Below are 57671 nucleotides of genomic sequence, written 5' to 3'. Positions count from 1 at the left end.
TGCAAATTGGGCGATTCCCCGTTCATAACGGTTGAGGAGCAGTCCACGGCGTGTCTCATCGCGCCATCCGATCAGGAAATATTCATAGAAGGCCGGCATTAATCCGCCTTTGGGTGATTGCTGAAGGTCTTGCAGCTGCTGCGAATACAGCGTAGTAATTACATCCCAAATGGACGGCGAAGATTCCAGAATCATCTCTAGGTACCGATCATGCTCCATGTCCTGATGGTCCAACAGAGCTTCGAAGATCTCATCCTTGGTCTGATAGTACAAGTAAATCCAGCCCCGACTCATACCGATTTCATCGATAATATCCTTTAGTGTGACTGCCCCGTAGCCCTTCTCGGCAAAAACCCGCTTAGCCGCATCGAGGATTTGCAGGCTTCTCCATTCTTTTCGGCTGCTCGATAATTTAGGCGACATTCCGTTGCTTCCTTTCCGTTTTCGCAAAATGAACCGCGTGTCATTTATTATATTAATGACATGTTGTTCATTTTGCAACGAAAAATAACGTAATAATCTATAAATAATAATGATTGATATGTTTTTGATTATCTTGTTATAATGTATTAAAATTCCATTTGATTCGCCAGTATATTCCCCTTGCTGCTAGTTTCCAGCTTTTCCGATTTCCCCGTCTTACCTCACATCTATGATTACATCCATGATTACATCTATGATTACATCCGCTATTAATAGTTTATCTGAAGGGAATGTGATTATGAAAACGGCACTGCTGTTTCCAGGACAAGGTTCGCAGTATGTAGGGATGGGGAAATTTTTGTTTGTCCGGTTTGAAACGGCCCGAAGGACATTTGAAGAAGCCTCTGATGCGCTGGGCTACAATGTATCCCGTCTTTGCTTTGACGGAAGCCTCGAAGAATTGACGCGGACCGAGAATGCACAGCCCTGCATTCTTACTGTGAGCATCGCGGCTTATCGGGTTCTCTTGGAGAATCTGGACATTGAGCCGTATTATTGCGCCGGCCACAGTCTTGGCGAAATATCCGCGCTGACTGCATCCGGGGCTCTTGCTTTTACTGATGCGGTGCGCCTGGTTCGCCTTAGGGGACGGTTGATGCAGGAGTCGCAACAAGAGGGAGAAGGCGGAATGCTGGCGGTTCACAGACTGGACAGTTCCGTCATTGAAGCGGAATGCGGTCGGCCAGACGTTCGTGGAACCGTTGCGGTATCCAACCTGAATGGTGGCGGACAGACCGTTATCTCGGGACTTCAATGCTCCCTGAACCGCATAAGTGAAAAACTTGCATTGCTCGGAGGAAGAGTTGTCCCACTGAACGTGAGCGCCGCTTTTCACAGCCCCCTAATGAAAGAGGGCGCTGCAAAGTTTGCGGCTGAATTGTCCCGTATTCACTTTCAGCCTTTGCGCCATTGGGTATTGTCGAATGTGACGGCTCATCCTTATCCGGATGAGAATTTCATTCCGGCATTATTAGCCGAACAGATGGTCTCTGTTGTGAATTGGTATTCTTGTATGCGCTTTCTTCTCAAGCGGGAAACGGAGCGCATGATCGAAGTTGGGCCCGGAAATGTGCTGGGCAATATGCTGAGAAGAGAGAAGCCGATTTCTTGCATCATTCAGTCGACCGATCAGGAAGATGACTGGAGGAATCTTCTCAGCGCCGGAAGCCGCGTGGCCACGGGAACGGATTACGATGCTTATCTTAAAGCCGCATTGTGTGCAAAAAATTATAACGTTATAGATACCGCCTCTGACTATATGAACAAGATTGCAGAACCGTTTCGGGAACTGGAAAGCATGGCCTCTGGAGCACGAAAGGGAGAAGCCGAATCGGAGAGATGGAAGAGCCTGGCCGTTGGTGCCCTGGATAAGATTCTGGATGTCAAGATGACTCCTGCCATCCGACGAGTGGACATCTTAAACCGTTTGGCTGAAGAAGGGGGAAACGTGCAGAATGTACAATACGCTTAACGAAGCGCTAAGAAGCGAAGCCGCCAGAGGGGAACGGGGAATTACCTTCATCTCAGGTGAATTCGAGAGTGTATTTTGCAGTTATCCCGAGCTCTACGAGTCCGCCATGGGTACTCTGCATCACCTAAGAATGAAGGGGATAGGGGCCGGAGATGAAGTTATCCTGCAGCTGGACAACAACCGGGAATTTCTTATTGTCTTCTGGGCTTGCCTTCTCGGCGGTATCATTCCTGTTCCGTTATCGGTAGGTAATAATGAAGAACACCTTGCCAAGGTCGTCCGGATCGCAGCTGTGCTGAACAATCCTTTTATTGTCTCGGACCCACAGCATTTTGAGAAACTCGGAGATTGGGCGTCCCGGTTCGAGAATGCAGTCGATCGTCAACTGTCCATCGGAGACCTAATGAAGCAGCCAGAGGAAAAAATATCCGGTGAGAACGGAGCGGTGTTGCCCGGAGATATCGCTTTTATCCAGTTTTCTTCCGGTACCACAGGCGACCCCAAGGGAGTGGTGCTGACCCACAGCAATCTCCTGGCAAATATCCGGGCCCTGAAAGAACGTATTGGAGCCGGCGATGAGGATGCCTTTCTCAGCTGGATGCCGCTGACTCACGATCTGGGGATGATCATGTTCCATCTCCTTCCATTATTCTGCGGGACAAGCCAATACCTCATGCCAACCTGGCTGTTCATCAGGCGTCCGATTCTCTGGATGCAGAAAGCCGACCAGGTTGGAGCGACGATTTTGGCTTCCCCAAATTTCGGGCTCAAATATTTCCTAACCGCTTACCACAAAGCTGCATCGAAACGAGATTTTGCTTGGGATCTGACACGCATCCATGCCATAGTCAACGGCGCCGAACCGATCGATGTCGGGGTATGCGAACAGTTTCTCGAAGAACTGAGCCCGTATGGCCTTGAAAGAAAGGCAATTAAAATGGGCTACGGAATGGCCGAAGCCTGTGTCGGCGTATGCATTCAGGAACAGGACGAGTCTTTTAGAACCTATTATGTGCGAAGGGATTTTTTGCGGGTTGGAGATTCAGCGGTTTTTCTACCCGGTGATGGTCAGGGTGACACCTTGGCGCTGGCCGGAACGGGAACACCCATACAGGATTGCCGTGTAAGGATATGCGATGATCTGGACCACCCGCTGCCGGAAGGCACTGTAGGCCATATCCAGATCGCCGGAGACAATGTGACATCGGGATACTATAACAACGCGGAGGCCACAGAGAAGCTGTTCACATCCGACGGCTGGGCCCGAACAGGAGACTTGGGATTTCTGGTAGAGGGCCGACTGACCGTAACCGGAAGAACTAAAGATATCATTTTTATCAACGGGTCCAATTATTTCCCCCATGATATTGAGCGAATCGCGGAAGAGTGTGCGGATTTAAAAGTCAAAAGAATGGTCGCATGTGGAATCTACAATGAAAGGACAGGTACCGAGGAAGCAGCATTATTCGTACAGTTTAGGGACAAGCCCGAAGAATTTCTGACGGTTTCCGAACAGATACGCAGACATCTGAACCGCGTGTTGGGTCTACAGATCTCTGTTATCCTTCCGGTTCACAAGTTATACCAGACAACCAGCGGCAAGCTGCAAAGATACAAATATGCTGCGAAATACAAGGAAGGCACCTATCGTGAGATTGAATCTGAACTGGCCCGTCTGCAGCGGGATCAGGAGGTCGCAGCCGCTTTAACGAGAAGGAAACCGGATGGCGAAATTGAGCAAGCGTTGTTCCGGGTATGGAGCGACCTTCTGGGAAGAGAGCGCTTTGATCTCGAGGACAGCTTCTTTGAACTCGGAGGCACGTCTATGCTGGTTGTGCAATTGTTCGAGCGGATCGAGGAGCTTTATCCAGGCGTCATTACGCTGACCGATATTTTTGGTTCTCCCTCGGTAACCTTGCTGTCCCGGCTGATATCGGGCTCACACGAGCCTAAGCAGACCCGGTTTCATATGGAGACAGTGCACCTTTCTCCTCAATATTTCCAAGCGGCGGAGAACGGGGCGGAGAACCAGTACCGAATGAACTTATCAGGAACGGATCGAAATCGGTTGCGGTCATTATGTCTGAATCGTCGGGTCGCAGAAGAGGCGGTATATCTGGCTTTGCTGGCTAACACTCTGTATGAAATCTGCACAGAATCGAAAGTGGTTGTTCATACCATGATGGACGGACCCGGATGGGTCATTCCCTTTTGCGTCGATTTTGCCGCCATTGATACCATCGAGGAACTACTCGATTTAGCCAACGTGAAGAAAAATCCGGGGGAGGCCCTCCTGTACCATATCGGTGATATTGGCAAAGAGGTCGCCCGTCCGAAGGAAGGTCAGGCACTATGCTACCTGGGCAGAAAGGAATGGAGGCCACAGCAAGGCGGTCTGCCGGACCATTTCGATATGATGCTCGAGTGGGAAGAAGCTCCCGGTACAGCTGTGTTTACCTTTGGATACAACGCCGCAAGAATGAATGGACCCCGGATGCGCGAGCTGTTTCTGTCTTTTGCTGACGCATTGGAATCCCTGCTGAGCCTGGATATTATGGCCGCCGAAACGGCACCGCAATAATACGGAAGGGAGAGGACTAGCGATGAAGAAGAATTTGCTGTCTCGGATGGGGAAAGAAAGAAGCGCGCCGCCTGCAATTGAGGAACTGTCGGGACGGGATATAGCGATTATCGGAATGGCGGTGAAGGTGCCTGGAGCCGATACGCTGGATCAGTTTTGGAGCAATCTTTGCCGGGGCGAGGAATGGATCGGAGAAGCGCCGCCATCTAGGCTGGAGGCCGGAGGTCTCCGCCTGTCCCTAGATCCTCCACCGCGGGGAGGGTATTTGGCGGAAGTGGATACCTTTGACTCGCTGTTCTTCCGTGTTCCTCCTAAAGAAGCCGATTTAATGGACCCGTATCAAAGGCTGTTTCTCGAAACAGCATGGAGCGCAATTGAAGATGCGGGATACGGAGGAGACAGGCTGAAGGGCAGCCGAACCGGAGTTTATGTCGGCTCCGGGCATGAACACGAGTATAAACAAATGATTGCCACCACGAACCCTAATCTTCTCTCGGCGGCTGCGGCCGGCAACCTGCCGCCTATCATTGCCAGCCGAATATCTTACCTGCTGGATTTGACAGGCCCTAGTCTGGTCGTTGACACGGCTTGTTCCTCATCCCTTCTGGCCGTTCATCTCGCTTGCCAGTCTTTGGCACTGCGGGAGTGCGACATGGCCATTGCCGGAGGCATTCAATTAATGGTCAATCTGTCCGGTCACCAGCCCAAGATCGGAATCGAATCGTCTTCATCGACTGTGAAGGCATTTGATGAAGATGCGGACGGCACGGTCAGGGGAGAGGGAATGGGAGCGGTGTTACTTAAGCCTTTGTCCAGAGCCATCGCCGACAATGATCTTGTCTATGCAGTGATCAAGAGCAGCGTCTCCAATCAGGATGGGAAGTCCATAGGCATTACAGCACCGAATATGGCGGCTCAGGAGCGACTGCTGATCAGCGCATGGGAAAGGGCCGGCATCGATCCGGTATCAATATCTTATATTGAAACCCATGGTACGGGGACCCCTATTGGTGATCCCATCGAGGTCCATGCCATTCAGAACGCTTTTCAAACGTACACGGACAGGAGACAATTCTGCGCCATCGGTTCGCTGAAGCCCAACATCGGGCATTTGTATCATGCGGCGGGGATCGTTAGTCTGATCAAGTCGGCGCTGGCTCTGCACCGGGAGCAGATCCCGCCGTCCATCCATTTTGAAAGACCCAACTCCCGAATCAACTTTCAGCAATCACCTGTATATGTCAATGCTGACCTGGCCGAATGGAAGAGGAGTGAAGAAGTCCGAAGATGCGGCGTCAGTTCGTTCGGAATGAGCGGAACAAACTGTCACGTCATTCTGGAGGAAGCCCGGGAGAATACGCGGCACCGTCTGTTGCCGATTGATGAAGACCAGCCGGCGATCTTGACCCTGTCAGCCAAATCAGTGACATCACTGCGTTCATTGATTGAGAAATACCGTCTCTTCTTGATCACGGCTGATCCGGACTCTTTCAGGGACATCTGCTACACCACGAATATTGGGAGAGGGCATTATGAATACAGGCTGGCCGTTGTGGCGCGGGACCCGCAAGAGCTGAGAGAGAAACTGGCTGGACTAAGGTATGAGTCTTTCTCCTGTACGTGCGGCGAACTGGAGGTAGGCATCTGGTTCGGCGGGCCGGAAACGGAGAATAAACCGGATCCGGGTGAAAAGAAGGAATGTGACCTCGAACAACTCAAGGACGACTTCTGGCGGCAAGCAGCATACCGCTATGCCAGCGGCGGCATGGTCGATTGGAATAATCTGCATGCTGGAAGGAGCAGAAGAGTCGTGTCGGCGCCGACCTATGCATTTGACAAACTCAGGCACTGGACAGCCTTTTCCGAAGCGAACACTTCAGGTAACGCTGTCGAAGGCAAGACGGAGAACAAGGAGGTTGTTCAGGGAATGACGGTCATCAGTCAAACGGATCACAACCATTCTGTTACAGAGGCGGTACGCGGAATTATCGCCGACATTTCCGGATACGGACATGAAAACATTAGAAGCGATATAAGCTTTATGGAAATGGGTCTGGATTCCATCATGCTGGTAAATGCAAGGCATGCCATAAAGGAGCGGTTCGGTATCGATATTCCGTTACGGCTTTTCTTCGAGGAACTATCTACGGTATCGGATGTGGGACGATATATAGCCGGACTGTCCCCGGAACTTCCGATGCCGGTAACCGAGCTGCGGGATGAAAAGGCGGTGCAGGAGACGGCTAGTGCGCTTGCGGTGGATGAGAATGAGAGCAGGGAATATCCAGTCGAACAGGATGCCGGGATGCTGGCGGGAATGGAGGGAATCATCCATAAGCAGCTGGACCTTATGGCCCGGCAGCTCCTCATGATGGAGAACCGTTCATCCACTAAGCCGAGTCCTATTCCGGCCCCGGTGCTTCATATCGCCGCGAAGAAGGCTGAAAGCGAAGCAGTCATCATCAATCACCAGACGGAAAGACAACAGGAGCCGGCTATGCCGTTGTCTGCCCGTTCCCAGGACCGCTCCTATGTGCCATACCAGAAGATTGAGACGTCGGTAAAGTCGGGTTTTACTTTGCCCCAGCAGCGGTTTATCGATGAATTTATCGTTAGATATACGGAGAAGACGAAGAAGTCACAGCTCCATACGCAGGCATATCGCGAGGTTGTCGCCAACAACCGGAACGTAGCCGGGTTTAGACCTTACTGGAAGGATATCGTATACCAGATTGTAGTGGATCGTGCCGAAGGCTCGTCCATCCGGGATATCGACGGTAACGAGTATATTGACCTGACGATGGGCTTTGGCGTGAATTTATTTGGGCATAATTCCTCCTTTATCAATGAAGCAGTGGACAGAGCCCTGGAGAAGGGAATGTGCATCGGACCGATTAATGACACAGCGGGTCAAGTGGCATCCGCTTTGCGCGATTTAACCGGTATGGACCGGGCCGCCTTCTTCAATTCAGGAACAGAAGCGGTTATGGTCGCCCTACGTCTGGCTCGTGCCGGAACGGGAAGGTCCAAAATCGCCATTTTCTCGGGCTCCTATCACGGCACCTTTGACGGTGTGCTGACGATGAGCTCCGGTACGGACGGTGCTGGAACACCGATTGCTCCGGGCATACCGGCCGGCATGATCGATGACGTTATCGTGCTGAACTATGACCATCCCGAATCGCTGCGCATCATCGAGAAGCGGGCGGGAGAACTGGCCGCGGTTCTGGTCGAACCGGTGCAGAGCCGAAAACCGGACGTGCAGCCTGCCGAGTTCCTGAAGCAACTCCGCGCCCTGACTGCCCGGCACGGAATCGCCCTTATCTTCGATGAAGTCATTACCGGCTTTCGAATCCATCCGGGAGGGGCACAGGCTTGGTTCGGCGTAGAAGCCGATATGGCGGTGTACGGCAAAATTATTGGCGGAGGGCTGCCGATCGGCATTGTCGCGGGCAAACCTCAATATTTGGACTGCATTGACGGCGGCATGTGGGCCTTCGGCAACGGTACATTTCCCCCGCATGAAGAGCGGAGGACCTTCGTGGCGGGAACCTTTTGCCAGCATCCTCTAACCATGAATGCTGCATTAGCAGTATTGCGGCGGCTGCAGGAGGATGGTCCCGCCCTGCAGGAGGAAGTGAACCGGAAGACGGCTGTACTGGTCGATACCCTTAACGTTTATTTTAAAGAAGAACAGCTGCCGCTTCACATTGCCCGTTTCGGCTCTTTATTCCGGTTTGTCCAAAAGACCGATTTGGAGCTGCTTTATTATTTGTTGATTGAAAAGGGCGTTTATATCTGGGAAGGCCGGAACTGCTTTCTGTCAACCGCACATACGATGGGGGACGTTGAGAGGATTATAGGTGCTGTCAAAGCCAGCATAGAAGAGCTGCGGAATGCAGGTTTTCTTCCGCCGTCACCCTCACCTGGAAGCGGACAGGAACATCCGGAGCAGTCCAAAGACTCCATGGAGACCCAGATCTTGCCGCTTACGGAAGAACAACGGCAGCTTTGGTTCGTCTCGCGGATGAAGCCGGAGATATCGGCGGCCTACACGGAAACGGCCATTCTGAGACTGCGGGGAAACGTGAATGCGGGCCGGCTGCAGACTGCTATACATCAAGTGATTCGAAGACACGGCATGCTGAGAACGCGGTTCGCCGAAGACGGAAGCGTTCAATATACGGAACCTTTTGGAGACGTTCTTTCGCGCTACGCGCTCTATGAAGCCGATGTGGATGATAGGTCCGGTGAGCTTCCGACCCCCTTGCTGCCAGAGACGGCGGAAGCTTTCGATTTGTCAACGGACCCATTAATCCGGTTCGGACTGCTTCATGTCGGCAAGCAAGATCACATGTTTGTTGTTCAGGCCCATCATATCGTGGCAGACGGATGGTCATTTATCCGGATTTTGGAGGAAATTTCCGGATACTACACGGAGCAGGACCGCTATCGGGTAGCGGAAGCTGTGCCGTTCTCTGCTTTCGCGGATTGGCAGCGCCGGATTTCTTCAGAGGAATCACTCCGTGCCCGGGAGTACTGGTCCGCCAAGCTGTCAGCTCCCGTTACGGATTTGATCTTTCCCGCATCGAACGGTCTGGGCAATACATCCGCGCGACTGGGAAGAAGAATCCGTAAGGTTATCGATTCGCGGTTGACCGCAGATCTGAAAGCATACTGCAGACAAAACGGAACTTCGTTGTACATGCTCATGCTCGCAACCTATAATGTCTTGTTATCCAGAATTTCGGGTCTTCAGGATATCACGATCGGCATTCCGACATCCGGCCAGCTCCAGATGGGCGCCGCGCATTTGGTCGGCCAGTGTGTTAATCTGCTTCCTTTTTCAAGCAAGCTTCCGAAATCAGCAAGCTTTGCCTCATACCTGTCCCTGATGAAGAAAGAGCTGCTTGAAATGTTGGATCATCAGCAGTGCTCATATGCAGATATCGTCAAAGAACTAGGCATAAAGGGGGCGGCGGTGTTTCTTCCGTCCATCCGCACGATTTTCAACTTTGACAAGCCTTCGGTATTTCAGTTCGGAGATCTGGAAGCGACGCTGGAGTCGGCTCCGGCGGATGCAGTCAAATACCCTGTAAGCCTGAATGTTCTGGATCTGGAGCGGGAACTAGTTCTCGAATTGGACTATGAGAACGGTGTATGCGCCGATGAAGACGCAGATGCCTGGCTGATTACCTACTGCCGTCTGCTTGAAGACATTTTTGCCGATGACGGGAAAGAGCTCCGGCTGTATGGATTGCCTGATTCTACGGAAACAGAATGCGGAATACTGGAGCTTCCGCTGCCAGGGTTGCTCGACGAAACGTTCGACTTGGACGGAACCGGCTTCGTAGCGGACGGAACCGGCGTTCCCTGTCTGCCGGGGGTTCCGGGCCGACTATACTTGAGGGCAGACGGAGAAACCAGTGAAGGACATGCCACAGAAATAGCGGCGGTGCGCGGGGCAGAAGGACACATTCGCCTGCTTGGCCGTATGGAGCGGCTTGTCTGTGTAAGCGGATTCCGCGTACATCTCGATCAGTTGGAGGCTCAACTGGAGCGGCTTCCGTGGTTTTCTGCCGTTGCGGTTGCGCTTGAGTCTGACGTCCATGGCGCTGTTCGGCTGGTTGCTTACTATGAAGCAGTCAGCGGGAATGAACCGGATGATCGCGAAAGACGAGAATACGCGGCTTCGGTGTTGCCGGATTCACTAATTCCGGCCAGCTGGGTAAAAGTCTCAGGACCTTTGCCCAAGAAATCCGGAGGTGTGGATTATGAATCGTTGTCCACTGTAAACGCCGAGCCGGTCAAATCTCCCGCCGTTCCCGTTACAGACATGGAGAAGCTGCTGCACCGATTGTGGCAGGATGTTTTAAAGCGCAGGTATATCGGTATAACCGATCATTTTTTTGAACTGGGTGGCAATTCGCTTGCCGCCACCATTATTGCCGCCAAGCTGCAGGCTGAGCTCGGCAATGTGATTCCATTAAGCCTGCTGTTCCAACATACGACGATCGCGGAATTGGCCGAAGTATTGGACAACAAACCGAAAACCGGAGCCGCGCAGATTCCAAAGGCGGAAATGGCAACATACTATCCGCAGTCCGCGGCACAGCGTTCCATATTCGCAGTTGAGCAGCTTGGCGGCGCCGGAACGGCGTACAATGTCACCGGCCTGATTACAGTCGAAGGGGAGCTGGACCTCAATCGCTTGAAGCAGGCCGCCAATGAATTGATCCAAAGGCACGAAAGCCTGCGGACTTCCTTTCACCTAGAGGACAATGAACCTGTACAACAGATTCATGCAAAACTATCCATCGACATTGTCGTCCATACGCTGGTTCGTTCAGGGGACGTGGCGTCGATTTTGGACACTGTCAAGCCATTTGATCTGGAGTCTGCGCCTTTATTGCGGATAGAAGCGTGGCGAGGGGAGACAGGCGGCAGGCAATATCTGCTTCTGGACATGCATCATATGATTGCGGACGGGATATCGGCCAATATGATCTTTGATGAACTGATCCGGGTGTATTCCGGGGAAAGCCTGCCGGATATGAAGATTCATTTCAAGGATTACACCCAGTGGCAGCTTGGTAGAATCGGAGCCGGTTACATGCGGGAAGGGGAAAAATACTGGAGCCGTCAGCTTCAAGGCGACATCCCCCGGCTTGATTGGACGACGGATTACCCTCGGCCCGCTGTCCGCAGTTTTGAAGGAGAACGCTATTCCTTCAGTCTTGCCCATGAATCACTGAAGAGCATCAGGGAATTCGCCTCGACTAACGGGATTACCATGTACAACTATTTGCTGGCCGCTTATTGTGTGCTGCTATCCAAATACGCCAATCAGGAGGACATCATGGTCGGAACGTCGGTATCCGGGCGGGTCCATCCCGATATTGAGCGCGTTCCCGGCATGTTCGTCCATACGATTCCTCTCCGGAATCGCGTATCCCCGGACAATGTATTCGCCGAGCTGGTTCAAGCGGTGCAGGCCGGCTCGATTCAAGCGTTCGAGCATCAGGAGTTCCCGCTGGAGCGGCTGCTTCCCCGACTGAACGATGACCGGGATATGAGCCGGAATCCGCTGTTTGATGTGATGTATGTATTTCAGCATGAAGCGCTTGAACCGCTGACCATGGCGGGCGGCAGCGCCGTCTTTACAGCGGCGGAATGCAAAAGCCGCACCGCCAAGTTCGATCTGACTCTGGAAGCGGTGGAGACGCCAGACGGAATGAGCCTACATTTGGAGTACTGCACGGCATTGTTCCATCCCGCCTCGATTGAAGCTATGGGCGGTCATTTGCTCACGATACTTGGTACGGTTGCCGCGAATCCATATATTCCGTTGTCCGAGATCGGACTGTTGTCTCCGGTGGAGAGGGAGCATCTCCAGCACGGATTCAATGACACAGCAGCCCAATATCCAGAGAACAAGCCGGTGTTCAGGCTGTTCGAGGAGCAGGCGCTGCGAACGCCGCTGGCCATCGCGATCTCGTGTGAAGGAGAGCATCTCACCTACGCCCGGCTGAACGCTGACGCGAACCGTCTGGCGTCCCTTTTGAAGAATAAGGAAGTCGGACCGGATGCCGCGGTTGGACTTGTGATGCGCCGATCCCCGGAGTTGATCGCGGCGATACTCGGAATTTGGAAAGCCGGCGGTTGCTACGTACCGATCGATCCTTCCTACCCGAAAGAGCGGATCGCCTATATTCTGTCCGACAGCGGGGCGCAATGGGTGATCACGGATGGAGAATACGAAGAATTGACCGGATACAAAGGGGATATTATCAGGGCAACGGATGGCATTTCCGAAAGCAGTGGGCCGGTCGACAATCCGGAGCCCGCAGCCAGTGCGGACAATCTAGCCTATATCATTTACACTTCCGGTTCAACAGGCAAGCCCAAAGGGGTGATGGTCGAGCACAGGGGTCTGACCCATTATATCTGGTGGGCCGATCAGATGTATGTGCGAGGCGAGGAACTCACTTTTTCTCTGTATTCCTCCATATCATTTGATCTGACAGTCACCTCGATGTTTACACCGCTGCTGTCCGGCAACCGGATAGTGATCTACCCGGAAAATGTGGAGACGGCGCTTGGGCGGATCATTGAGGACGGCGAGGCGGGGATCATCAAATTGACGCCTTCCCATTTGAAGCTGCTCCACTTATACAAGACGGAACGTTCTGGCCTGAGACGTTTTATTGTCGGCGGAGAAGCATTGGAGACGACCGCTGCCGCGGAAATTGTGGGTCTCTTCGGCCCCGACACCGAAGTGTACAACGAATACGGACCTACGGAAACGGTAGTAGGCTGCATGATCAAACGGTATGAGCCAAGGGATGTGCGAAATCAAGTGCCGATCGGCTTGCCGATCGACAATATAAGGCTCTATATAGCCGACTCTTCGGGCAGACTTCAGGCCAAGCATCTTCCGGGTGAGCTATGCATCGCCGGAGCCGGTGTAGCCCGCGGGTATTTGAATAGTCCTGAGTTGACGAAGGAGAAATTTGTCGCCGGAATGTTTGGAGAGCCGCAGAGAGTGTACAGAACCGGCGATCTGGTCCGCTGGCTGCCCGAGGGCGGCATGGCGTATATGGGCAGATTGGATGAGCAGGTCAAGATCAGGGGCTATCGCATCGAAACCGGTGAAATCCAGAACCTTCTGCTGGGTCATCCTCACATCCGTGAGGCAGCGGTAGCTGCCAAAACGAGAGCAAGCGGTGAGAAACGCCTTTGCGCCTACTATACAGCGGAAGATGAGTTGGAGGCTGAAGGGCTGGATGCTTACCTTTCCGCGAAGATTCCTTCGTACATGCTTCCTGCAGAATACATCCGGATGGACCGGCTTCCACTGTCTGCAAATGGCAAGGTGGACTATAGGAAGCTGCCAGAATCAGCGCGCAAGCCAGGTGGTGGAAACGAACCCGCCTTCCAAGAGCATTCCCTCGAAGCGGAGCTGATGGAAGTCTGGCGTGACATTCTCAGAGTCCCGGATGCCCATATCGACGAGGAGTTTATCAGGCTGGGCGGAGATTCGATCAAAGCCATACAGATTTCAGCACAATTGAAAAAAAGGGGCATTCGGCTGGAGGTCGGCGATATTCTGCGCGGACAGACCGTCCGGAGAATATCACGGCTTGCTGTCCGTCTGAGCGAAAGGACAGCGGCGCCAGCACAGCTTTCGCTGGAGGGGGAGGTTCCCCTGGCCCCGATTCAACAGTGGTTTTTCGACCAGCATTTCGCGGAGATGAATCACTGGAACCAGAGCTTGACACTGGCTGGAACCGTACGGTTTGACGGGCACAAGGTCAAGGAAACGCTAGCCCGGCTGGTGCGTTACCATGACGCGCTGAGAATGTCATACGTCCGAGCTTCCGGCGGCGGGATCAAGCAGCACTGCAATGGAGCGGAGCAGCAGGCCTTCGCCTACCGGTTCGTCGATGGAACCGATATGGGTGTGGAGGCAGCAGGCACGGCACGCGACCGGATGATTCTGGATATGCACCGGTCCATTAATCTGGAGAACGGGCCGCTAGTTCAGGCCGGGCTGTTCAGAAGTAAAGACGCAGATGAAGTGACCCTTGTGATCCATCACCTCGTGATCGACGCGGTTTCGTGGAGAATTCTGTTGGATGACTTTCACGACATCTACTCGGCGCTCCGGCAGGGAATCGAGCCGAAGCTGCCGGTGAAAACGGACTCTTACAAATTGTATACCAAAGCGCTGATTGATTATGCTTCAAGCGGGTTGCAGACCCGTGAATTGCAGTACTGGGAGAAGCAATCCCTTCTGCCCGCTTCGCTCATTCCCAAGGACACGGATGTCGGTAATGGTACGGTGCGGGATGCGGTTGCCCGCAGCCTGAATTTCACGGGAACGGCCACATCCGCACTGCTTGAAGTGGCAAAGGGACACTACCGTTCTGACACGGCCGTCCTGCTTCTAGCAGCACTGGGCCACACCTTGGGCAACCTGGGCATTATGGACGGAGCCTGGATTAATATGGAAGGTCACGGAAGAGAGCCGTTCGGCGGTCATCCCGATTATTCACGGACTGTGGGCTGGTTCACCTCTCATTATCCCGTGTATCTTGACACCGCCGCCGCAGGAGCTCCTGATCAGTATGCCGTGCTCCTGAACCATGCGCTGCGCGGGATTCCTCACAGGGGTGCGGGCTATAATGTGCTCAAATATTTACTGCAGGAGGAGCCCGGCGCAGGCAGGGAGGCACTGCGCATTCGTCCCGCCATCAGCTTTAATTATCTCGGGGAGATGAATGACGAAGCCTACCGCGATCTGTTCAGATTGGCCGAGCTTCCCTTGAATGGAACGGAAAGTCCGGATTCGGAACGGCCATTCTCCATCGCAGTCAACGCGCTTCTCACCGATAATCGGTTGACCGTTGAGGTGGAGTATAACAGATTCGAGTATGGTGAGGGGACGATACAGCGTTTCCTGCAAGGTTTTCTTTCCGGGATTGATAGGGTTATCTCATACAGTGGGCAGACCGGACTTATGGGGCCTGCGCCGGAGTACTGCGACCTCGTGCCTCCCGGGGAGCTTACTGCCTTAATGGCAGATTCCAGGGCCGATATTCAGAAGGTGTATCCGCTGTCCCCGATGCAGGAGAGCATGCTGTTTCATCACCTGCGCTACCCGGATTCGGAAGCTTACTTTGAGCAGTGCGTCATCCGCTTCAGGGGACCGATGAACCCAGAATTGCTCAAGCGCTGCTTCCAGACTGTGTCGGACCGGCATGACATCCTTCGCACGAGCTTTGCTGTTTGGCGTCTGGATCGTCCATTGCAGACGGTGGCGGAATCCTGGGATGTTCCTTTCCGTTACGAGGATTGGACGATAGCCGGAGAGAGGGGCGGAACGCGAGAACTGAACCTTTACTTAACGCAGGACAGGGACAAACGCTTTGATCTGCTGGGCGATATACCGCTGCGGGTCTCGCTGATCCGGACCGATGAGGAAGAATACTGCATAGTTTGGAGCTTCCATCATATTCTCCTCGACGGCTGGAGCGTCGGCATGATTATGCGGGAGCTGCTTAGTCTGTACTCTGCTCTGGACTCGGGAGATCAGCCACGAATGATTCATGCACCCGCTTACGGCGAGTATATAAGATGGGTCGAGAGCAGAGACCGGACAGCCGCTGAGGGATACTGGAGGTCATATTTGTCAGGCTATAGGGGAGCCCCTCTGCTGCCGAGGGATATTGATGAAGGTGAAAGCTCCTATGATCATGGCGAGCTGACCCGTACTCTGGCCGATGATCTTCGGGATAGGCTGATTAAGCTGTCCGCGGAACGGAGTGTTACGCTGAATATTCTGATTCAGGCCGCCTGGGGAACGGTGCTGCACAAGCTGAACGATACCGATGACGTGGTGTTCGGCGCGGTTGTATCCGGGAGAAGTCCAGAAGTGAAGGATATCGACGAAATGATGGGGCTATTCATCAACACGGTCCCCGTACGGGTAAAGGCCGGTGCTCAGACCTTTCTCGAACTGGCGCTGGGCCTTCAAAGAGATATGCTGGACAGGGAGCCCAATTCGTATCTTCCTCTGTCGGCTATCCAGAATGCGGGAGGGGGCGTCGGTCTCGATCATGTGCTTGTCTTTGAGAATTACCCGCTGCAGCTCGATCTTCCCCGGGGGCTGGAAATGGCGGGATACGAATGGTTTGAACATACCAACTATGATTTTAACGTCATTGTAGAGCCGCAGGAGGACATTCTGATTCGTTTTGTCTACAACCGGACGGTTTTTGATGCACTGGAACTGGAGGATGTGCTTGCCTGCTTCATCGCCGTTCTTTGCCGGATCGCCGATAATCCCGAAATTCCGCTGAGTGAGATTGCGCTTGAAGAAGCTACCGATGGGATGGAAAAAACCGGAACCGCCATTGAATTTCATTTTTGAGCCATGTGCCAAGGGGGAGAAGAACGAATGAAGACGGACGACGTTATTCCGGAGGGCGGTCCCTCCGTTCAGGAGATGAGAAGACAAAAGAAGCATTGGGTCAAAAAAATGCTGGAGCTGAAAGAAGAAGAGACGCTGCTTACGCTCTCTTCCTCACATTCAGCTGAAGGCCATGTTGTCTATCAGGCTGCTTTCGAAGTACCTGAGGATCTGGATGAGCGTCTGCAGAAGATGAGCAGAGCGTCGGCAGAAGCGCTGTACCTGATAATGCTGTCCGCATTTAAATGCATGGTGTACAAGCATACGGGCAGCGAATCGATTACGGTAGCCTGTCCACAGCGCAAGCTTCCAGCTCAACAGGCTGTGGCTTCAAGCGGTTCTTCCTGGATCCCTCTTATTGATCAGCCGCCAGGGGATCGGTCTTTCCGGGAATGGCTCTACGAGGTCAAAGCCACCTATGAAGCGGCATACAGCAATGGGAATTATCCCATTGAGAAGGTTGTACAGGATATGAAGGTGATTCATGACCGGGATTATTCCTTTTTGAAACACCTCCGTTTTGCGATGAAGGAGCTTCACGGTGAGTCGAACCCGGAGGAACACACCAGCGGTCTGTTCGTTAAATTCAGCCGTGAAAAGGGTGTTATTCAAGGCATCATTGCCGGATCAAGCCGATTCTTCTCCGGACAGGCGGTGGAAAGCTTCGCCAGACAGTACATCCACATGCTCGGCGAGCTGACCGCTCTTCCCAACTGTCCAGTGAAGGAGAGCGGTTGGCTGTCTGGCGATGAACGCCACAGGCTGCTGACCGAGTATGCCTCCGGCGCAAGTCTTCCTGGTGTATCAAATATTATGGAGCTGTTCGAGGAACAGGTCCTTCGCACACCGGAAGCAATCGCAGTTATTACCCCTGAGCAGACCATGAGCTACCTTGAACTGAATGAAGTGGTCAATCGGTGGGCCAAGGCTCTGGTCAAGAGCGGAACAAAGCCCGGACAGGTCATCGCGCTGTATCTGGAGCGTAGCGTGGAGGCGGCGGTTGCGGTGCTGGCCGTATTGAATGCGGGCGGATGTGTTCTGCCGATTGATATCCAGACCCCGGACGACCGCATCCGTTTCATGCTGGAGGACGCCTCTGTAAGCCAACTGATTACGCATTCGCGATATATAGAGAAGCCCGTCTTCGCCGGCGTGGAAAGGGTGCTCGAATGCGAATCCCTGAATGCCGAAAAGGAAAGCGGGGCAAACCTTGGCAGGGCAATCAGTGGAACGGCGGCATATATCATCTATACTTCCGGTACGACCGGAAAACCCAAAGGCGTGGTTGTCCGGCATGTGGGATTGGCGAACTCCATCTCCTGGAGAAGGAACGAATACCGCCTGAATTCTCAGGACCGGACGATCCAACTCTTCTCCTATTCATTTGACGGCTTCATGACCGGTTTCTTCACTCCGCTTGTCTCGGGAGCCAGCCTGTTCCTGCCGACCGAAAGTCAGGTGAAAGATCCGCTTCGCCTGAAGCAGCTGATCCATGTCCATCGGATCACGCATTTTATATGCGTTCCCGCCCTGTACCAGCTGCTGCTGGAGCAGATGAACACGGAAGACGGAGCCTCCCTTCGGATTATTACATTGGCTGGAGAGCGGTTGGCACCATCCTTGATCGGGGAAAGCCGGAGAAGGCTTCCCGGGGTCGAAATCGTGAACGAATACGGTCCTACCGAAGCCAGTATAGTCGCCGCTTTCAAAAGAAATGTAGGAGAATATGCGGAAATTGCAATCGGCCGTCCGATTGCCAATATGAACGCCTATATTCTCGATGAGCGGCTTGAGCCGGTGCCGACCGGCATCACCGGTGAGCTCTGTTTGTCTGGTCACGGTCTGGCAGTTGGCTACCTTAACCGTCCGGAATTAACCGCGGAGGCGTTTATTCCCCATCCGTTCATCCCTGGAGAACGAATGTATAGAACGGGAGACTTGGCAAAATGGACGGAGGACGGTGAAATCTGCTGTCTGGGCCGGAAGGATACCCAGGTCAAGCTGAGAGGGTACCGGATCGAGCTTTCAGAGATCGAGCAGCGCCTTATGGCTTATCCGGGGATTCAGGCGGCAGCCGTTCTGTGCATAGAAGAAGATGGCATTCCGTCCCGGCTTGCCGCCTATCTTCAATGTGAAGTGGTGCAGGCAAAGGAAATAAGGGCTTACATGGCCGCTGAGCTGCCGCACTACATGCAGCTTGCCCGTTACTACCGGGTCGACCGGATGCCTCTATCCGAGAACGGGAAGACGGACAAGAAAGCGCTCCTTTCGCTTGAGGAACCTGTCGATCTCGATGTGGAATTCAGTGAACCGGCAAATGAAATTGAGCAGCAATTGTGCGAAATCTTCTCGGACGTCCTGCAGATCAAACGGGTGTCTGCCGAAGAAAGTTTCTTTGACGTCGGGGGGCACTCGCTGAAAGCGACGATGCTGATGTCCAGAATCCAAAAAGTGTTTGGTGTGAATATCGGTATCGATGACATCTTCGAGAAACAGACCGTCAGGGCGTTGGCGGCAGCGATCGTTGAGAAAGGGTCGAAGTCTTATCACGCAGTGACTCCGGCGGAACCGGCAGCCTGGTATCCGTTGTCTTCCGCGCAAAAACGAATGTATGCCTTGTTTTGCCATGATCCGCATTCGACCGCATACAATATGCCGGAGGCGCTGATAATCGACGGGGACCTGGATAGAGAAAGACTTGAACTTGCGATTCATATGCTGACGGCCCGGCATGAGATTCTTCGAACGTCTTTTGAGATGGTGAACGGCGAGCCGGTTCAGGTGGTGCATACCGACAGTTCCTTTACCCTGGACTATACCGAAGAACCTCCCACAAATACGGAGGAGACAATCCGAAATTTCGTGCGCCCCTTCGACCTTGGAGCACGTCCACTGTTTCGCATCGGCGCTGCGCGGATGGAGGAGCGGAAACACCTCCTCTTGATCGATATTCATCATATCGTTGCCGATGGGGCCTCCGTGGGAATCTTCATCAACGAGCTTGCGGCACTATACAACGGTGACAAGCTTCCTGAAATATCGTTACATTATAAGGATTTCTCGGTATCGCAGCAGGGAAGAAGGGATCATAACGAATTTCAGGCGCAGGAGCAATACTGGCTGAAGCAGTTTGAGAATGGGGTTCCTGTATTGGATTTGCCGTATGATCTTCCTAGGCCGAGGTTTAAGAATTTTGAAGGGGCACGGATTCCCTTTACTATCGATGCTGCCACTACGGCTTCTTTGAAGAAGCTGACCGCCGTACATGGCGTTACTTTGTTTATGCTGTTGTTGTCGGCTTACAGTCTCATGCTATCCAAAATATCGGGTCAGGAGGAACTGGTTGTCGGCTCGCCGGTTTCGGGCCGCATGCAGGCGGAGCTGGAAGAGACGATGGGTATGTTCGTTAATGTCGTACCGCTTAAAAACACAGTGTCACCGCTGCTCGATTTCACCCAGCTTCTGGCACAGGTCAAGAAGAGTGCGCTTGGAGCCTTCGAGAACCAGGCCTTTCAATACGAAGAGCTTGCGAGCAAGCTGGATTACAGCCGGGATACCGGCCGAAATCCTCTGTTTGACGTCATGTTCGTGCTGCAGAACATGCCGGAGAACCGCTTTGACTTCCGGGGACTTCATTTCACACACTGCGGGTTTGAGCAGACCATTTCGAAATTTGATCTTACCCTCGCCGGCTTCGAAGGAGGCGACGGGGTGCTGTATTTCGACTTGGAGTATAGCACCAGTCTGTTCCGGAAAGAGACGGCAGAGCGATTCGTTGCTTATTTCATGCATATAATACAATCCGTCATTGAAGAACCCGGGAAGCGGCTGGATTCCATTACCCTGCTGCCTGCGGAAGAGCTGCATCGGCAAATCGCCGGCTTCCACGCTTCCACAAGAATGGATGTGCCGAAGCTTACCCTGCCCGAGCAGTTTGCGGAACAGGTGAAACTGCATTCAAACCGGGAAGCCCTGCGGTTCGGGGAAGCACACCTGACCTATGGGGAGCTAGATGCCTTATCCGGTCGCTGGGCAGCGTGGCTGGAACATAACGGCATCGGCTTTGATGATGTCGTGGCCATCAAGCTGGAACGGTCTTTCGACATGATCATCTGTTTCCTCGCCGTATTGAAGGCGGGAGCGGTTTATCTTCCAGTAGATCCATCCTTTCCGGTGGAACGAATTCAGTACATGCTTCAGGACAGCGGAGCGGCCTTGCTGATCACGGACGATTCCGAGGAGCGGAACATCGGTTTCATGGGAAGAACCGTCTTAACAGGTGCGGTGGAACTTCCAGAGGAAGGCGGAAATGTTCCAGCGCGCAAGCCGCAACTAGAAGATCGGGCTTATATCATATATACCTCCGGTACGACCGGAAGACCTAAAGGTGTAGCATTGGAACACGCGGGAGTGGCCAATCTGCCGGAAGTATTCCGCACTAAGCTTGGGATTGGACCGAAAGACCGGATTCTGCAGTTTGCTCCCTGCTCTTTCGACGCCTCCGTATGGGAATTCGCGATGGCGCTTACGTCAGGCGGCGCACTGTGCCTGGCAACGAAGGATACCATAGGAGATCCGGAATGGTTCGAGCGCTACGCGAACCAGATGGAGATCACGATCGCGACGTTCCCGCCTTCTTACATGGAACGGTTGCAGCCCGATAAACTTCAGAGTCTGCGGCTTGTCATTACGGCGGGGTCCGAGCCTTCGGCCACCATGCTCGGGGAGTGGGGACGGCATATGCAGTGCATCAATGCATACGGCCCAACGGAAGCGTCCGTATGCGCTGCGATGTGGGAATATGATGAATTGATCCTCCCGCATAAATTACCGATCGGGTTCCCTATTTCAAACAGCAGGATCTGCATAGTGGATGCCGGGTTAAATCCGCTTCCGGTCGGTGTAACCGGCGAGCTTTGCATTGCAGGGGTTGGTCTGGCTAGAGAATATCTTAATCAGCCGGAGATGACCGCCCGGCAGTTCGTCTCCTCCAATATACCGGGATTCGAGAGAATGTACCGGACCGGGGATCTGGCGAAGCGACTTCCCGACGGCAGTCTGGTCTATCAAGGCAGAATGGACAGCCAGCTGAAAATCAGAGGCTACCGGGTGGAACCGGGCGAGGTCGAAGCTCGTCTGCATCAGCTGAATGGTGTAAAAAGCGCATCAGTTCTGTTAAAGCGGCAACCGGAAGGTCACGGAACTCTGATTGCCTATTACAGCGGGGAGACGGCGCCGCAGCCGAGGGAGATGAAACGCATGCTGTCGGAAATGCTTCCCGACTTCATGATCCCTTCTGTGTTCATGAAGCTGGAAGCTCTGCCTTTGACAACGCATGGCAAAGTGGATGCAGCGGCGCTGAACAAACTGCCGCAATCCGTGGAGACCGGCAGCGGCTTCCGCCACCCGGTGAGCGAGCTGGAAGCGCTTGTGATCGAGGTGTTCGAGGAAGTGCTTGAGAATAAGGGCATCGGGGTGGAGAATTCTTTCAATGAACTTGGGGGAGATTCCATCTCGGCCATGAAGGCCGTGTTTCTTCTTAAGAGGAAAGGATTCTCCGTGGATGTCAGGGATCTACTCGTCCGGCAATCGGCTGCTGCCCTAGGCGAATTGCTGCTACAACGCTCCAGTCAGGGAAAGGCAATCACTGAACCACAACCGGAGCCAAGAGACTTGCAAGAGAAAATGCAGGCGGAATCCGGAGAGACAAAGGAGTTGTCCGACTTGCTTCACCATCTTGCTGTGCAGCAGCAAGCCTACGCACGTGATTTGGGCGAAAACCCGTTAATCGGGAAAATTCCAGTTACCGCCATTCAGTCCATGCATCTGGGGCGTTCCGAGAATGTCGGAGCCGTAATTCCTGTTTCTACGGAAAGAAGCAGGGAAGACATCGCGACTGCGGTGTTGAACCTTGTCCGTGAGCAGGAAATGCTTAGATGCTTTCTTTCAGGGGAGGGGGACGGAACCTGGAGCCTCCATGAACGGCCAAACCTTCTTTCGCTGCCTTATCTCCGACTGGACGGTCCTGCAGCAGAAGAGAAGATGAAGCAGATGATCCGGGAAGTGTATAACGGACGCTTTGATTATGACATTCCAGGCAGCTTATTATATCGGATGGTACTGATCGAGAATGGAGTTTCTGGAGAGAGGGTCCTGGTGTATGCGTCCCATCATTCGCTGTCGGACGGACTGAGCTGCAGCCTGATCGCGGAAACCCTGAGTCTTTCGGACGCTTCTTCTCCGTTCAGCGAGGGCGGAAATCCGGGCATGGGATACCGCGATTATGTCCGTCTCCTGGACGAGGGACCACAAGGAATCAGTCTAGAAGAGCTGGAGAACCGGTTCGAGCTGCCGGCATTCCGTCATTACCTCTTCGAGCTGGAGAGCAAGGTGAATACTTTCCCAAGAAGCCATCCGACCGTCATCGAGCTGGAAATCCCTCTGGCGGGCGACCTTCCCGAAGAAGGATGGCATACGGTGCTTGAAGTGCTGGCTACGTTTGGACGGGACTTCCTTCAGATGGAGCAGTTGTCCGTTCAATTGGTCAGCGGCGGCAGAAGGTACGGTGGCCATACCTTTTATCATCTTGCCGGAAACTTTATCGATTATGTCCCCGTGGTCCTGAACGCCGGCGAACCGGCCGAAATCATCCTGAGTCGGATCAGGGATCTGACGCAAGCCGCTGCGGCGCACCATATCAACTTCGCAGCTCTGGATATGGACTCGACCGGCAAGGCGGTCCTGCTGAATTATTTTGGCGCCATGCAGGAAGAAGCAACTACCAGTTGGAGTCCAGATGATGTTTCGTCCTACGAGGAGACTGCAGCACATTATGGCATTTGTTTTTATGTCAGACATATGGGACCTTCTCTCAGGGTAGATATCGCACTTCCGTTTGAGGCGGACGCGGAGAAGCTGAAGAAGAAGCTCTCCGGCGATTCCGTACGCGGAATCCTGTAGTAGACGGAGCAGCGATTGATCAAGGCCCTCGGGCGCTGGCACAAATCTGCGTCCGAGGGCCTTGAAGTATTTTTTAATGAAAGGTCGTGGCCTCATGGGAAAAGTCGCAGTGTTCAGTTATCCGTATTTCGGGCATGTCAATCCGACGGTGACCCTGGTGAAAGAGCTCGTGGACAGAGGGGAGCAGGTCTATTACTATACGGCCGATCCCTATATGAAATTCATCCGTATGGAAGGCGTCGTCTGCCGCAGCTACGGTGATGTAATCGGATTGCTTGATGAGGAGATTCCGATCCGTTCCACGGACCCCATAGAAATCCTGAAGCTACTGGTTCCGCACAAGCTGGACAAATACCAACGGATGACGAACCTACTGATTGAACGTGTCATGGAAGACGACCCCGACTATATTATCCGGGATTGTGAGTCCTACTGGGGGAAGATGATCGGCGTCATGCTGGACGTTCCCGTGATCTGCTACATTACGACGATTGCCTTAAATGAAGCAATTATGGACCAGCATACCGAGTTTTTTGTCCGGAACGTGCTCGGCAACCCGGCGGGACAAGTCGCTCTGCAGGTTGAAGGAACACGGTTCAGCGAAGTTCTGAATGCTTGCGCCCGTGAGCTTTCCCGTCCTTACTCGGTGGAATACAAAGCGATTGACGCCTTTTCGGGAGCTGATGAGTTCAATCTTGTCTTTACCTCCCGAGAATTTCAGCCATACGCAAATACATTCGGTCCCGATTATCTGTTTCTGGGACCATCCATCCGCAAAGAAGAGGAAGACGGGGACAACTTCCATGAACTAACGTCTTCCGGGACTCTGGTCTACATATCCATGGGAACCGTGTACAATGACTGCCTGCCTTTCTACACCAAATGTATCGATGCGTTCAGGGATAACGGGTGGCGGGTTGTAATGTCCACCGGGCAGCGGATTAACACGGCAGATCTGGGTGCTCTTCCCGGCAACTTTACCGTCAGATCCCATATGCCTCAGATCCGCCTGTTGCAAATGGCTGATGTGTTTATCACTCATGGCGGCCATAACAGCATAAACGAAGCGTTGTACCATCATGTGCCGATGGTGATGTTTCCTCAAGCGGCGGATCAATTTGCCGTTTCAGGCCGCGTTGAGGAGATCGGAGCGGGAGTGGCGAGAAGTAGCCGGGACTGTACCCCGGAAGATATTGCTGACATGACGCGGAAAGTTCTCGACGATCCGCGTTATCGCAAATCGTGTCAGGAGGCCGGGCAGGCGATACGGAATTCCGGAGGGGCGAAACTTGCGGTGGACGGTATCTTCGCCTTTTTGAACGGACAAGTACTTCAGAGCGCGGGTTGTCCATAAAGCTTGTAATCAAACAAACGGACGGAGGATCGGAATCATGGCTAAAGTGATGATATTCAGCCTTCCCTTTTTCAGTCACGTAAAGCCGACATTGCCTCTGGTGGCGGAACTTCTGGCAAGGGGAGAAGAAGTGATTTACTATTCCGACGAGGCCTACAGGGAGCTTCTGCAGGAATACGATGTTACGTTTCGAAGCTACGGCGATATGCAGGGATTATTCACCGACAATGACCCGAGAATCTATCTGAGTAATCCGCGAATGATGCTTGAATATCTCGTACCGGGAGTCATCGGCAAAAGTAAAAGCGTGATGAATGCCATTCTGCATGAAGTCATAGCCGATTCACCAGACTATATTTTGCGGGATTGCGACGCCTTCTGGGGAAAACAAATCGGGGAATTGCTGGCACTGCCGGTTGCCTGCTATATTCTTACTTTCGCGATCAACCACAAGCTACTCGAACGGGATCCGGATTTCCTGATTCACAATGTTTTTAAGATAAAAGAAAAAGATTACAAGGAGAAGGTGTCAGTCAGCGAACTGGACCGGGCTGCCAAGGAAATCGCGCAGAGGCACCACATTCACGGCTTCGGCCTGATCGACGCGTTCAGCGGCAATGAAGAGTTGAATCTGGTGTACACGTCCAAAGCATTTCAGCCGCATGCCGACGCTTTCGATGAACGATTTGTCTTCCTGGGCCCGCAGTTTCCGGGAGCAGCTCCGGAATCCCTCCTTCGGAAAGAGCGGAAGAAAGAGGGGGGACTACCTCTCATTTATATTTCCTTCGGCTCGATCTATACAGACCGGCCTGAATTTTACCGGAAATGCATGGAGGCATTCAAGCACAGCGAAGCGAAGATCGTCATGTCCGTGGGACGGAACATGGATCTCTCTTTATTGGGTGAGCCGCCGGAAAACATGAAAATTCGAAGCTTTGTTCCCCAAATGGAAATACTCCGGGAAGCGGATGTGTTTATTTCGCATGCTGGCTATAACAGTGTCTGTGAAGCTTTGGTGTTCGGAGTTCCCATGGTGCTGCTGCCCCAGGGCGCGGATCAGTTCGCCATCGCCGCCCGGCTGGAGGAATTGGGGGCAGGGGTATATGTCCGGAATATGGAGATCACTGCCTCCCAGCTCAAAGAAATCACCTTCGAAACGATGAATAAAGAGCGTATTCAACATCAGGCGAGTACTCTGGGACAAAGCTTTTTCGGCGGCGGAGGGATCGCCAGTGGTATTGAGACACTGCTTGCATATGTCTCGGCTTTAAGCGTCTGAAATCCATCTTGCTGATTAGAGCTGCCGATAGCTTCATCAATCAGATCGAAATGTTTATTTTCATTTTAGTTTTTGTGCAACCAACGAGGCTCTAAGAACATGTGCCTAATGGAACCCGCGCTGGGCGCGGGTTTTTGGCTTAAGCTGCAATAGTACCTACCGGGGACTTGGGTGTAAGCATACGGTTCACGCAAGTTCGGCGAATTCATTCATTGATAAATTCTTTGCCCGTTGGTCAGCACATGGAGGGCAGCTTTTGTAATTTTTTGCTTACTGTAATAATACTTGAGTTGATTAGGTTATTAATTGGTTTGCCTCTTACTTATTCACAAAACCCGTATTTTGTACATATGTACATAGTAAAATGAATTCTGTCCATTAAATAAATGTTACGCTTCTTTGCTTGGAATGACGTCGTCACCTGTTTCAATTGGATGTGTCCCTATCTTTATATGAGGTTATATGAGGTGCATACTGTGTGCCGAGTGAGGAAAAGTTTTATTCTTTTACTTTTGTAAGTACACCATCTTTATTTTCGTACGTTCTTTTTTCATTTATTTCCATTTTACGTATTATCTCTTCTTCCAAGTTAATTCCTAGAAGTTCCGAAAGTCCTATTAAGTAGAGTGCAACATCAGCCAATTCTTCACCCAAATCGTCTTTCTTTTTCAGATAAGCTTCGCAAGCTTCTGATAATTCACCATATATAAAACAAAATTCTTGGAAAATATCAGTAACATTAAATCCTTTCGCAACTTTATTCTGATAAACTCTTTTTTGTAACTGTAATAAATCAATCATATTATTCACCTATCCTATATGTAATTTTTATTTGCAATTGATAAGTCTAAGTAGAAAGCCCTTTCATATGTCGGGATTATGATTGATCTCCGGCAATTCATATTCTCCTTTCATATGTCGGGATATAATCCTTTTAATTGCAATATAAATTATTAAATGTAATTAAATAGCTTTCATGAATTACATTATAAACTAAAAAATATCTGTTATATATGGCTCGAATTTTGGATAGCGGTTCAATATTTCGGCCAACGGGCTACAGATCCGCTCCATGGTCCATTACTTCACTTCCTATAACAACGCCTTCAGCGGCGACTATTTTAAACCGTTCCGCTGCTGAAGATCGCGAATTTCTTTCCAGGATATCAACTTAATATTTTGGTTCTTTATCAGTTCTTTCAAATCAGGATCATTATAAAGTTGATACTCCATTTCACGATTTTCATAATAATTCGTCAGTTCTTTTAGTTCTTCCGATACAATTGCTGGATGCGTAGTGATTTGTGTAATCCCAGGCTTCAGATTATAAATTTGTTTCAATAATTCTTTTTTTGCTCCCTCATAACCTTCATCGCTTGAAAAATGATATGTAAGTCCCGCTATATCGTCAATTAATTGTTGTGACTGGTCAATGTTATATGTATTCCGACATTCATCGCCTTTTCCTTTGTACATTGTAGCGCTGCGTCGTGAGCAGCATCTGCCGGAACCATTATTGATGTTGATGTAATGGAATTATTTTGGAACATTTGTATAATAGCTTGATTCGTGGAACGCGTCACTCCCAAATCATCCGCATTAATTATGACTACCCGATCAGTTGGACTAAACCCTAATCCTTGAATCACTCTTAACTACCTCCTTCCTCTTAATTTGTTACCAAATAGCCGAGCTTAATTCCCATAGGTTGACCGTTCATCCATCTGTATTAGAATTTTGAATAAAAAAACACTGCATTTTCATTTTTGTATTTGGAGTTTGAATAAAGCAAAGTATCCACTGCGCCAATCTCAAAGCCAGCCTTTAAATAAAAACGGCAAGCGAGTAAATTGACATCCTGTGTTTCAAGTGTAAATCCTTTCATCCCTTTTTGTAATGCCCACTCCTTCGCTTTATTCAGCAAAGCCGTTCCTATTCCTTGTCCTCTGCTATTTTCTAACACAATAAGTCTATCTATATTAGCGAATTTAGTTTCTTCTACTGCTCCGAGTCGTATGTGCCCTAAGCATTTTTGTCCAGAATAGAATAAGAACGCACTACTATCATTGGAATCAATATATTCATCCAGGTGTGCAGGCAACCCCCATTTTCGTCAGCCAGTGATACAAATCGTACTGTGCTGGAACAGGAGCTGCCTTTCGTTCATCATAAAGTAATTAATGACTGGAAGTTATATCCTTCATAGTATTCCGATCATGTTTATATCTAAAACTAACAGAGAATACAATTGCCAGTACGAGTGTGTATGCCCCAAAAACTAACCATATATTCTGCCAATCCTTTACACCGGCTACTGTGAAGTAATCTACAACTTTTCCACTTAGAATAGCTCCTACATATGCTCCTATTCCATCTACCATGGCTAGAAATAAACCTTGTGCACTTGCACGCATACGAGGATTAACTTCTTTTTCCACGAAAATAGCTCCAGAGACGTTAAAGAAATCAAATGCACATCCGTACACAATCATGGATAACAGGAGGAGTGTGAAGCCAAATCCAGATGGGCCACCATACGCGAAAAATACAAAACGTAATGACCAAGCAATCATACTAATAAGCATAACTTTTTTAATTCCAAAGTTCCGCAAGAAGAATGGAATGGCAAGAATAAAAAACACTTCAGAAATCTGTGATATCGATAATAAAATGGATGGATACTGTACCACTAGACTATCTTTATAATCAGGATTCAACCCGAAATCATGTAAAAATGGGTTGCCGAATGTATTGGTTATTTGCAGTGCAACCCCTAGAAGTGTTGAGAATAAGAAAAAGACGAGCATTCTTTTCTGTTTGAACAACACAAACGCATCCAAGCCCAAAAGACTAATCCATGACTTGTCTCTCTTCTCGTTAGATGTTGGGCAATCAGGCAGCGTAAGTGAGTATAGAGCTAGCAAAAGCGAAATACTTGCAGCTATATATAATTGAATATTGCTTAATTCAAGTCCATTGAGACTCACTAACCACATTGCAGATATGAAACCAATGGTTCCAAACACCCGAACTGAAGGGAAATCTTTCACTGTATCCAGCCCTGCTTTTTCAAGCGCAACATATGATATAACATTTGTCAAAGCACTGGTAGGCATATACACTACCGAATTAAAAAATATTACCCAAAACATTGTCGTTGGATCTGAAACTTGTGCTGCTATAAATAAAGAAATCGCTCCTAGGCTATGAAAAATTAAATATAGTCTGTTTGCTTTGATCCAGCGATCCGCAATAATTCCGGCCAAGCTTGGCATGATAATGGCCGCTAACCCTTTTGCGCTATAGACTATTCCAACCTGAGCACCTGTAAAATGTAACGTGTTTATCATATAGGAACCTAGGGTAACAAGCCAAGATCCCCAAATAAAGAACTGAAAGAAATTCATAATTCTAAGTCTTGTTTTCATTGTCATTTTAATGTCTCCTTTTGAGCTCAACTTGTTGTATGTTTGTTTCTTAACCAATGTACTTTTTACTTTTGTAAGGGGTTACACATTCATTCAAGGAATTCTATAAGGGAAAGAAACAGCCCTACGATGGTCCCTGTTAAAATGAGTCAAGTATGGCTACAAATTCATTTACAGCTTCTTTAGTACCCATGACTGATCCAGCTTTAACAATTTCGGGCACAGGTATCCCCATTATTAGAGCAATTAGCGCAAAGATATAACCTATAGTTACATTAGATCTCGAATAAAACTGCTGCCATGCTTCGGCATTTCGACTCCGAAATTATCAGCTACTGAAGCTCCAATATCTGCAAATGTATTGCGAACAGACAGTTCTCTGCCTTCTAAAAACGCCTTGGAATAAATGAGTAACGGGACATACTCGCGAGTGTGATCTGTCCCATGATGAATCGGATCATTGCCATGATCCGCAGTCAAAATAAGCAAATCTTTCTCTGTGAGATTGTCTAACAGTTCTGGTAGCCGAGCATCAAATTCTTCAAGTGCATTGCCATAGCCTTCCGGGTCACGCCGGTGACCATAAAGAGCATCGAAGTCAACCAAATTCAAGAAAGACAAACCGGTGAAATCCTTCTTTGCTACTTGAATGAACTTGTCCATCCCGTCCATGTTTGATACGGTTCGAATAGTCTCGGTAACGCCCTCTCCATCATATATATCTGAAATTTTCCCTAGGGCTATTACATTAAAGTTAGCATCCTTTAACTCATTCATGACTGTCCTGGAATAAGGCTTTAATGCATAATCATGTCGATTAGCTGTACGTCTATACGTTCCCATTTCCCCAATAAAAGGTCTAGCTATGATACGACCAACCATATACTCAGGGTTTTTAGTTATTTCACGTGCGATCTCACAGATACGGTATAATTCATCCAATGGTACAATATCTTCGTGGGCAGCAATTTGCAAAACGGAGTCCGCTGATGTATAGACAATCAAAGCTCCTGTTTTCATGTGCTCTTCCCCTAGCTCTTCTAATATTTCAGTGCCGCTTGCGGGTTTATTTCCAATGATTTTTCTACCGGACTCCCTCTCAAGATATTCAATCAATGGAGCAGGAAAACCATTTGGAAATACCTGAAACGGCTTGTCAACAACCAGACCCATAATTTCCCAATGTCCTGTCATCGTATCTTTACCGTTAGAAGCTTCCTGCATTTTGGTCCAATAAGCCAATGGATGGTCCGCCTTAGGTACACCTTTTATTTCTTTAATGTTTGATAAACCAAGCGCAGCCAAATTGGGCATATTCAATCCGTTTCTTCTTTCTGCAATATGTCCTAACGTATCAGCACCCCCGTCCCCGAAAGATGCTGCATCTGGTGCTTCTCCGATACCAACAGAATCAAGAACAATGATATGAATACGTTGAAATGGTATATTCATTAATCAATCACTCCTTTAGACTAAAATACACATAAAAGAGGACAGCCCCACTATGCAGCAAAGTTGTCCTATGAACTCATACATTTGTTTTATTAATAAGTAATTTAATGAGAAAATTTGTATCCATCAAATACTTTTAAACCTTCATCGTTGAGCACTTGTTCTACCAGTTCAGGTCTTTGAGGGCTTTTCTCAAACACCTCATTGCAAGCGATCATAATGTTGCTCCCAGCGATTTCAGCTAATTGATCATGTGATACGCTATATACTATTTTGCCCAGGTTAGACCACACCATGGCACCCGAACACATTACACAAGGTTCACAACTTGTATACAAAGTGTATTCGTTCAAATCAAATATATTGTTTTCAGAACAAAATTTCCGGATTAAACCGATTTCTGCATGATGCGTTGGATCACAAAATGTATTAATTTTATTTTCCCCAACCATTACTACCTCATCTTTTTTGACCAAAATTGCACCAAAAGGCTCATTTCCTTCTTTTCGGGCTTGAAGGGCAACCTCAATTGCTTGTTTCATAAAGATTTCATCTTTGTTAGTCATTCTAAATTCCTCCCTAATCCATATTTATTAACTTGCTAAAGACGTTTTAAATGCTTAAAATTCCCTTTTTGTTTTTCTTCAGTAATCCAGGTAAGGATACTCCAATTAGGATCAGGACGATCCCTACATATTGCGGAACACCAATGTGCTCATTCAGGACAAAGACAGACATTAGTAAGGCTGTTGGAAGCTCCATAGCCCCCAATATTGATGCTATTCCAGATCCCACTAACGGAACACCCTTCGAGAACAACAGCGTGGAAAGAAAGGGACCGACAAAAGCTAAAACAAACCCATATTGTATGGCCAGTTGTAATAACAGTTTTCCATTTGTTAAAAACGTTGGAGGTAAAATGATCGAACAAATGATCAGACCTCCAGTAGTCATGAAAGCTGTTTTCATAATCGGGTTTGCTTTAACCGCGACCTTACCGCTAACGAGTATAAAAATGGAGTAAGATAACGCTGCAAGAAGACCAAACAAAAAGCCAAGCCAATGAACGGCAGAAATTCCAGTCGAATATATATTGGTTGCGCTTATTGTTCCGATAAGTAAAGGAATAATGGATAGTAGCTTTCCCTTTTCAGGAAATCTTCTATTGATAATTGCCTCTAGCAACACACCGATCCATGTAAACTGAAAAAGGAGTACGATAGCCAATGAAGCTGAAATATATTGAAGGGACAGATAATAAAACATTCCTGTAAGTCCCGTTGTAGACCCTACAGTCATTAATAAAAGCAGTTCCCTTTTACCTGGTGTTACAAACTTCTTCTGTTTTGTACTCTTCGTGCCTTTCGTAAAAAGCACTCCGCCCCATAATAATATCGAACCTAATAAGAGTTGTATTCCAACAACGTCATTAACGATAAAACCATCTTTGTAGGCTAATTTGACAAAAGTAGATAATAAACCATAACAAATCGCACCTAATATGACATATACATACCCTTTCATAACGCCGCCTTTTTCCTCATCAGATTTTATCTAATTACTGGACCTTCTCAATAATTCCCTTAACTAAAGCAATGAAACTTTCTCTTACCAAAGCGGCTACCTCAATAACTTCGTTATGACTTAGAGGCTGATCTAGAATTCCACAAGCCATGTTGGTTAAACAGGAGATTCCTAGGACCTTCATGTTCGCGTGAACAGCTACGATGGCTTCCGGTACGGTCGACATACCAACGGCATCTGCGCCTAGTGTACGAATCATGCGAATTTCGGCTGGTGTTTCATAAGCCGGACCACTCCACCAGGAATATACGCCTTCACGTAAAGTTGTATTTTGCGCTTTTGCAACTTCCGTAGCAATTTGTCGCAATTCGGCACTATACACTTGGGAAAGATCAGGAAAACGAGTACCTAGATCGTTATTATTCGGTCCAATCAATGGATTCGTACCTACCAAATTGAGGTGATCTGTAATCAACATCAACTCACCCGGTTTAAAATTTTTATTGACGGCACCGCACGCATTAGTGATAAGAAGGTTTTCAACTCCTAGTGCTTTCATTACACGAACAGGGAAAGTTACTTCATCAAGCGTAAAGCCTTCATAATAATGAAAGCGCCCTTTCATGGCAATCACAGTTTTCCCCTTTAGCTCCCCAAGGACTAATTCGTTCGCATGTCCTACTGCTTCTGATTTTGCAAAGTAAGGAATTTCACTATAGGGAATTGTGAAAGGGTTTGCAATTTCATCAGCTAATGAACCCAATCCCGATCCCAAAATCATCCCAATTGTTGGACGATACGAGGTCTTACTTAAGATAAAATCTCTAGCTTCCTGAATATTTTCCGTTTTTTGCATGTTGTATGCCTCCTAAAATTATTGTGCTATAAAACGCTTAACGCACATTTCAAAATTCTAACTACTGAACTGTCTGTAGTTAATTCTAATGGCTTATTCTCTATTTGTAAACAACTATTTATCTTTTATATAAAAAGTATATCTTTTTCAAGTGATTATTCTCTATTATACTCGTTTTTTTACATTCTTTAATTATAAAAGTAATTAATTCAATAACTATTTAATTCAGTTTTATTTAATGGTTGTAATTTTGTAGAATAAAAATTAAATGCAGTGGAACTATGATTAAAAAAGTTGGATAATAAACTATAACTGTTTGGATTGGTTTCCTACAGATCACATATCAAGGAGAAAAAATATGCTGAATAAATTTGAGGGCTTATCCTCACCTAAAGCAAAAAATTTGAAGCTGCTATATAGCTTAGTACGTAGATTGGGTCCTGTTACCATTAATACATTAACTGAACATACTGGGTTTAAACATGTTACTTGTGGTCGTTTACTGGAAGAGCTCGTTGAGGAAGGTCTTATCTATGATAGTGGGATTGGAAAATCAAGTGGTGGACGTAAACCATTAGCCTATATTATTAAGCCAGATTCGTACTATTTAGTTGGTGTAGAACTAACAAGTCTATTTACTACGATCTTACTCCTTGATTTAAAGCTTAATATCATAAGCGTTGAAAAATTAAAAATGACCTCTGAATGCACTGGAGAATTCACATTAAACTATATTGCAGCATGCGTTGATCAATTATTAGCTCAGAATCACATTCCTAAAGTAAATTTGTTAGGTATCGGTATTGGTGTTCTCGATTCGTTCAACCCCGATATAGGTGTTATTTCACACCCTCAGCACTTTCCTGCAGGTGGATGGGATCTGAATATTGTCAATTCCTTAAAAGCCAAAACGGATATACCTGTATTTTTAGAAAACGGGACTAACTTAGCTGCTCTTGCTGAATATCGTATGAACTATTGGAAAGAGACAGACAATTTGGTTTTTGTATCTAGTGATATTGGAATTAGGTGCGGGATGATCTCACAAGGAAGATTAATCAGTAGTAAACGTGAGGTGGAGGATACCTTTGGACATATCATTATTGATATCCACGGTCGGCGTTGCTCATGTGGTTCATACGGATGTCTTCAAGCTTACAGTAGTTTGCCAGCTATTCGTGAGGAAATCATCCGACTTATAAAACGCGGAAAATCTTCCATGCTGTCATATGAAGTTAATGATGTTGAGGACATTGATTTATTTCATATTTTACACGCTTTAGAACAAAACGATGATCTCTGTTTAGCTGTGGTAGAAGATGCTGCCTATTATTTTGGGATTGGCCTTAGTAACTTGATTTTTTTATTACATCCTGAAATTGTAGTTTTCGGAGGCACACTAGTGCCGAAACCGCGTTTTTTTGATGTCGCTGCTAAAACTGCACAGGACCGTATAAGTTCTCATCCAAATACTAAAGTCGAAATAATTAAATCAACAGCAGCCTACAACATTGTGGCTCAGGGGGCTGGTTGTATGGTGTTGGATTATTTCACTGAAGAAGTACCTGTATAAATAAGGATTCAAGTTCCAAATCAGGTGAGAAAACACCTTGCAAATGTTAAGCAACCAGCCACCGAAGTTCGGCGTCAGTAAATTCCTTAATAATGACTATCTCATTCCGAGTAATGGTGATTTTGGCCCTAAAGTCTCGTGAACGTAATGTAATCAACTTGAACAGGCTCTGCGGATTCGAGCCGAAATGCTCGGTTGATCTGTCCCCTGTGATATTGTCCATGTAGGAGGACCTGCGACAGGATGTCCCGGACGGACGTTCGGAACGGAAGTCCGCTCTGGTTCTTATAGTCGATCATCCCGTCCAAATCGGATTCCTCGAGCCCCTCGATATAGACGCGATACCGCTCTGCGTTTTCTTCGAACATCGTCCGGATCGCCGTCAGGTCTGCAGCTTCCTCCCACAACGAATATTGCGGGCTGCCCTTGCCCTGCAATCGGGACAGCCAGACTTGTTCCGCGACCGCGATATGCCGAACCAGCATCAGCAGGTCCTTGTTCTTCGTCTCATTCTTCTCGAGCGCGTCCAGGATGCGTCCGTCCGCCCAGTACAGGTGATCCATCATGCACTTGATTGTCTTCATTTCAGTTTCCTCCTCTTCATCTCATCGATTACTTGAAATTACTTGAACCTACTGTTTCCGGTAACAGCTTCTCCAGTTTTGGAAAGTCTCTAGGCCCACTAAGAAATTTATATCATATTTACAACCTTGCTTTAATAAGTTTAGTTGGAAATTGTTTTACAAAATCTGTGAGGAGGACTAGGGTTTGGAATTTGATGAGGACAAGGCAGTCCCTCATATTTAGGACACATGTTAACCCCTTAAATGTACGCTAAAAGATATTTGTTTAGAAAATCACACCATATTTTTATAGGAGGATTACCTATGAACTTAAATGAAAATTCTTCAAATTCAGCAGAAGGTGCACAGTCACAAACGATGAACGGCCACAGTCCTTTATTCGATCGTTTAAGCACAGAAGGAAAACCTTACTGGGACTATATTACAAAATATTCCCCCTGTTATTTATGAAGATATTAATAAGGATTTTGCTGGTGGGATAGCGGATTTAATTGCGAAATTTAATGCAGATGGGAACTGGAACATGGCTGATCAATGGGAAACAATAGGAGTAGTCCCTCAAGTCCCATATGTATATGCTTCTGTTCAAGAAACGAAGACACATCTCTTTTTAGGCTATTATTTTTATCATGCTCGTGATGATGGTCCTTTTCCCGTCGAACAACACGAAAATGACTTAGAAGGAATGATGATTGCAGTTCGAAAAGATGGAAACCACGGTGTTCTTGTGGCAATGGAAACAATTAGTCATTCAGACTACCTACGGTATCGTTTAAAAGACTCTAATGTGCAGCCAGGATACGGTGGAATTGAAAGTACTTCAGTTCGATACTCTGAAGTAACCCATCCAGAGGTATTTATAAGTTCAAATGGTCTTGGTGATAACCATGGGCATGGTGTGAGAGCTTATACTAGTAACGAAGATGTTGGCGATGATGGGATTGTCTATAAATTTGGAGAGCCTTCTTATACTGGACAGCCTAATCAATTTTCACCAAAATGGAAACACACTTATAATTATGGAATCCTGCCAATAGATGAATTATGGGAGAGGAAATTTCAATATAACAACACGCCTTTTCAATCGTTTGGTGTTTTTCCAAATACGCACACAAGCAACAACAATGCAAATGCCCCTTGGAACTGGTCTGATAAAGACCAAGATGGAACGCTAGGAAAGGGAGTTTTTTTCACTGATCCAGCTTATTTATTTGATATTGACTTTAATGGATTAGGGACATTCTCGCATGAATATGTATACAATCTTTATTGGACACATAAAGTAACACTCAAGTCTGTCACCCCTAAAGTTTATAAGGACCCTAGCAATAATCTACCTGATATATATATTAGTATGGACACATATCCATTAAGTGAAAAGAGATATATAAGTGAAAGAGTGTGGATGAAAGCGGATGCTACTTTAAATATACCGCACCCCGTCATTTTTGGGGGTGACCAAAAAACCGCTGATACTACTTTTTCAGAGCGTACGAGTACACTTCATATCGCAGTGTCTAATAGGAATCCTCGATTGTGGTTGGAAGTAAAGGATTATGACTCATCATCGTCAGACGCGGATGATGATATGGGATCTGTTGTAATTCCCTTAGATACAGGGAATATTGCAGGAAAAGCCGATTTATCAGAAGCGATAATTGATTATGAAGTGATATCAAACCCGAGTTTTCCATTAGCGCAACAGGGGGTCTATATTTACAAAGATTCTAACTTTTCAGGGACCTCTATGCAATTGACAGGTAATGTTACGAACTTTAAAGATATTGGTATGAATGATGCAGTGAGTTCTATTAAGATTGTTGGACCTTATGATGTTGTAGGTTACTCAGATGCGGACTTTAAAGGACGTTCCTCAACATTAGTAACAAATGATAATCTAAGTACTACCGATCTTAAAAATGATGCCATGTCTTCAATTCGAATTACTCGAAGAACTATCTAGAATAACCTCAACTCGATGGCTGAAGCGGCAAGTTTATAAAAAAAACGACTATCCTAACAAATGGATGGTCGTTTCCTTTATCCAAATCAAGAAATTTCACCGTCTCTTATATGTTCCCAATTGATGTTGTGAAAATATCTGAACGGAGTTTTTATTTTTTAGCCAAGTGTTTCCTTTCACAATGAAAATATAGACGGCGATGACAAAATAAATTGTACTCAAAATCCAGTCCATTAAGGACACTACATCATGCTTATATACGAAGTTAATATACCAGATCCCAATTGGTAAATGTACAAATATTGCCGTAAACATTCCTGGATTGTAAATCTTTTTTGCTTTTATATTTAGGACAATACCATGAAAAATGATCTGGAAAAAACCCATTAAAACAGGAGCCATCCCCAGCCATACTACTGAGGGGAAAAATACAGGGAGCAAGTAAAACAGATAGGCGATGCCCACATTAATTATCATTGCTGACTGTTGGTTTAACGGGTATCTCTCAGGTGATTCACTTTTGAACAGAACCGTGTTGAATACGCCTGGAAAGTAACCCGGCCAACGATATTCCTCAAACTGATGAAGAAGGATAGCCACGAAGCTTAACCATAAAATACTATTAATCCGCGGAACCGTTCCCCAATTCATCGAAACAAAAATGCATACGAGAATTCCAATGAAGAGCCCTAAATCCTGCCAATATTTTCTTAATAAATTCATTTGATTCACCTCAATCCTAGTTTTTCACTGCAAGTATCTATCAAAAAGCAAGTCAATTTGTTTCTCTATAGGTGCAATCTTCACGGAAGCCCCTGTTTCTAGAATAGGACTCATAAGCGCCGGAAGAAAAAGCGCTCCAAAAATCTGCATCGTCATTGTCATCAGGTGCTCTGGCTGTTGTTCATTAGTTAACTCTTTTAACGTACTCTGGATCTTAGGAAATCCCAATAAGTTTAAAAATGACCCATATTCATGTTGCGATGAGAAAACAGTCTTACCCATTAGGATGATTCTAGAGAGCAATTCGGGATACTGACGGATGACTTGCAAATAATCTAGTAAGAATTGCTTCAATCTAGCTCGTGGTGATAGAGAAAAATCAGAAAGTACAGCAAAGGTATGCTGAAAGCTGTTCAATATCAGCTTAACGGACTCGTTCATTAAGTTATCTTTGGAACCAAAGTAATAGTTAACTAGGGCGACATTCGTACCCGAGGCTTCTGCGATTTTTTTTATGGTGATACTTTCAAAGCCTTCTTGTTTGGTTAGCTCCAGTGTGGCGCGCATAATCTTCTCTTTTGTTTCCAATTTTTTATCTGTTTCCATGTGTAACCTCCAAGTATGTGAGTTTGAATTGAACGATCCGCTTAATTTAAATGTCATTTAAAATGTTATTTAAACTTAGTATAGCAATTATTTTTCTTTTTGCAAGCTTGATTCTGACAAGGATAAATGGTGAGGCTCGTGATAGCGGAAACCTTTACACAACCTGTTCTTAACGTTCTAAATAACATCTCAGCCGAATGAACTCCATACCGGAATAGCCCAGGTTGGGTAGGTTGTGGCAAGGAAATAACACTGCTCGAGAAAGAATACACCTCCTTGTCTGTATCTGCGCAAAACAAAAAATCCGCACACAGCGCGGATTTCAATGAGTATATATTCGCTAGTAAGAAGGTGTTTTGTTCTGATTAAACGTTTCCCTTCATTTTTTCAACATTTCTATTTAGCTGTACTAATATTTTCCTTAGCACGGTAAGCTCTGTATCACTAATATCAGTTAATAGTTCCTCCGCAAAATGCTCTTTCTCCTTTTGTGAAGTTTCGATTAATCCTCTTCCGCGATCCGTTAATTTAACCAGAATGATACGGTTGTCCCCATCTTTTTTTCTTCTTGATACGATCCCGTTATCTTCAAGCTGTTTGAGATGTCTAGCGACAGCTGCCTTGTCAAGGGTCACTTTTTTCTGTAAGGCACTCTGACTGATTTCGGTTTCTTGATATATTAATGCGAGTATTTCAAAGCGAGATTGGCTGATACTGATGTAAGCATCGAATGTAGTGTTTATGGCATTGTTTACACCATACATTTGGTATAACAGCGTGGCTTTCTGTGACCAATCTTTGCTCAAAACCATCCCATCTTTCTTAATCGGATTTTATTACTACAGGCTTGCAAATGTAATAGACAATATACAACGTAATTTCTTTACAAGCAAGTCTGCCTAGAGCCATAACGATCCCTCTTCGTGCATATGGAAGTGATATCATCCAAAACTAAAAGCCCTCTCTCCGGTGGAGAAAGGGCTATCCTAGAAGTTGAAGTCGTTCAGAATGTATAAGTGAATCTTATTATTCAATCAGTATACTGCTAGCGTGCCGTCGTAATTAATGACCTCTCCATTGTGATTTTTATCATCCAAAACAAAGGAAAGAATAAATTCTGCAGCTTGAGCAGTTGTTTTCACGAAATCTCCTGTCATATTACCATTTAAATCTGTTGAAACCGCCCCAGGCATCACTGAAAAAATCTCTACAGGTATATTCTCCTTCTCAAAGCTCATTCCCCAAGACTTTGTCATGACATTTAAAGGAGCCTTAGATGTTTGATAGGCAAATGCATTGAAGTAAGGTAACGGCTCAATAGGTATACTGATATTTTGAATAGTGCCTCTATTGGCAATCAATAAGGGGAGCAAGCCTTTTGAAAGTGCAAAAGGACCGATAAAATTAACTTGATGAGTTACCTGCAGTTCTTCAACCGCAAATTCCCATCCAAGTTTATGCATATCGCCTGGAATACCGGCATTGTTCACCAAAAGCGTCAACTCAGGGAAATTCTGCTTAATAATTGTCACTGCAATATCAATACTCTGTGGGTCAGCAACGTCCAACAAAACCAAATGTGCATCACCAAATGCTTGGAGGGCAGTTACTGCTGTTTCGCCCCGCTCCTGATCGCGTGCCCCAACTAAAACACGATACCCCGCTTCTAACAATTGCTTTGCAATCTCGAATCCAATCCCTTTATTCGCACCAGTTACTAATGCTGTCTTTGTCATCTGTTATTCTCCTTTTTCTACGGGCAATCTTATGTTCATTACTCCGTAAACTGTATCCCATACTTCCGGTTATCTGAAACATAACTGTTGATAGATCAACCGTTGATTTATCAACAGTTTATGATAAATTTTCTTTTATGGCAAGCTATTTTTTAAAATTATTTAAGTTAAACCTAAGAAAGAAGTTATGAATTTTAAAGCCGATCCCACAAAGGATCGGCTTCATTTTAATCCTTAATTTTGTCTGTTCTCCACAGATTTCATACGGTTTTGATCGTCAGGCAGCCGGTCTTTACTGTTTTCCTGACCTGCTTCTACTTCACCGTGGCCGGAGACAGCCCGGGCAAAATTTGTGAACTGTCTTTTTTCCTCATCCTGCTCGTGCTTAAGCTTAAGAAGCTCCTGCGGATCTTGAGTTGTCATAATGTTTAACCTCCTAAGAAATCGAATCAATGTGTTGATTCGCACTACAGAAGTTTTCCATTATAACGCGGAGCTTATGCAAGAAATTCAAAATCCAGCCTCTTAGCCCTATCCTCCTGTGTGTTATCCTTTAGATTCCATTTCATCAGAAAATAAAATATATTTTTAGGGCATTAAAAAAGGAGGAAGAATATCGATCTCGAATATCAATTCGGACAACTAAAAATTTGAAGACAGGAGCTGGATACAATGATAAAAGGTTTCGGAGGAATATTTTGGAGAACCAAGAATCTTGAAGTTGTGAAAAACTGGTACAGCAAAGTGTTGAAGATTGAAATAGACAGTTGGAATGGGACTGTGATTAAACCTGAATCAGGAAATGAGACGATCTTTTCTTTCTTTACTGAGAATGACAGTTATTTTCCAACCGAACAACAAGTGATGTTGAATTTCCAAGTACATGATCTAAATGAGACTATGCAACATCTTGAACAGATTGGTGTACCTCTTGCCAAGAATATAGAGATTAGTGAATTCGGAAAGTTTGTTTGGATTGAAGATCCTGAAGGCCGGCTGATCGAGCTTTGGGAGAAATAATTACTTCTTATCTCAATGTTCATAGTGAGTGTGCTAATCTCCATGCTGCCATACAGGGAAGTAACCTTTTTTAATACTGATGAGGTGTATGGCCGCTTTCTGCAATTCTAAGCGAATACTCCATGGTGTGGAGAAAACCTGAAGATGAACTACTGCCTACAGTATTTCGATATACCCTTCTGTTCCATTCACCCGAATTCTCATTCCGTCTTTGATCAGTTTGGTAACATTCTCCACCCCGACAACTGCCGGCAAGCCATATTCACGCGCGACAACGGCTCCATGAGTCATGAGTCCGCCAACTTCGGTGACTAGACCTTTTATAGATACAAATAGTGGTGTCCAGCCAGGGTCAGTAAAGGAGGTAACTAATATATCTCCATCATCCAGATTGGCATTTTCCATGTTTAAAATGACACGCGCTCTTCCTTCTATCACTCCAGTAGATACGGGTAAACCTACAATTGCATTAGCAGGTATATTTTCCCGTTTGTACTCACCGGAGAGTGCTTCACCATCCGACGTAATGACACGTGGGGGAGTTAGTTTCTCATAAAATGAGTACTCTTCTTTTCGTTGGCTGATGATCTTGTAATCCAGCTTATTTGTACGCACGACTTCATGAAGTTCTTCAAAAGTGAGATAGTACATATCTTCTTTGTCATGGATAACCCCAGCTTGAACGAGTTGTTCAGCTTCTTTGAGTAAAGCCTGCTTATAAATGAAGTAGCGGCTTACCATGCCGTATTTTGGATACTCCCGGTAGCCGATGAAATTCCGAATGATGTCGATCATTCGTTTTGCCTCTTTGGCTTTTTGTTCACCGTCCGGTAATTGCTTCAATCGATCTATTAACTCTTGTTCTTTGTTCAATGCTTCCTGGCGCCCTTGCTCAAATTTCAGATGGCCGGCGTTAGGCTCAAAGTTCCTGATGTGATTCAGGATCAACGGGATAAGGGCAGTGGGTTTCTCGCTCCAACGCGTTCTGGTAATATCGATTTCTCCGACACAGCGCATTCCATATTTGTCGAGATAAGCATGAATAGCGTCTTGGGTTTCCTGTCCGCCCTCAAGCTTTACCAGTTCATCCAGAAAATCATCTTCTTTTGCATGCTGCAAATAATCAATCACTTCTGGATAAGGACGAATCACATCCGCGACATCCATTAGTGCCAGCCCCATTTCCGAAGTAATATTGCTCTGTACAGATTGGGAAAGTGTATCTGCTGTGTTTTTTTCGCCTAACCACTCGTTCATGTTTTCATTGATCCATGATGTAGCATTTATAGCAGCCATAAACACAGCCGTACTTTGCGGGTCAAATAAGATCTTCTTTAATTGCTGGATATCTTCCAAAATAAAATCAATTAAATTGGAGCCTGATTTCGTATGGATATTTTGTTTAAGCTCTTCTATCGATGTTTGATTTCGTTTAATCAAATCAGGAACGATTGCCGGATCGATTTCAGTTTGTGGCTGAAGACCAGCAGACGGCATCCCTTTATTGTTTTTACTGGGGCTCAATTCCTTATTATCTGCGGGGAGCAGTTTAATGAAATCCCGTTCTATTATGGTCATGAGTGCACCTTTAATCAGCGGATCGGATCCAAGGTTATTTAATAAAGTGGCCCTGCCGGCAGGAGAAGACAGATGCTGTGTGATATCCACGTATAATCTTCCGCCAGCTTTATACCTGGGCCCAAAAGAGGTTAACTGGAATAAAGACATTCCCAGTGGTTTTAAGGGATCCGTCATCATTTGTTGATGGCCTACAGATACATAAACGTGATTGTTTTGATCGTTCGTTTCAGGAATCGGGTATAAAGTAGTAATTGGCCGGCTCTGGACAATATAAAATGTATCCTCTGCCAAACACCATTCGATGTCCTGGGGGCAGCCAAAGTAACCTTCAATCTGCCTTCCGATGCGTGCCAGCTGTAAAATTTGTTGTTCAGTAAGTGTTTGATCTTTTTGCCGTTTAGGATCAATCTGCCGGGTTTCTGTTCCGCCTTCTTTTAAACCATAGATAGCCAACTTCTTGGTTGCGATTCTCTTCTCAACGATTTCCTCTTCCTGTACTTTATAACCATCGGCAGATACCAAGCCCGAGACCAGTGCTTCTCCAAGCCCAAAGACCGCATCGATGGATAGCAGCTTCCGGTTAGAAGTAATCGGATCAGCGGTAAATAATACCCCTGAGGCCTCCGGGTATACCATTCTTTGCACGATAACGGATAAATAAACTTGACTGTGGTCAAATCCATTTTGCATCCGGTAGATTACCGCCCGCTCCGTAAATAGGGAAGCCCAACATCTGCTGATATGCTGCAGGATTGCATCAACGCTGATGATATTTAAATAGGTGTCTTGTTGTCCAGCAAAAGACGCATGCGGTAAATCCTCAGCAGTCGCACTGGAACGTACCGCATAAGCCTGCTCCTCTCCAAACCGGGAAAGATAGTACGTAACTGCATTCACGACATCCGAAGGAATTTCTGCTTCTTCGATGATTTGTCGAAGCTTCCGGCTGACATTACTAATTTGAGCCCGGTCTTCAACATTTAGCATGGTTAGTATACCCAACAAAGAATGATACATTTCGTTTTGTTCGATGGCTCTTTGATATCCCACTGTTGTAACACAGAATCCTTCGGGTACCTGTATTCCAGGCAGTTTCGATAACTTTCCTAAATGGAGCCCTTTTCCCCCAACAAGTAGAAGCTGGGTATCATCCACTTCCTGAAAGCCGATAACTAATGAACTCATTCAAGATCTCCCCTAACCATTAAATTGAGAAAAAAATTTGACAAGAGTTTGACTGCATGGTATATTAATAATATAAGATACCTTTACTATGCTAATACATATTAAATTTGATGCAAACCGATTATATCATCGCGTCTGTTTAGATGCAATATTAAAGAACCTGATGAAGTCATCAGGTTCTTTTTTTGATATGTGGCTAAGGAATCCTGTCAAGGCTTGCCTGTATTCGTTACTTCTAATATTCGCCTTTAATTACAAAAAACGAACCACGGATTGTTCCCGCCAGTTTAGACTTCTGTCTGGCAAACTTAAACTTCCCTTCTAACTCCTGTGGTATCTCCATCCCCTCAGATAGCTTAAAGCCTACAGCCCGCTTCTTGGAGTCATCCACCGTATACATCACGTTGAGCGCAAGACCATCCTCATAAAAGACGTAGGTAAACCGGATATTTTCCACTTGAAAACGTGATGTTTCTAAAGGCTTGGCCGCAAAAACAATATCTCGTTCTTCCTTCAAAATCCGGTTCACATAATCAAGAGAATCCTGGCTCTCACTGGCTGGCACAACCTCAAATTCATGTTTATATTTGTTCATGAAGTAACGGGCTTCATTAGCGCGTAAGCCTGCAAGTGTATCAACTACAGGTGAAGACTCCAAGCCAATCGTAGACACATTTGTAAAATCAACGGTGTAGGACATTTCCAGCACTCCTCTTATGTTCAGATTATTTCCTTACCACAGGGATCCACATTTCACCAATAACTAAGCCGCCCCGCTGCCCCATCTCCACCGTTGTATTAGGTCCCCCGACATAGGCGAAATCCTTGGCTTCCGGCAAGGCTTGACCAAAGGCAAGGCCGGCAAGCTTATTATTTAATTCATCAGCCGTCTCCGCTTCTCCTCTAACAACCAGGTATTTCCCTTTAGGAAATTGGATAACCCTAGCTTCTTCTGGTGCAGTTGCCTCGGTCATAACACCGGCATAATGCATCATTTTGTTATTCACCGCTTCGTTCACGGCAAAAATATAGTCATTGGTGGCTATGCCTTTTAGATAATCAAGCCTTCCGTCTTGGCTGACGGCCTGCCAAAAGTCAGACTTTTCTTTGTTAATGCCAGCATAATCTGTGTAATCACTCTTGAGCTCAGTTCCTAAGCCTATCACGGTAAAGCTGTCTTTTTCTTCAAGGGAATAATCTGCCATAGTCAAAACCATCCTTTTTTGTGGATTCATCAAATGAGTTGTCTTCTTCACTTGATAAATATATGATAGCCTTAAATCATGTCAAAAAATGATACTGTTTAGGAGTCCCCATGAAAAAAGTTGAACGGATCAATATCATCATGAGGTATATCAACAACCGCGCCCATTTTACTATTTCTGAAATCATGCAGGAATTTAACATCTCCCGTTCGACGGCTATTAGAGATATCAGAGAAATTGAGGCCATGGGAATGCCGCTTGTCGCAGAAGTTGGAAGGGATGGGGGGTATTCTGTCATGCGCAACTCTGTTCTTCCTGTTGTCCGCTTTACCGATGATGAGGTCAAAGCGCTTTTTATTGCCTTTATGGCCACAAGAAACGGGCAACTCCCTTATCTAAAAAGTCGTCAGTCTTTATCCGAAAAACTACTGGGCCTCATATCAGAAAACCAGCAAGATGATCTTTTTCTTTTGAATCAAACCTTATTTTTTGAAGGGACCAACCCTAATAATCCTGACTTGCTTGATCTTTCCGATCTCCCCCATCCCATGCTGGAAAAACTAATCCAAATCCTCCTTTTGGATAGTTATTTATTGATTACCATCGAGGAAGAGAAAGTCATTACGCCCTACCCCATTTATCTCATGCACCTTTATCGTGAAAAAAACCTTTGGCTGATTGAAGGTTTTGACTTAAAAGAAGAAAAGAAGCGAATTTTCCCTGTCGACTATCTCACCAATATTATCCCCTATCCGGAGAAAAATAGATTAAGCAAGAAAAAGATTTTTGAAAAACTTAGTAAACAGGAAGAAGAAATCAACCTTGTCCTTGAACTTGGTCCAAAAGCGATTGCCCAGTTCAAAAAATACCATCCATTTAAAATTTCAATTTCATATACGAATCCTTACCAGACCACAGCCATTCTAAAGACTTTTATCCATGTGAAAAAGCCTGGAGAATTGACCGAAATGACAAATTGGATACTTTTCCTGGGTAGTGACGTTAAGGTTAGAGAAGTACCGGAAGAAGTGTTAGCAGATCTGCAAGGGAGATTATCTTTCTATTCCGCCCGCATTTAATCACAGCTATGTTAATTGAATCTGTGTCCACAATGACTCCCTCTGTTTGCGCGTATTTTTTGAAAACACGCTCTTGTAGGCCAAACATCGCCTTGTATTGTATATAGATTACGGAATCCATGCTTACGGAGGATTCTTGCTGCTTTATTGCTGTGATACCCTGTTTTGGACAGAATGATTACACCATCATCCGGGGATAGATCGTGGTGCCATACAAAAGGAAGGCGCCCTAAAGATATATTTATTGAGCCGGAAATATGTTCTTCCAAATAATCCGAAGCATCTCTGACATCAAGCATTTTCAAATTTAACCGTTCTTTTACTTGCACCCAATCTCGAGCATTAATATAGGAAAGTGAACGCACGGGCCATATCTGGCGTAAGAACCATAAGACCACTGCTCCTGTCAAAAAGTATATAAGTGTTATCATATTGTCCTGTCCTTTCAGTAGCGGCTTTAGTCACGCACCAATTCATCTGTCCAGGCATTAAGCCCACCCGTCATGTTCACAACATTATACCCCTTCTCATTCAGCAACTCGCAAGCCAGGCCGCTCCGGTTCCCGCTTCGACAGATGACAATCGTTTCTTGTGCCTGATCAAGCTCATGTCGCCGTTCTAACAGCAATCCAAGTGGAATATGTTTAGCACCGGCGATGTGTCCCTCCCTCCATTCTCCAAGTTCGCGGACATCCAGCATATTTAGGGACTCCCCATTCTTGAGCTGCGCTGCTACCTTCTGGGGGGTGATTTCTTTTGAAATCTTGAATGCCATGTTAATCTCTCCTTTTAGTATTTACGAATTACATATACCCACATATACCCCCATGGGTATTATAACATTTAAAATTCTGAACACAATAACTTCTCTGTAAGAATTAGTTATAAAAAAAGAATCTGCTACGGAAATAGCAGATTCTTTCTTTATAATCTTATATTAAAATAATGGCCGCAGCGCTAAGTCCACTTTCGTGATTATTCATTCTCCATCGTGCTGATGTCGATTACAAACCGGTAGCGGACATCGGAAGCCAGGACGCGTTCCCAAGCCTCATCGATTTGATTGGCGGAAATTATCTCAATTTCAGGAGCAATGTGGTGTTCCGCGCAAAAATCAAGCATTTCCTGTGTTTCGCGGATACCACCAATCATGGAACCGGCAAACGACCGGCGCTGACCGATAAGTGAGAATACGTTAACTGGCAATGGCTCCGCTGGAGCACCAACATTGACAAGAGTACCATCCAGCGCCAATAACGAAAGATAGGAACTAATATCAATCTTTGCACTCACAGTATTCACAATAAGGTCGAACGAGCCAGCCAAATCAGCAAATGTTCCCGGATCGCTCGTGGCGTAATAATGTTGCGCGCCAAGCTTCAGACCGTCGTCCTTCTTCTTTAACGATTGGGATAAAACAGTAACTTCTGCCCCCATGGCATGAGCGATCTTTACAGCCATGTGTCCAAGCCCTCCAAGTCCAACTACAGCTACCTTTTTGCCTGGCCCTGCTCCCCAATGACGCAGTGGTGAGTACGTCGTGATACCCGCACACAACAACGGAGCTGCAGCATCCAGCTCAATACCGTCGGGAATTCGAACCACGAAATCTTCCGTTACGACAATATGAGTGGAATAACCCCCCTGTGTAAATTGCCCGTACCTGTCTATAGCCCCGTAAGTACCTGTCATTCCGCCCTGGCAATACTGCTCCTCCCCTTTATGGCAGTTATCACATTCTCTGCAGGAATCAACCATACAGCCAACCCCGACACGGTCACCAATCGCATATTTTTTAACTTCTGAACCTATCTGTGTGACAATCCCGGCGATCTCGTGCCCAGGAACAAGAGGATACTCAACCGGCCCCCACTCGCCACGAGCTGTATGGATATCAGAATGGCAGATACCTGCGAACTTAATCTCTATCAGGACATCATGCGGCTCTAGATCCCTGCGCTCTATCGTGGTCAGTTTGAATGGTCCTTCTGGACTGAATGTAGCACGTGCATTAACCTTATTCATAAATACCCTCCTGCAAAGTAGTTTCTAAGTGAAATGGCTACAACACTCAATATCAAGGACAGGATTCCCACCCATACGACATATTGTGTACCCATACTAGATATAAACAATCCACCTACAGCTGCACCAGCTGTTGTTCCTAGATTGGCAGATGTTAAGAACAATCCATTCGCAAAGTCAGGGGCTTCCGGAGCTGCAGAACTAATCCAATATTGATTGAAGTTCCCCCCGATTCCTGCCAATACCCCCCATATTGCAGTGAGAACAGCCATTGGTACACTGAACTGACCGACCAGGAACAAAATAATATAAACGGTTCCTAAAGCAAAGGGGAAAGTTATGACTGATTTGTTCGCATTTTTTGCAAGTAATCTCCCTGCTGCAACGTTCCCGATAATATTGGCCCCGCCGAATAGAATTAACATTATGCTGATTGAATTTGCAGACATATTTGTAACCGTCTTAAGATATTCAGCAAGATAGCTATACACACCAAATACGGCTGAGTTCAATAAAATAACAGCTATAATAGAAAACCAAACTATTGATTTCTTTAATACTCTGATTTGAGATCCGTAAGTAAGTCTTTCTTGAACAGGTAAAGATGGTACCAATAGTAGTGTTGCGATAAATACAATAGCATTAATAAGTGCAAAGAACGCCAGTGCCATTTCAATTGAAGCGGAGTTAGCGATGAAACTCACGATGGGTACACCAGCTACCATACCTGCAGATACACCAATAAAAACTTTAGAAACAGCTTTTGGGGCATCTTTGATGTCAACAGAGCCTGCAGCTACTGTAAATGCCAATGAACAATATATCGGATGAAAAAAAGCTGGAATTACTCTGGCAACCCATGCAATGGTGAAGTTAGTTGTAAATATGGATACGATGTTCCCAAGCAGAAAAACGCCAAGCACAAGCAGCATGACCAGCTTCCGATTGATCCCTGAAAATAATAACGGCATTGTTGGACCAGAAACAGCAACGGCCAGGGCAAAAAAACTCACCAGCCACCCTGCCTTGGATACACTCACACCAAAGTGGGCAGCAAGAGAAGGCAATATCCCTATAACCCCCATCTCGGTATTTATGATACCGAATACACCTAAGGTTAATATGAAAACCAGCATTTTATTCGGTTTAGCCAAAAAAACACTCCTAGCTTAAGTTATTTCGTTGTGTCAGTCATGATCTCCTCCCCCTTTCATTTTTCCGCATAACCAAAACAGTTTGTTTAATCAACTCATGTCCATTATTATATAAGTAAAAAGTCTATGTTCAATGATCAAAAAGACGTTATTTGTTGATTTATAAACAAATCTATCAAAACTATTCATGATCTAAGAAAGATTGGTGATCATTTACGATGGGAAAAGTGGATCGCAGAATTCTCAAAACCCAAGAATCTTTAAAAAATGCTGTTATTGAACTCATGATGGAAAAGAATTTTGATGATATTACCATTCAGGAGCTGGCAGACCGGGCAAATGTCAACCGCGGCACTATTTATCTTCATTATCAGGACAAATTTGATTTGCTGGATCAGCTCATAGAAATACACATTAATGAATTAGGGGAGATGGACGCCTGGGCATGTGAGTTGAATTGGGTGGATGCTCTTGTACCTTATTTTGAATATTTCGAGAAAAACTATTTGTTCTTTTCAACGATGCTTGCAAGTAAAGGAACACCATCCTCTTTTAGGACGCGGCTTCTTGCTTCTTTTATGAAAGGATTCCAAGGTGAGATTGACAGGGAAAGCGATAGGAACGCTGGATTAAGTGATGAAGTAATGCTGCAATATGCAGGGACAGCGTATGTTGGAGTCATCGAATGGTGGATTAGGAATGGGATGCCGTATCCGCCGCATGAGATGGCGAAGCAAGTCGGGGCCCTTTTAGAGAGAAGCCTATAATCCATGTACTATACAATCTGCCCAAAAGCGTTTAATATTCACTTTAGCCAGTGATAAAGTTAGTTTTGATTAAGGGAACTTATCAGGAGAGGGAGTCTTAAGAGATATGCTGGAGTCAAACATAACCAACCTATTGAAAAAAACGCTGAGGGCAAGTATCGATAACAAGGAAATCGCCGGCGCGAACTTTATGGTAATCAAGGACGGCAACGAAGTCTTTTATCATGAAGATGGCTTGGCTGACCTCGAGTCGGGACGCCCTATTTCAAGAAATTCGATTTTCCGTCTATACTCGATGACAAAGCCGGTTACTGCCACAGCCGTTATGATGCTCCTGGAACGTGGCGAAATCGATTTGTTCGATCCTGTAAGCCGGTATATTCCGGGTTTCAAAAATCAACGGGTTGAGAAAAACGGCGAACGGGTACCCGTCAGCCGGGATGTCACCATTCACGACTTGCTGAATATGACATCAGGACTGGTATACGGCGGAACCGACACAGCCGGACAGCAGACAGATATATTGTTCCAGGAACTGGACAGCCGCTTACATAGTGACAATCCAATGAGCACAATGGAATTCGCAAACCGCCTGGGTCAAGGCCCCCTGTCGTTCGAGCCGGGAGCTTACTGGCAATACGGAACGTCGGCAGACGTCCTTGGTGCTATTGTAGAATCGGTTAGCGGCATGCGGTACGGGCAATTTTTGAAAAAAGAAATATTGGAGCCGCTGGAAATGAACGATACCGGTTTCTGGCTGTCTGAAGAAAAAAGAAACCGTCTTGCGAAAGTCTATCAGGATGACGGTGAAGGCGGCTTGAAGGTGTACACGGACAGCCATCTGGGCATCAACCACCATATGGACTGTGAACCGGTATTTGAGTCGGGCGGTGCCGGACTTGTCTCTACGATTGACGATGCCGCAAAATTTACAACGATGCTTATGAAACAAGGGAGCTATAATGGCGTTCAATTGCTTAAGCCTAGAACCGTTCAATATATGACCTCGGCTAGTTTAACGGATGGTCAGCAAAAAGGCTTCGATACTTGGCATTCATTGCAGGGGCACAGCTACGGCAACCAGATGCGCGTCATGACCGACACCGGAAAAGCCGGATTTATCGGCGGCAAAGGCGAATACGGCTGGGATGGGTGGCTGGGGGCATATTTCAGCAACAGTCCTCAAGATGGTCTGACCGTACTGTTTATGGTCCAGAAAAAAGATGCCGGTACGATGGCGATTACGCGTAAGCTACACAATATCGTCTTCAGCAGCTTGTAAGGGCCATCGCTTTACCACTGGGCATTCATACGGTTCGTTTCAATGACTTCAAGAAAACGGTCAGGGAAATTGGTATACACCCCGTCCACACCCCATAGATAGGCTTTATTCATGTTGAGCTGGTAATTCACCGTATACGGCATCACTTTGAGTCCGGCCCTCTTCAACTGCGCCACATAAGCCGAAGTGATTCCCTGAAAGTTGGGGCTAATTCCAACAGCGTAGGATTTCACATCCTTCAGAAAAGCTGCTGAGACTCTCACCTGGGAATAATCATTCCAAACGAGTTGATAGAGCGGAATTTCCGGATTTATTGTATGAAATTTACGTAAACTGGCTCTACTGAATGAATGAATGGACACCACATTCTTCAAATCATATTTCATAATATATTCGTTTAATAAGGATTCAATATTAGTCTCATTAGTTGAGTCCTTGATTTCAAGGATATAGCTGATATTTTTCCCGAAAGTGTCGAATACCTCATCAAGTGTGGGAATGGGTGTCGCTGCATATTTCTCTCTGGCAAACATCGGATAAGCCTCATTGAACCATGAACCTGCGTCCAGGCGTCTAATCTGTGCTAAAGTCATGTTTCTTACATACCCTTTGCCATTTGTTGTGCGATTGACGGTCTCATCATGAATCACGACAGGAATATGATCTTTGGTTAAGTGAATGTCGAGTTCAATATAATCCGACTTCATTTCAAGCGCCAGCTCAAAGGAAGGCATTGTGTTCTCAGGAGCATATCCTGAAGCGCCACGATGGGCAATTATAGATACTTTATCCGGAGGATCCATAATTCCTTTAACTTTAACCCGAATGGACGGGGAGCACGCGTATAGTGCCACAAACAAGGAAATAAACAATAAAACATGTATTCCGATAAAATAAGCTTTATGCCTAAAAATTTTCATCATTCCGTTGTCCTCATTTTCCTATAACCTTTAATAACGTAAATATTATCTTAACAGTTCAAATGCTTGAAATCCACTTATTAACTTATTCAAAGCTTCAGAACACTCTGGAGGTTTGAAGATATACAGACATAAAGACCCTCACCTCAAACAGGTAAGGGTCTTGCATATGCTTACTTGTGTTATTTAATATCCTTGCCGGTAAAAAGTGAAACTCTTGCTTTCACCAACTCGGTATATTCCTTCTCCATTTTCTCTGCTCCAACTTTGTTCAATTCGTCAAGGAATGCATCATATATTTTGTCAAAGTCTGCTGGGCTAGAGAGAATGGCCTCCGGAATACGCTTGTGGACAATATCTTGGGTCTTCTGGTAAATGACCTGATAATCTCCATCCGTCGGAACCTGCATGTTATACAGTGCCCCCCATTCTTTGACAGGGAACTCATCCTCGGCCGGGAACAGATCCTTCCACGTTGTCGCTTTATATGCCGCTAATGCTTCCTTCTCAGCATCCGAGTAACTCGCGATGATTTGTTCCGGGAAGTTCGTAGTATAGTAATTGCCTGTTGAGTCCTTTACACCGTCTCCATAACGGACTCCGAAAATTGTATATAGATCGATGCCTGTATGTTTCCCGAAATTGGCTGAATCATTCACCTTCTGATTGCGGATCTCATCCGGGATCACACGTACTCCATTCTCAATATTGTACTGTTTGCCTTCCACCCCCCAATTTCGCAGTACCTGACCTTCATTAGAGGATAACCAGTCTATGAATTTAATGGCGCGAACCGGGTCTTTGCAGGCTGTAGTAATGCTGATACCATAACCGTCAACTCCGATGGCCTGGAGGGTGTTATCTTTGTACTGCTCGCCCATAGTCACCGGAAAATGACCATACGAATATTCATCTTTACCTGCTGATTTCAGAGCATTTTCAGCGTCTCCATACTCCCATTCTACAGAAGTGAGACCGAGTACTCGCCCGCTGGAGATTTTTGATTTATACTGATCATCCTTTTCTACAAAAGAATCCTTATCCAGTAGTCCTTCGTTATACATATGATTCAGCCAGCGGAAGTAGTCTTTTTCTTCCGGACGTTTGTAGTGCAGCATGGTTTGATAGGTTTCCGGAACCACATAGTATTCACCGTCACCTGCACCACCCGTAGTCGCCGCAGCTTGATTGGTTACGGTAATCATACTCTTCCAGCCATCCGCATTGAGCAATAACGGAATCGTCGGCTGCCCATCGGTTGTCGGATGTTTAGCCACATATTCTTTGAGGGCGCTTTCAAATTGCTGAACGGTTTTAATCTCCGGATATCCTAATTCTTTGAGTACACGAAGCTGAACTTCAAAACCGCCCGTAACGTCAAAATACTGCTGGTCAACACCTGTGTTGGTGGGTATCGAATAGATGGCCTGGTTTTCGTTGCTGTATTTCATACGGTTCATATCTTTGCTCATGACCTTTTTAAGATGTGGAGCGTATTTGTCGATAAGATCCGTCAAATCGATAATCGCTCCTGCATCCACCAGTTTGCCAAGCTCACCTTTGGCGTAGATGATATCTGGAAAATCCCCGCTGGCAGCCATTAAAGAGATCCTATCCCCTCCGCCGTTGCCCACATCAAATTCGGCATTAAGGGTTACTCCGGTTTTTGCGGTGATTTCTTTCCCCACATCATCTTGCATTTTATTCCAGTTCGGATTCGCATCCGCTCCAAAAAATGAAAATGTTATCGGACTGGTATCACTACCGGTGCTGTCATTTGCGGTATTCGCAGAATTGTTTTTCGAGCTGCTGCAGCCTGCTGATAGAAGGAGTGCACTTGCTAAAAGTGCTATTCCGCAGGTCTTGGGCAATTTTTGAATCATGGTCATCATTTCCCCTTTTGGTGTGTTAAGAGTGACTGTTTTCGTCTTTATTTTAACTTTTGGTCCTAGTGAAAACCTTGATAATCAAGTCACGAAATAGCATAATATAGACATGAACAACAATGGATTGGGTGGTATTATTTTGAGCAATGTATATTTAAACTGGTTTACGACCGACGAACAGTTTCCATTTTTCATTCAGTATGGAGGACATGAAGAAGAAATGTCCCTCCATAAACATGTCGATTTCTCTGAGCTGGTCATCGTATTAAATGGTCATGCTACACATATCGTCAACAATGAAGAATCATTTATCAAGAAAGGGAATGTATTTGTCCTGAACGGCGGGACCCATCATGCCTATATGGCACCGCACGAATTCAAGATTTGCAACATCATGTACAAACCGGATATGTTGAAGTCTGCCGGACCGGATTTACGGTCCTTGGATGGTTATCAGGCGCTTTTCATTTTGGAACCGTTCTACCGCAGCATTAATCCGTACAAAAGCAAACTGAACATGTCGATAGCCAGCCTTGAACATGTCACAGCTCTAGTTTCGGTTATGATTAAAGAATATGAAACGAAGCAACAAGGGTATCAGACCATGCTCGCTTCCAGGTTCATGGAGCTTGTTGTATATCTGTCCAGGCAATATGACCATCAGGAGAACGGCGTAGCCAACAGTCTGATGCATCTGGCCAGTGCAATTTCTTACATCGAGGACCACTACCTGGAACAAGTGACTCTGGAGGAGATTGCGTCCAAATCAGACATATCTGTCAGACACTTAAACCGGATTTTCCAGTCGTATTACCGGACAACACCCCTTGCTTATCTTCACCGGCTGCGTTTGGAACGTGCCTGCACACTGCTTAAGCAGACAAACCGTTCCATTACGGATATTTCTTACGAGTGTGGTTTTAATGACAGCAATTACCTCACGCGCCAATTCAAAAAAAGCTTCGGCATGACCCCGAAAGCCTATCGTAAAATGCAAGAACCACAAGAGCGGCCTATATTCTCTGAAAACTAAGGCCTGTTCAGACAGAAAAAGCGGATCTGTACATCGAACCATGTATCCTATTGGAATGGCTCATAATCGAACCAGTCAAATGATGCAGGAGCGGGGTTCTGCGCTTCAGAGATTGCATACATGGCAGCCATTACTCCCACAAACCCGCCGGCGACTTCAGTTGAGAGAAGATGCGTTTCTCCCCATCCCATTTCTATTTCTCCCGTTTGTGAAGATCGGAATGAAGCCACAAATTTCTCAGGCAGCGCTTGAAACTGGAGCTCAATCGCTCCTTCGGGACAATCGCGTAGCTCTACCATCTGCATGGAGCCGACTGTCCGCCGGAAGATCAGCTTCCTGCGGCCCTGAATGAATTTTATAGCCAGATCGTAATGATGCTCTTCATCCATATACATTGTTAATCCCGCTTCTTCCCCGTCATGCTGTGGTTCGAACTCCAGCTTAGCCACAGCCCTGCAGGAAAAGTGACACAGACGACGTCCTACAAAAGCAGGAGTCCCAACCTCATCTAAGGATGCCGCTTGTCCATAGAGGACAAGATAACCTTTGCGTTCCGTCAATGACCAGCTCCCCCCAGCAGGGTTGCGCAAAAAAGTCCACATCATATCCAGCTTTTCATCATCGAAGTCATCTCTGGGCGGCTTATCCGGCCACAACACTTGAGGAAGCTTCGGAGCATCCATGACTGGTTCAATATGCGTATTATTACCTACCACGGGCCATCCATCAGATGTCCAATTGACAGGTGCCAGGAACACCTCTCTTCCCAGATGATGTCCCATAGGGTAAGACACCGTTCTTATCCCCAAGCACACAGCCCACCAAGTTCCGTCATGAGCTTCAATTAAATCCGCATGCCCCGTTGCATGTATGCCGTTTCCCATGCTTCGATTCGTAAGAATTGGATTATGGGGGCAGGGTTCAAAGGGTCCAAAGGGTTGATTACTTCTTGCAATCGTTTCCATGTGTCCGTATTCGGTTCCCCCTTCGGCGATCATCAGATAATATAGTCCGTTGATTTTATATAAATGCGGACCTTCGGGATGAGCCCCCCCTGTACCTTTCCAAATCAAGCGGCTTTCTGACCGTCTGCCTCCGGTCTCCAGATCCATCTCACATTGATAGATGCCATCGCCTTCAACACCAGTCGTTGGAGACTGTAAATATACGCGGCCGTCGTCATCAAACAAAAGAGAGGGATCGATGCCCTTCTGGGCAACCTGTATGGGTTCCGACCAGGGTCCTTCGGGATTTTGTGCCTTGACAAAGAAACTACCGCCCCCGCTAACATTGGTGGTCACCATATAAAACCAGCCGTCGTGGTACCGGAGGGTTGGTGCGTAGATTCCGCCTGAACTCCATGCGCCTGTTAGTGGAAGCTGTTGCTCTGTAGTGAGGCAGTGACCGATCTGCCGCCAATGAACCAGATCCTTACTATGAAAGATAGGGACGCCTGGAAAATATTCAAACGAACTTGTGACTAAGTAATAATCTTCGCCCACACGGCAAATACTGGGGTCAGGATGAAAGCCCGGTATTACGGGATTGGTGTACTGCATAAATCCGCACTCCTGTCTATTTTTTATACAGATTCAAGCTCTCTGTTCACTCCACATTGTAGTACACTTTCATTTAGCCAAACCTTCATTTTCAAGTCATAGGAATAGCATGATCTAGGATGTGTCTGAAAACTAAATAACATGGTAAGATTTGAGAAAACGAATGGGGCGTCAAGCATGATTCAAAGACGGTACGAAATAAGCGATGAACAGTGGGAACAAATTAAGGACATGTTTCCACCCTACAAAACAGGGCGTCCGTCAAAATTAAGTGAAAGAACCATGTTTAATGCTTTTCTATGGATCGCTCGAAGTGGTGCTGCCTGGCGCGATCTACCGGAGGAACGCTATGGTTCATGGAAAACGGTCTACAGTCGCTTCTGCAAATGGCGAGATACCGGACTGCTTGTCGCGATCTTCCAAACTCT

The 57671-nt window shown here is 46.6% G+C and carries 42 protein-coding genes (1 of these 42 running past the window's edge); 15 read left to right on the top strand and 27 right to left on the bottom strand.

Translation table 11 applies throughout. The features are described from left to right. On the bottom strand, positions 1–423 hold the 5' portion of the coding sequence (locus A3848_RS02485; RefSeq protein ID WP_074083382.1) for a TetR/AcrR family transcriptional regulator. 228 nt of this gene lie to the left of the window's left edge; the window shows 423 of its 651 coding nt (coding positions 1–423); its start codon is at positions 421–423; its stop codon lies beyond the left edge, outside the window. Positions 424–721: 298 nt separating this feature from the next. Here A3848_RS02485 and fabD point away from each other — a divergent pair, with 298 nt between their 5' ends. From fabD to A3848_RS02455, 6 genes are all read left to right on the top strand, one after another. Next, positions 722–1954, top strand: coding sequence for an ACP S-malonyltransferase (gene fabD, locus A3848_RS02480; protein ID WP_178381888.1), 1233 nt, complete (start codon positions 722–724; stop codon positions 1952–1954). Continuing rightward, positions 1938–4535 (top strand): non-ribosomal peptide synthetase, encoded by a 2598-nt coding sequence (locus tag A3848_RS02475; protein WP_074083381.1) that lies wholly within the window; start codon positions 1938–1940, stop codon positions 4533–4535. Before fabD ends, A3848_RS02475 begins: the two co-directional genes overlap by 17 nt. 22 nt (positions 4536–4557) lie before the next feature. Next, a complete protein-coding gene (locus A3848_RS02470; protein WP_074083380.1) occupies positions 4558–16470 on the top strand; it encodes a non-ribosomal peptide synthetase in 11913 nt (3970 codons plus the stop codon). Between the two features lie 27 nt (positions 16471–16497). Beyond that, positions 16498–23469: a non-ribosomal peptide synthetase gene (locus A3848_RS02465; RefSeq protein ID WP_074083379.1), complete on the top strand. Its 6972-nt coding sequence runs from the start codon at positions 16498–16500 to the stop codon at positions 23467–23469. Positions 23470–23563: 94 nt separating this feature from the next. After that, the gene (locus A3848_RS02460; RefSeq protein ID WP_074083378.1) at positions 23564–24823 is read left to right on the top strand and encodes a macrolide family glycosyltransferase; all 1260 of its coding nucleotides are present in this window, start codon (positions 23564–23566) and stop codon (positions 24821–24823) included. Between the two features lie 37 nt (positions 24824–24860). Further along, the gene (locus tag A3848_RS02455) at positions 24861–26102 is read left to right on the top strand and encodes a macrolide family glycosyltransferase (protein WP_074083377.1); all 1242 of its coding nucleotides are present in this window, start codon (positions 24861–24863) and stop codon (positions 26100–26102) included. A gap of 498 nt (positions 26103–26600) precedes the next feature. On the opposite strand, the gene A3848_RS02450 is transcribed toward A3848_RS02455, so the two are convergent. The 10 genes from A3848_RS02450 to A3848_RS02405 all read right to left on the bottom strand — a co-directional run bounded on the left by A3848_RS02450 (position 26601) and on the right by A3848_RS02405 (position 33362). Then, positions 26601–26903 (bottom strand): MazG-like family protein, encoded by a 303-nt coding sequence (locus A3848_RS02450; RefSeq protein WP_074083376.1) that lies wholly within the window; start codon positions 26901–26903, stop codon positions 26601–26603. 315 nt (positions 26904–27218) lie between these two features. After that, positions 27219–27578 (bottom strand): polysaccharide deacetylase family protein, encoded by a 360-nt coding sequence (locus tag A3848_RS31565; protein WP_143192326.1) that lies wholly within the window; start codon positions 27576–27578, stop codon positions 27219–27221. After that, a complete protein-coding gene (locus tag A3848_RS33385) occupies positions 27515–27652 on the bottom strand; it encodes a ChbG/HpnK family deacetylase (protein ID WP_371916077.1) in 138 nt (45 codons plus the stop codon). The genes A3848_RS31565 and A3848_RS33385 overlap by 64 nt, the downstream gene beginning before the upstream one ends. 179 nt (positions 27653–27831) lie before the next feature. Next, positions 27832–28203 carry a GNAT family N-acetyltransferase gene (locus A3848_RS02435; RefSeq protein WP_083607106.1) on the bottom strand — a complete coding sequence of 124 codons (372 nt, stop codon included), beginning with the start codon at positions 28201–28203 and terminating at the stop codon, positions 27832–27834. A gap of 76 nt (positions 28204–28279) precedes the next feature. After that, a complete protein-coding gene (locus A3848_RS02430; protein WP_074083373.1) occupies positions 28280–29536 on the bottom strand; it encodes a nucleoside permease in 1257 nt (418 codons plus the stop codon). A 133-nt stretch (positions 29537–29669) separates the two neighbouring features. Beyond that, complete coding sequence (locus A3848_RS02425; RefSeq protein ID WP_083611866.1) at positions 29670–29765, bottom strand: hypothetical protein; 96 nt, start codon at positions 29763–29765, stop codon at positions 29670–29672. Between the two features lie 35 nt (positions 29766–29800). Further along, complete coding sequence (gene deoB / locus A3848_RS02420; protein ID WP_074083372.1) at positions 29801–30982, bottom strand: phosphopentomutase; 1182 nt, start codon at positions 30980–30982, stop codon at positions 29801–29803. A 104-nt stretch (positions 30983–31086) separates the two neighbouring features. Continuing rightward, on the bottom strand, positions 31087–31548 hold the full coding sequence (locus A3848_RS02415) for a nucleoside deaminase (RefSeq protein ID WP_074083371.1): 462 nt from the start codon (positions 31546–31548) through the stop codon (positions 31087–31089). A gap of 46 nt (positions 31549–31594) precedes the next feature. Then, the gene (locus tag A3848_RS02410; RefSeq protein ID WP_074083370.1) at positions 31595–32506 is read right to left on the bottom strand and encodes an EamA family transporter; all 912 of its coding nucleotides are present in this window, start codon (positions 32504–32506) and stop codon (positions 31595–31597) included. 34 nt (positions 32507–32540) lie between these two features. Next, complete coding sequence (locus A3848_RS02405; RefSeq protein WP_074083369.1) at positions 32541–33362, bottom strand: purine-nucleoside phosphorylase; 822 nt, start codon at positions 33360–33362, stop codon at positions 32541–32543. A gap of 358 nt (positions 33363–33720) precedes the next feature. Here A3848_RS02405 and A3848_RS02400 point away from each other — a divergent pair, with 358 nt between their 5' ends. After that, the gene (locus tag A3848_RS02400; protein WP_074083368.1) at positions 33721–34935 is read left to right on the top strand and encodes an ROK family protein; all 1215 of its coding nucleotides are present in this window, start codon (positions 33721–33723) and stop codon (positions 34933–34935) included. 128 nt (positions 34936–35063) lie between these two features. Here the strand turns inward: A3848_RS02400 and A3848_RS02395 are convergent, their stop codons facing one another. After that, entirely contained in the window at positions 35064–35519 is a 456-nt protein-coding gene (locus A3848_RS02395; RefSeq protein WP_074083367.1) for a DinB family protein, read from the bottom strand. Between the two features lie 303 nt (positions 35520–35822). Here A3848_RS02395 and A3848_RS32080 point away from each other — a divergent pair, with 303 nt between their 5' ends. After that, positions 35823–35969: a hypothetical protein gene (locus A3848_RS32080; protein ID WP_178381887.1), complete on the top strand. Its 147-nt coding sequence runs from the start codon at positions 35823–35825 to the stop codon at positions 35967–35969. A gap of 73 nt (positions 35970–36042) precedes the next feature. After that, positions 36043–37482, top strand: a complete 1440-nt coding sequence (locus A3848_RS02390; protein ID WP_074083366.1) for a beta/gamma crystallin-related protein — start codon at positions 36043–36045, stop codon at positions 37480–37482. Between the two features lie 96 nt (positions 37483–37578). Here the strand turns inward: A3848_RS02390 and A3848_RS02385 are convergent, their stop codons facing one another. The 5 genes from A3848_RS02385 to A3848_RS02365 all read right to left on the bottom strand — a co-directional run bounded on the left by A3848_RS02385 (position 37579) and on the right by A3848_RS02365 (position 40970). Next, positions 37579–38205 carry an HXXEE domain-containing protein gene (locus A3848_RS02385; RefSeq protein WP_074083365.1) on the bottom strand — a complete coding sequence of 209 codons (627 nt, stop codon included), beginning with the start codon at positions 38203–38205 and terminating at the stop codon, positions 37579–37581. 24 nt (positions 38206–38229) lie between these two features. Then, a complete protein-coding gene (locus tag A3848_RS02380) occupies positions 38230–38811 on the bottom strand; it encodes a TetR/AcrR family transcriptional regulator (protein WP_074083364.1) in 582 nt (193 codons plus the stop codon). A 365-nt stretch (positions 38812–39176) separates the two neighbouring features. Next, complete coding sequence (locus A3848_RS02375) at positions 39177–39623, bottom strand: MarR family winged helix-turn-helix transcriptional regulator (protein ID WP_167374783.1); 447 nt, start codon at positions 39621–39623, stop codon at positions 39177–39179. A 222-nt stretch (positions 39624–39845) separates the two neighbouring features. Next, positions 39846–40547 (bottom strand): SDR family NAD(P)-dependent oxidoreductase, encoded by a 702-nt coding sequence (locus A3848_RS02370; protein WP_074083363.1) that lies wholly within the window; start codon positions 40545–40547, stop codon positions 39846–39848. A 234-nt stretch (positions 40548–40781) separates the two neighbouring features. Then, positions 40782–40970, bottom strand: coding sequence for a hypothetical protein (locus A3848_RS02365; RefSeq protein WP_074083362.1), 189 nt, complete (start codon positions 40968–40970; stop codon positions 40782–40784). Between the two features lie 249 nt (positions 40971–41219). On the opposite strand from A3848_RS02365, the gene A3848_RS02360 reads away from it, so the two are divergent. Further along, on the top strand, positions 41220–41567 hold the full coding sequence (locus A3848_RS02360) for a VOC family protein (RefSeq protein ID WP_074083361.1): 348 nt from the start codon (positions 41220–41222) through the stop codon (positions 41565–41567). 156 nt (positions 41568–41723) lie between these two features. Here the strand turns inward: A3848_RS02360 and ppsA are convergent, their stop codons facing one another. The 3 genes from ppsA to A3848_RS02345 form a co-directional block, all read right to left on the bottom strand. Next, positions 41724–44333: a phosphoenolpyruvate synthase gene (ppsA, locus tag A3848_RS02355; RefSeq protein WP_074083360.1), complete on the bottom strand. Its 2610-nt coding sequence runs from the start codon at positions 44331–44333 to the stop codon at positions 41724–41726. A 235-nt stretch (positions 44334–44568) separates the two neighbouring features. After that, complete coding sequence (locus tag A3848_RS02350; protein WP_074083359.1) at positions 44569–45033, bottom strand: phage tail protein; 465 nt, start codon at positions 45031–45033, stop codon at positions 44569–44571. A 25-nt stretch (positions 45034–45058) separates the two neighbouring features. Continuing rightward, positions 45059–45538, bottom strand: a complete 480-nt coding sequence (locus tag A3848_RS02345; protein ID WP_074083358.1) for a GyrI-like domain-containing protein — start codon at positions 45536–45538, stop codon at positions 45059–45061. Positions 45539–45648: 110 nt separating this feature from the next. Between A3848_RS02345 and A3848_RS02340 the strand changes: the two genes are divergently transcribed. Continuing rightward, positions 45649–46617, top strand: a complete 969-nt coding sequence (locus A3848_RS02340; RefSeq protein ID WP_074083357.1) for a helix-turn-helix transcriptional regulator — start codon at positions 45649–45651, stop codon at positions 46615–46617. 11 nt (positions 46618–46628) lie between these two features. Here the strand turns inward: A3848_RS02340 and A3848_RS33380 are convergent, their stop codons facing one another. From A3848_RS33380 to A3848_RS02320, 4 genes are all read right to left on the bottom strand, one after another. Then, positions 46629–47048 carry a rhodanese-like domain-containing protein gene (locus A3848_RS33380; RefSeq protein ID WP_074083356.1) on the bottom strand — a complete coding sequence of 140 codons (420 nt, stop codon included), beginning with the start codon at positions 47046–47048 and terminating at the stop codon, positions 46629–46631. A gap of 26 nt (positions 47049–47074) precedes the next feature. Continuing rightward, positions 47075–47392, bottom strand: a complete 318-nt coding sequence (locus A3848_RS02330) for a rhodanese-like domain-containing protein (RefSeq protein WP_074083355.1) — start codon at positions 47390–47392, stop codon at positions 47075–47077. Between the two features lie 200 nt (positions 47393–47592). Beyond that, positions 47593–48642: an NAD(P)-dependent alcohol dehydrogenase gene (locus tag A3848_RS02325; protein WP_074083354.1), complete on the bottom strand. Its 1050-nt coding sequence runs from the start codon at positions 48640–48642 to the stop codon at positions 47593–47595. Further along, on the bottom strand, positions 48639–49796 hold the full coding sequence (locus tag A3848_RS02320; protein ID WP_074083353.1) for an MFS transporter: 1158 nt from the start codon (positions 49794–49796) through the stop codon (positions 48639–48641). Before A3848_RS02320 ends, A3848_RS02325 begins: the two co-directional genes overlap by 4 nt. A gap of 218 nt (positions 49797–50014) precedes the next feature. Here A3848_RS02320 and A3848_RS02315 point away from each other — a divergent pair, with 218 nt between their 5' ends. After that, positions 50015–50563, top strand: a complete 549-nt coding sequence (locus A3848_RS02315) for a TetR/AcrR family transcriptional regulator (RefSeq protein ID WP_074083352.1) — start codon at positions 50015–50017, stop codon at positions 50561–50563. Positions 50564–50669: 106 nt separating this feature from the next. After that, complete coding sequence (locus tag A3848_RS02310; protein ID WP_074083351.1) at positions 50670–51845, top strand: serine hydrolase domain-containing protein; 1176 nt, start codon at positions 50670–50672, stop codon at positions 51843–51845. Positions 51846–51856: 11 nt separating this feature from the next. On the opposite strand, the gene A3848_RS02305 is transcribed toward A3848_RS02310, so the two are convergent. Further along, a complete protein-coding gene (locus tag A3848_RS02305; protein ID WP_074083350.1) occupies positions 51857–52768 on the bottom strand; it encodes a glycerophosphodiester phosphodiesterase family protein in 912 nt (303 codons plus the stop codon). Between the two features lie 179 nt (positions 52769–52947). After that, complete coding sequence (locus A3848_RS02300; RefSeq protein WP_074083349.1) at positions 52948–54648, bottom strand: ABC transporter substrate-binding protein; 1701 nt, start codon at positions 54646–54648, stop codon at positions 52948–52950. 142 nt (positions 54649–54790) lie between these two features. On the opposite strand from A3848_RS02300, the gene A3848_RS02295 reads away from it, so the two are divergent. Then, a complete protein-coding gene (locus tag A3848_RS02295; protein ID WP_074083348.1) occupies positions 54791–55684 on the top strand; it encodes a helix-turn-helix domain-containing protein in 894 nt (297 codons plus the stop codon). Between the two features lie 47 nt (positions 55685–55731). On the opposite strand, the gene A3848_RS02290 is transcribed toward A3848_RS02295, so the two are convergent. After that, positions 55732–57243: a glycoside hydrolase family 43 protein gene (locus tag A3848_RS02290; RefSeq protein WP_074083347.1), complete on the bottom strand. Its 1512-nt coding sequence runs from the start codon at positions 57241–57243 to the stop codon at positions 55732–55734. A 177-nt stretch (positions 57244–57420) separates the two neighbouring features. On the opposite strand from A3848_RS02290, the gene A3848_RS32755 reads away from it, so the two are divergent. Further along, positions 57421–57671 (top strand): IS5/IS1182 family transposase (locus A3848_RS32755; protein ID WP_074083650.1); only part of this gene is annotated, 251 nt, incomplete at its 3' end.

Origin of the sequence: Paenibacillus sp. P32E (assembly GCF_001909085.1) — a bacterium.
GTDB lineage: Bacteria > Bacillota > Bacilli > Paenibacillales > Paenibacillaceae > Paenibacillus_AQ > Paenibacillus_AQ helianthi.
The sequence above is the reverse complement of the archived record's forward strand: the minus strand, read 5'-3'. Positions and strand labels throughout refer to the sequence as shown.

Excerpts from the sequence above, each read along its gene's own strand:
- fabD (WP_178381888.1), top strand. The coding sequence starts at position 722 with ATGAAAACGGCACTGCTGTTTCCAGGACAAGGTTCGCAGTATGTAGGG.
- A3848_RS02475 (WP_074083381.1), top strand. The coding sequence starts at position 1,938 with ATGTACAATACGCTTAACGAAGCGCTAAGAAGCGAAGCCGCCAGAGGG.
- A3848_RS02470 (WP_074083380.1), top strand. The coding sequence starts at position 4,558 with ATGAAGAAGAATTTGCTGTCTCGGATGGGGAAAGAAAGAAGCGCGCCG.
- A3848_RS02465 (WP_074083379.1), top strand. The coding sequence starts at position 16,498 with ATGAAGACGGACGACGTTATTCCGGAGGGCGGTCCCTCCGTTCAGGAG.
- A3848_RS02460 (WP_074083378.1), top strand. The coding sequence starts at position 23,564 with ATGGGAAAAGTCGCAGTGTTCAGTTATCCGTATTTCGGGCATGTCAAT.
- A3848_RS02455 (WP_074083377.1), top strand. The coding sequence starts at position 24,861 with ATGGCTAAAGTGATGATATTCAGCCTTCCCTTTTTCAGTCACGTAAAG.
- A3848_RS02450 (WP_074083376.1), bottom strand. The coding sequence starts at position 26,903 with ATGATTGATTTATTACAGTTACAAAAAAGAGTTTATCAGAATAAAGTT.
- A3848_RS31565 (WP_143192326.1), bottom strand. The coding sequence starts at position 27,578 with ATGTACAAAGGAAAAGGCGATGAATGTCGGAATACATATAACATTGAC.
- A3848_RS33385 (WP_371916077.1), bottom strand. The coding sequence starts at position 27,652 with ATGTTCCAAAATAATTCCATTACATCAACATCAATAATGGTTCCGGCA.
- A3848_RS02430 (WP_074083373.1), bottom strand. The coding sequence starts at position 29,536 with ATGACAATGAAAACAAGACTTAGAATTATGAATTTCTTTCAGTTCTTT.
- A3848_RS02425 (WP_083611866.1), bottom strand. The coding sequence starts at position 29,765 with ATGGGGATACCTGTGCCCGAAATTGTTAAAGCTGGATCAGTCATGGGT.
- deoB (WP_074083372.1), bottom strand. The coding sequence starts at position 30,982 with ATGAATATACCATTTCAACGTATTCATATCATTGTTCTTGATTCTGTT.
- A3848_RS02415 (WP_074083371.1), bottom strand. The coding sequence starts at position 31,548 with ATGACTAACAAAGATGAAATCTTTATGAAACAAGCAATTGAGGTTGCC.
- A3848_RS02410 (WP_074083370.1), bottom strand. The coding sequence starts at position 32,506 with ATGAAAGGGTATGTATATGTCATATTAGGTGCGATTTGTTATGGTTTA.
- A3848_RS02405 (WP_074083369.1), bottom strand. The coding sequence starts at position 33,362 with ATGCAAAAAACGGAAAATATTCAGGAAGCTAGAGATTTTATCTTAAGT.
- A3848_RS02400 (WP_074083368.1), top strand. The coding sequence starts at position 33,721 with ATGCTGAATAAATTTGAGGGCTTATCCTCACCTAAAGCAAAAAATTTG.
- A3848_RS02395 (WP_074083367.1), bottom strand. The coding sequence starts at position 35,519 with ATGAAGACAATCAAGTGCATGATGGATCACCTGTACTGGGCGGACGGA.
- A3848_RS32080 (WP_178381887.1), top strand. The coding sequence starts at position 35,823 with ATGAACTTAAATGAAAATTCTTCAAATTCAGCAGAAGGTGCACAGTCA.
- A3848_RS02390 (WP_074083366.1), top strand. The coding sequence starts at position 36,043 with ATGGCTGATCAATGGGAAACAATAGGAGTAGTCCCTCAAGTCCCATAT.
- A3848_RS02385 (WP_074083365.1), bottom strand. The coding sequence starts at position 38,205 with ATGAATTTATTAAGAAAATATTGGCAGGATTTAGGGCTCTTCATTGGA.
- A3848_RS02380 (WP_074083364.1), bottom strand. The coding sequence starts at position 38,811 with ATGGAAACAGATAAAAAATTGGAAACAAAAGAGAAGATTATGCGCGCC.
- A3848_RS02375 (WP_167374783.1), bottom strand. The coding sequence starts at position 39,623 with ATGGTTTTGAGCAAAGATTGGTCACAGAAAGCCACGCTGTTATACCAA.
- A3848_RS02370 (WP_074083363.1), bottom strand. The coding sequence starts at position 40,547 with ATGACAAAGACAGCATTAGTAACTGGTGCGAATAAAGGGATTGGATTC.
- A3848_RS02365 (WP_074083362.1), bottom strand. The coding sequence starts at position 40,970 with ATGACAACTCAAGATCCGCAGGAGCTTCTTAAGCTTAAGCACGAGCAG.
- A3848_RS02360 (WP_074083361.1), top strand. The coding sequence starts at position 41,220 with ATGATAAAAGGTTTCGGAGGAATATTTTGGAGAACCAAGAATCTTGAA.
- ppsA (WP_074083360.1), bottom strand. The coding sequence starts at position 44,333 with ATGAGTTCATTAGTTATCGGCTTTCAGGAAGTGGATGATACCCAGCTT.
- A3848_RS02350 (WP_074083359.1), bottom strand. The coding sequence starts at position 45,033 with ATGTCCTACACCGTTGATTTTACAAATGTGTCTACGATTGGCTTGGAG.
- A3848_RS02345 (WP_074083358.1), bottom strand. The coding sequence starts at position 45,538 with ATGGCAGATTATTCCCTTGAAGAAAAAGACAGCTTTACCGTGATAGGC.
- A3848_RS02340 (WP_074083357.1), top strand. The coding sequence starts at position 45,649 with ATGAAAAAAGTTGAACGGATCAATATCATCATGAGGTATATCAACAAC.
- A3848_RS33380 (WP_074083356.1), bottom strand. The coding sequence starts at position 47,048 with ATGATAACACTTATATACTTTTTGACAGGAGCAGTGGTCTTATGGTTC.
- A3848_RS02330 (WP_074083355.1), bottom strand. The coding sequence starts at position 47,392 with ATGGCATTCAAGATTTCAAAAGAAATCACCCCCCAGAAGGTAGCAGCG.
- A3848_RS02325 (WP_074083354.1), bottom strand. The coding sequence starts at position 48,642 with ATGAATAAGGTTAATGCACGTGCTACATTCAGTCCAGAAGGACCATTC.
- A3848_RS02315 (WP_074083352.1), top strand. The coding sequence starts at position 50,015 with ATGGGAAAAGTGGATCGCAGAATTCTCAAAACCCAAGAATCTTTAAAA.
- A3848_RS02310 (WP_074083351.1), top strand. The coding sequence starts at position 50,670 with ATGCTGGAGTCAAACATAACCAACCTATTGAAAAAAACGCTGAGGGCA.
- A3848_RS02305 (WP_074083350.1), bottom strand. The coding sequence starts at position 52,768 with ATGATGAAAATTTTTAGGCATAAAGCTTATTTTATCGGAATACATGTT.
- A3848_RS02300 (WP_074083349.1), bottom strand. The coding sequence starts at position 54,648 with ATGATTCAAAAATTGCCCAAGACCTGCGGAATAGCACTTTTAGCAAGT.
- A3848_RS02290 (WP_074083347.1), bottom strand. The coding sequence starts at position 57,243 with ATGCAGTACACCAATCCCGTAATACCGGGCTTTCATCCTGACCCCAGT.